At 68.1% G+C, this 56,918-nt stretch carries 57 protein-coding genes and 1 tRNA gene (2 of these 58 cut by a window edge); 48 read left to right on the top strand and 10 right to left on the bottom strand.

Translation table 11 applies throughout. The features are described 5' to 3' along the window. Nucleotides 1–370, top strand: partial view of a class F sortase gene (locus ABZ664_RS05075; protein ID WP_362503144.1) — the end only. 464 nt of this gene lie to the left of the window's left edge; 370 of the gene's 834 nt are visible here — the last part of the coding sequence; the start codon falls outside the window, past its left edge; its stop codon occupies nt 368–370. A 1,155-nt stretch (nt 371–1,525) separates the two neighbouring features. Beyond that, a complete protein-coding gene (locus ABZ664_RS05070; RefSeq protein ID WP_362503141.1) occupies nt 1,526–2,563 on the top strand; it encodes a glycerophosphodiester phosphodiesterase family protein in 1,038 nt (345 codons plus the stop codon). A gap of 156 nt (nt 2,564–2,719) precedes the next feature. Here the strand turns inward: ABZ664_RS05070 and ABZ664_RS05065 are convergent, their stop codons facing one another. From ABZ664_RS05065 to ABZ664_RS05040, 6 genes are all read right to left on the bottom strand, one after another. Beyond that, entirely contained in the window at nt 2,720–4,834 is a 2,115-nt protein-coding gene (locus ABZ664_RS05065) for a xanthine dehydrogenase family protein molybdopterin-binding subunit (RefSeq protein WP_362503138.1), read from the bottom strand. After that, nucleotides 4,831–5,862 (bottom strand): xanthine dehydrogenase family protein subunit M, encoded by a 1,032-nt coding sequence (locus tag ABZ664_RS05060; protein ID WP_362503135.1) that lies wholly within the window; start codon nt 5,860–5,862, stop codon nt 4,831–4,833. The genes ABZ664_RS05065 and ABZ664_RS05060 overlap by 4 nt, the downstream gene beginning before the upstream one ends. Continuing rightward, nucleotides 5,859–6,449, bottom strand: a complete 591-nt coding sequence (locus ABZ664_RS05055; RefSeq protein WP_362503132.1) for a 2Fe-2S iron-sulfur cluster-binding protein — start codon at nt 6,447–6,449, stop codon at nt 5,859–5,861. Before ABZ664_RS05055 ends, ABZ664_RS05060 begins: the two co-directional genes overlap by 4 nt. 164 nt (nt 6,450–6,613) lie before the next feature. After that, nucleotides 6,614–7,726, bottom strand: a complete 1,113-nt coding sequence (locus ABZ664_RS05050) for an ABC transporter permease (protein WP_362503129.1) — start codon at nt 7,724–7,726, stop codon at nt 6,614–6,616. Continuing rightward, complete coding sequence (locus ABZ664_RS05045; protein WP_362503126.1) at nt 7,723–9,270, bottom strand: sugar ABC transporter ATP-binding protein; 1,548 nt, start codon at nt 9,268–9,270, stop codon at nt 7,723–7,725. Before ABZ664_RS05045 ends, ABZ664_RS05050 begins: the two co-directional genes overlap by 4 nt. Then, nucleotides 9,267–9,941 (bottom strand): DUF2291 domain-containing protein, encoded by a 675-nt coding sequence (locus tag ABZ664_RS05040; protein WP_362503123.1) that lies wholly within the window; start codon nt 9,939–9,941, stop codon nt 9,267–9,269. The genes ABZ664_RS05045 and ABZ664_RS05040 overlap by 4 nt, the downstream gene beginning before the upstream one ends. 608 nt (nt 9,942–10,549) lie before the next feature. Here ABZ664_RS05040 and ABZ664_RS05035 point away from each other — a divergent pair. The 3 genes from ABZ664_RS05035 (at nt 10,550) to ABZ664_RS05025 (ending at nt 13,635) form a co-directional block, all read left to right on the top strand. Next, nucleotides 10,550–11,467 carry a hypothetical protein gene (locus ABZ664_RS05035; RefSeq protein ID WP_362503121.1) on the top strand — a complete coding sequence of 306 codons (918 nt, stop codon included), beginning with the start codon at nt 10,550–10,552 and terminating at the stop codon, nt 11,465–11,467. 13 nt (nt 11,468–11,480) lie between these two features. Then, nucleotides 11,481–12,338 carry a class F sortase gene (locus tag ABZ664_RS05030; RefSeq protein ID WP_362503118.1) on the top strand — a complete coding sequence of 286 codons (858 nt, stop codon included), beginning with the start codon at nt 11,481–11,483 and terminating at the stop codon, nt 12,336–12,338. A 151-nt stretch (nt 12,339–12,489) separates the two neighbouring features. After that, nucleotides 12,490–13,635, top strand: a complete 1,146-nt coding sequence (locus ABZ664_RS05025; protein WP_362503115.1) for an acetyl-CoA C-acetyltransferase — start codon at nt 12,490–12,492, stop codon at nt 13,633–13,635. A gap of 112 nt (nt 13,636–13,747) precedes the next feature. On the opposite strand, the gene ABZ664_RS05020 is transcribed toward ABZ664_RS05025, so the two are convergent. Both ABZ664_RS05020 and ABZ664_RS05015 read right to left on the bottom strand, forming a co-directional pair. Continuing rightward, complete coding sequence (locus ABZ664_RS05020; protein WP_362503112.1) at nt 13,748–13,939, bottom strand: hypothetical protein; 192 nt, start codon at nt 13,937–13,939, stop codon at nt 13,748–13,750. Nucleotides 13,940–14,206: 267 nt separating this feature from the next. Further along, nucleotides 14,207–14,917, bottom strand: coding sequence for a methyltransferase (locus tag ABZ664_RS05015; RefSeq protein ID WP_362503109.1), 711 nt, complete (start codon nt 14,915–14,917; stop codon nt 14,207–14,209). A gap of 409 nt (nt 14,918–15,326) precedes the next feature. Here ABZ664_RS05015 and ABZ664_RS05010 point away from each other — a divergent pair, with 409 nt between their 5' ends. From ABZ664_RS05010 to ABZ664_RS05000, 3 genes are all read left to right on the top strand, one after another. Continuing rightward, nucleotides 15,327–17,414 carry an NB-ARC domain-containing protein gene (locus ABZ664_RS05010; protein ID WP_362503106.1) on the top strand — a complete coding sequence of 696 codons (2,088 nt, stop codon included), beginning with the start codon at nt 15,327–15,329 and terminating at the stop codon, nt 17,412–17,414. A gap of 198 nt (nt 17,415–17,612) precedes the next feature. After that, entirely contained in the window at nt 17,613–18,191 is a 579-nt protein-coding gene (locus ABZ664_RS05005) for a sigma-70 family RNA polymerase sigma factor (protein WP_362503103.1), read from the top strand. Further along, a complete protein-coding gene (locus ABZ664_RS05000) occupies nt 18,178–19,086 on the top strand; it encodes a hypothetical protein (RefSeq protein ID WP_362503100.1) in 909 nt (302 codons plus the stop codon). Before ABZ664_RS05005 ends, ABZ664_RS05000 begins: the two co-directional genes overlap by 14 nt. Here ABZ664_RS05000 and ABZ664_RS04995 read toward each other — a convergent pair. Further along, nucleotides 19,075–20,094 (bottom strand): adenosine deaminase, encoded by a 1,020-nt coding sequence (locus ABZ664_RS04995; protein WP_362503097.1) that lies wholly within the window; start codon nt 20,092–20,094, stop codon nt 19,075–19,077. The two genes, ABZ664_RS05000 and ABZ664_RS04995, sit on opposite strands and share 12 nt — an antisense overlap. A gap of 528 nt (nt 20,095–20,622) precedes the next feature. On the opposite strand from ABZ664_RS04995, the gene ABZ664_RS04990 reads away from it, so the two are divergent. Together ABZ664_RS04990 and ABZ664_RS04985 are read left to right on the top strand one after the other, a co-directional pair. After that, complete coding sequence (locus ABZ664_RS04990) at nt 20,623–22,740, top strand: AAA family ATPase (RefSeq protein ID WP_362503094.1); 2,118 nt, start codon at nt 20,623–20,625, stop codon at nt 22,738–22,740. Further along, nucleotides 22,737–24,776 (top strand): NB-ARC domain-containing protein, encoded by a 2,040-nt coding sequence (locus tag ABZ664_RS04985; RefSeq protein ID WP_362503091.1) that lies wholly within the window; start codon nt 22,737–22,739, stop codon nt 24,774–24,776. The genes ABZ664_RS04990 and ABZ664_RS04985 overlap by 4 nt, the downstream gene beginning before the upstream one ends. Before the next feature lie 220 nt (nt 24,777–24,996). On the opposite strand, the gene ABZ664_RS04980 is transcribed toward ABZ664_RS04985, so the two are convergent. Continuing rightward, nucleotides 24,997–26,202 carry a pyridoxal phosphate-dependent aminotransferase gene (locus ABZ664_RS04980; protein ID WP_362503088.1) on the bottom strand — a complete coding sequence of 402 codons (1,206 nt, stop codon included), beginning with the start codon at nt 26,200–26,202 and terminating at the stop codon, nt 24,997–24,999. A 243-nt stretch (nt 26,203–26,445) separates the two neighbouring features. Between ABZ664_RS04980 and ABZ664_RS04975 the strand changes: the two genes are divergently transcribed. The 38 genes from ABZ664_RS04975 to secY all read left to right on the top strand — a co-directional run. Next, a tRNA-Trp gene (locus tag ABZ664_RS04975) sits at nt 26,446–26,518 on the top strand. Between the two features lie 75 nt (nt 26,519–26,593). Beyond that, entirely contained in the window at nt 26,594–26,842 is a 249-nt protein-coding gene (gene secE / locus ABZ664_RS04970) for a preprotein translocase subunit SecE (RefSeq protein ID WP_362503085.1), read from the top strand. Nucleotides 26,843–26,914: 72 nt separating this feature from the next. Beyond that, complete coding sequence (nusG, locus tag ABZ664_RS04965; RefSeq protein ID WP_362503082.1) at nt 26,915–27,703, top strand: transcription termination/antitermination protein NusG; 789 nt, start codon at nt 26,915–26,917, stop codon at nt 27,701–27,703. A gap of 148 nt (nt 27,704–27,851) precedes the next feature. Continuing rightward, the gene (gene rplK / locus ABZ664_RS04960; RefSeq protein ID WP_326819881.1) at nt 27,852–28,283 is read left to right on the top strand and encodes a 50S ribosomal protein L11; all 432 of its coding nucleotides are present in this window, start codon (nt 27,852–27,854) and stop codon (nt 28,281–28,283) included. A gap of 176 nt (nt 28,284–28,459) precedes the next feature. Continuing rightward, the gene (gene rplA / locus ABZ664_RS04955) at nt 28,460–29,173 is read left to right on the top strand and encodes a 50S ribosomal protein L1 (RefSeq protein WP_362503077.1); all 714 of its coding nucleotides are present in this window, start codon (nt 28,460–28,462) and stop codon (nt 29,171–29,173) included. 145 nt (nt 29,174–29,318) lie between these two features. Further along, nucleotides 29,319–30,149, top strand: coding sequence for an LppX_LprAFG lipoprotein (locus ABZ664_RS04950; RefSeq protein WP_350943255.1), 831 nt, complete (start codon nt 29,319–29,321; stop codon nt 30,147–30,149). A 309-nt stretch (nt 30,150–30,458) separates the two neighbouring features. Further along, nucleotides 30,459–30,983 carry a 50S ribosomal protein L10 gene (rplJ, locus tag ABZ664_RS04945; RefSeq protein WP_362503074.1) on the top strand — a complete coding sequence of 175 codons (525 nt, stop codon included), beginning with the start codon at nt 30,459–30,461 and terminating at the stop codon, nt 30,981–30,983. A gap of 84 nt (nt 30,984–31,067) precedes the next feature. Then, nucleotides 31,068–31,454 carry a 50S ribosomal protein L7/L12 gene (gene rplL, locus ABZ664_RS04940; RefSeq protein WP_350943257.1) on the top strand — a complete coding sequence of 129 codons (387 nt, stop codon included), beginning with the start codon at nt 31,068–31,070 and terminating at the stop codon, nt 31,452–31,454. 427 nt (nt 31,455–31,881) lie between these two features. Next, nucleotides 31,882–32,340 (top strand): hypothetical protein, encoded by a 459-nt coding sequence (locus ABZ664_RS04935; RefSeq protein WP_362503070.1) that lies wholly within the window; start codon nt 31,882–31,884, stop codon nt 32,338–32,340. Beyond that, the gene (locus ABZ664_RS04930; RefSeq protein WP_362503067.1) at nt 32,337–32,861 is read left to right on the top strand and encodes a hypothetical protein; all 525 of its coding nucleotides are present in this window, start codon (nt 32,337–32,339) and stop codon (nt 32,859–32,861) included. Before ABZ664_RS04935 ends, ABZ664_RS04930 begins: the two co-directional genes overlap by 4 nt. 443 nt (nt 32,862–33,304) lie before the next feature. Then, on the top strand, nt 33,305–36,772 hold the full coding sequence (rpoB, locus tag ABZ664_RS04925; RefSeq protein WP_362503064.1) for a DNA-directed RNA polymerase subunit beta: 3,468 nt from the start codon (nt 33,305–33,307) through the stop codon (nt 36,770–36,772). A 27-nt stretch (nt 36,773–36,799) separates the two neighbouring features. Next, nucleotides 36,800–40,687, top strand: coding sequence for a DNA-directed RNA polymerase subunit beta' (locus ABZ664_RS04920; protein ID WP_362503061.1), 3,888 nt, complete (start codon nt 36,800–36,802; stop codon nt 40,685–40,687). Between the two features lie 581 nt (nt 40,688–41,268). Beyond that, nucleotides 41,269–41,640, top strand: coding sequence for a 30S ribosomal protein S12 (rpsL, locus tag ABZ664_RS04915; protein WP_012887826.1), 372 nt, complete (start codon nt 41,269–41,271; stop codon nt 41,638–41,640). 2 nt (nt 41,641–41,642) lie between these two features. Beyond that, entirely contained in the window at nt 41,643–42,113 is a 471-nt protein-coding gene (gene rpsG / locus ABZ664_RS04910; protein ID WP_350943262.1) for a 30S ribosomal protein S7, read from the top strand. A gap of 36 nt (nt 42,114–42,149) precedes the next feature. Then, nucleotides 42,150–44,249: an elongation factor G gene (gene fusA / locus ABZ664_RS04905; RefSeq protein WP_362503057.1), complete on the top strand. Its 2,100-nt coding sequence runs from the start codon at nt 42,150–42,152 to the stop codon at nt 44,247–44,249. A 306-nt stretch (nt 44,250–44,555) separates the two neighbouring features. Continuing rightward, nucleotides 44,556–45,749 (top strand): elongation factor Tu, encoded by a 1,194-nt coding sequence (gene tuf, locus ABZ664_RS04900; protein WP_362503054.1) that lies wholly within the window; start codon nt 44,556–44,558, stop codon nt 45,747–45,749. A 331-nt stretch (nt 45,750–46,080) separates the two neighbouring features. Next, complete coding sequence (gene rpsJ, locus ABZ664_RS04895; RefSeq protein WP_030912931.1) at nt 46,081–46,389, top strand: 30S ribosomal protein S10; 309 nt, start codon at nt 46,081–46,083, stop codon at nt 46,387–46,389. 14 nt (nt 46,390–46,403) lie between these two features. Further along, nucleotides 46,404–47,057, top strand: coding sequence for a 50S ribosomal protein L3 (gene rplC, locus ABZ664_RS04890; protein ID WP_329089937.1), 654 nt, complete (start codon nt 46,404–46,406; stop codon nt 47,055–47,057). Continuing rightward, on the top strand, nt 47,054–47,701 hold the full coding sequence (gene rplD, locus ABZ664_RS04885; protein ID WP_362503051.1) for a 50S ribosomal protein L4: 648 nt from the start codon (nt 47,054–47,056) through the stop codon (nt 47,699–47,701). Before rplC ends, rplD begins: the two co-directional genes overlap by 4 nt. Beyond that, nucleotides 47,701–48,003 (top strand): 50S ribosomal protein L23, encoded by a 303-nt coding sequence (gene rplW, locus ABZ664_RS04880; protein WP_030912923.1) that lies wholly within the window; start codon nt 47,701–47,703, stop codon nt 48,001–48,003. Before rplD ends, rplW begins: the two co-directional genes overlap by 1 nt. A gap of 91 nt (nt 48,004–48,094) precedes the next feature. Beyond that, nucleotides 48,095–48,931 (top strand): 50S ribosomal protein L2, encoded by an 837-nt coding sequence (gene rplB / locus ABZ664_RS04875; RefSeq protein WP_350943268.1) that lies wholly within the window; start codon nt 48,095–48,097, stop codon nt 48,929–48,931. An 11-nt stretch (nt 48,932–48,942) separates the two neighbouring features. Further along, entirely contained in the window at nt 48,943–49,221 is a 279-nt protein-coding gene (gene rpsS / locus ABZ664_RS04870; RefSeq protein ID WP_012887835.1) for a 30S ribosomal protein S19, read from the top strand. A gap of 96 nt (nt 49,222–49,317) precedes the next feature. Beyond that, the gene (rplV, locus tag ABZ664_RS04865; RefSeq protein WP_030912916.1) at nt 49,318–49,671 is read left to right on the top strand and encodes a 50S ribosomal protein L22; all 354 of its coding nucleotides are present in this window, start codon (nt 49,318–49,320) and stop codon (nt 49,669–49,671) included. Beyond that, a complete protein-coding gene (rpsC, locus tag ABZ664_RS04860) occupies nt 49,671–50,546 on the top strand; it encodes a 30S ribosomal protein S3 (protein ID WP_350943269.1) in 876 nt (291 codons plus the stop codon). Before rplV ends, rpsC begins: the two co-directional genes overlap by 1 nt. A 2-nt stretch (nt 50,547–50,548) precedes the next feature. Then, nucleotides 50,549–50,968 (top strand): 50S ribosomal protein L16, encoded by a 420-nt coding sequence (rplP, locus tag ABZ664_RS04855; protein ID WP_350943270.1) that lies wholly within the window; start codon nt 50,549–50,551, stop codon nt 50,966–50,968. After that, entirely contained in the window at nt 50,968–51,207 is a 240-nt protein-coding gene (gene rpmC / locus ABZ664_RS04850) for a 50S ribosomal protein L29 (RefSeq protein WP_362503044.1), read from the top strand. Before rplP ends, rpmC begins: the two co-directional genes overlap by 1 nt. After that, nucleotides 51,200–51,481 (top strand): 30S ribosomal protein S17, encoded by a 282-nt coding sequence (gene rpsQ, locus ABZ664_RS04845; RefSeq protein WP_326635528.1) that lies wholly within the window; start codon nt 51,200–51,202, stop codon nt 51,479–51,481. The genes rpmC and rpsQ overlap by 8 nt, the downstream gene beginning before the upstream one ends. Nucleotides 51,482–51,665: 184 nt before the next feature. Continuing rightward, entirely contained in the window at nt 51,666–52,034 is a 369-nt protein-coding gene (rplN, locus tag ABZ664_RS04840) for a 50S ribosomal protein L14 (RefSeq protein ID WP_012887841.1), read from the top strand. Next, entirely contained in the window at nt 52,034–52,354 is a 321-nt protein-coding gene (gene rplX / locus ABZ664_RS04835; protein ID WP_362503039.1) for a 50S ribosomal protein L24, read from the top strand. Before rplN ends, rplX begins: the two co-directional genes overlap by 1 nt. Beyond that, on the top strand, nt 52,354–52,932 hold the full coding sequence (gene rplE / locus ABZ664_RS04830; protein ID WP_350943275.1) for a 50S ribosomal protein L5: 579 nt from the start codon (nt 52,354–52,356) through the stop codon (nt 52,930–52,932). The genes rplX and rplE overlap by 1 nt, the downstream gene beginning before the upstream one ends. 2 nt (nt 52,933–52,934) lie before the next feature. Next, nucleotides 52,935–53,120 (top strand): type Z 30S ribosomal protein S14, encoded by a 186-nt coding sequence (locus ABZ664_RS04825; protein ID WP_012887844.1) that lies wholly within the window; start codon nt 52,935–52,937, stop codon nt 53,118–53,120. A gap of 146 nt (nt 53,121–53,266) precedes the next feature. Next, nucleotides 53,267–53,665, top strand: a complete 399-nt coding sequence (rpsH, locus tag ABZ664_RS04820; RefSeq protein WP_329089949.1) for a 30S ribosomal protein S8 — start codon at nt 53,267–53,269, stop codon at nt 53,663–53,665. A 17-nt stretch (nt 53,666–53,682) separates the two neighbouring features. Next, nucleotides 53,683–54,225, top strand: coding sequence for a 50S ribosomal protein L6 (gene rplF / locus ABZ664_RS04815; protein ID WP_362503034.1), 543 nt, complete (start codon nt 53,683–53,685; stop codon nt 54,223–54,225). A 2-nt stretch (nt 54,226–54,227) separates the two neighbouring features. After that, entirely contained in the window at nt 54,228–54,611 is a 384-nt protein-coding gene (gene rplR / locus ABZ664_RS04810; protein ID WP_344913778.1) for a 50S ribosomal protein L18, read from the top strand. A gap of 73 nt (nt 54,612–54,684) precedes the next feature. Beyond that, nucleotides 54,685–55,317 (top strand): 30S ribosomal protein S5, encoded by a 633-nt coding sequence (rpsE, locus tag ABZ664_RS04805; RefSeq protein WP_329089955.1) that lies wholly within the window; start codon nt 54,685–54,687, stop codon nt 55,315–55,317. Between the two features lie 3 nt (nt 55,318–55,320). Continuing rightward, nucleotides 55,321–55,503: a 50S ribosomal protein L30 gene (rpmD, locus tag ABZ664_RS04800; protein WP_012887849.1), complete on the top strand. Its 183-nt coding sequence runs from the start codon at nt 55,321–55,323 to the stop codon at nt 55,501–55,503. Nucleotides 55,504–55,505: 2 nt separating this feature from the next. Further along, complete coding sequence (gene rplO / locus ABZ664_RS04795; RefSeq protein WP_362503029.1) at nt 55,506–55,961, top strand: 50S ribosomal protein L15; 456 nt, start codon at nt 55,506–55,508, stop codon at nt 55,959–55,961. Between the two features lie 179 nt (nt 55,962–56,140). Then, nucleotides 56,141–56,918: the 5' portion of a preprotein translocase subunit SecY gene (gene secY / locus ABZ664_RS04790; RefSeq protein ID WP_350943279.1), read on the top strand. The gene runs 542 nt beyond the window's last position; 778 of the gene's 1,320 nt are visible here — the first part of the coding sequence; it begins with the start codon at nt 56,141–56,143; its stop codon lies off the right edge, out of view.

The raw sequence follows: 56,918 nt of genomic DNA, 5'->3' as shown, positions 1-56,918 counted from the left end.
GCCTCCGCTGAGCAGGCCCAACCAGGCGGGCTGGTACAAGCACGGCCCGACCCCCGGGCAGCAGGGGCCCTCGGTGGTCCTCGGGCACGTGAACACCAAGAAGGGCGCCGCCGTCTTCAGCAGGTTGAAGGAGATCAGCCGAGGGGACAAGATCAAGGTCTCCCGGTCCGACGGAAGTCTCGCGGAGTTCACGGTCGACGGTGTGGAACAGGTCAGCAAGACGGCCTTCCCGTCCAAGCGGGTCTACGGCAACACCGGTGAGGCGACGCTGCGGCTGATCACCTGCGGCGGTGTCTACAACCGCGCGACCGGCCACTACACCGACAACATCATCGTCTACGCGACCCTGTCGAAGACCCGGCGCGCCTGAGTCCACCGTGTCCGGCCCGCGGTCCGGGCGCGGTGTTTTCCAGATCGGGCGCGATACACCGCGAATCCGTGGGTCACGACGTTTTCGCCGCTCGTTAGCCTCCCCGTCAATCCGGGTAGGAAGTTGTTCGATAAGAGGCATCCCCCCGAATGATCAGAAGGTGGGGGTGTGCCCAGGTGAGCATCGTGCGGGCCGGGGTCGTAGCCGTACTCATAGGGGTGGCCGCTCTTGGCGCGGTACAACACCCGAAGGGGCACGATCGCACGGGGTGGGGTGGCAAACGTTTCGCGCATTCGGCGCCGAAGCACGCCGGGGGCTGGACGACCAAGAACTGGGGCAACGGCGGGCGGACGGCCGAGCGTTCGAGGACGACCGTCGAACGCAGGGGAAACTGGGGATTCGGACGGCCGAGACACTCGGACGGCGGACGGCACAGGGCGTGGGAGACCGGTCGGCGGTATCCGGGGTGGAAACACCGAAGTAATCGCGGTTTCTGGCGTCGAGGCCCGGAGGGCGAACGCGGCGAGGGGCGAGGGTTCGGGAGCCGTGGAGACCGGGATTCCCCGCGGTCGGGCCCGGACGCCGAGGGCGGCGACGACTGGGACCGGGAGCGACCGGGGGCGCGGGAGTCTCGGCGTCGAGGTCCGCAGGCCGGATGGCGAGAGGGCCATGGGGGCGGACGGCAGGGACAGGGCCGGCGAGACGGGTCACGGGGCGAGTGGTGATCCGAGGTCGGGGCTCGGAAGGCCGAGCCGTCAACCGACCCGCGTTTCTCTTCGTCGAGGAGTGAGTGATCAATCGCTCACTCTTTTTTTGTGGACAGCAATATCGGGATATATGTGGTGAAATGTCCTAGGAAGTGCTTATGTGGTGTTATCTCGGCTAGAAATCGCTTCTGATCGTTAATTGCATCTCCAGTCCGGGTATAGCCGCTTATGCGGATGTGTCCCCCTGCTGAACCGGAGCGGGGGGTGTACGCGGGTGAACAAGGCGCGGGCCGGTGTGCTGGCCGTATTCATAGGGATGACCGTGATCGGCGCCCTTCACCACGTCGATTCGACGGGCACGCGGTCCGTGAGCCCCGCGGACGGGCGATCCGGTGACTCGGTGGCCGAGCGGCCCGTGAGTTCCGCGAGTTCCGCGGACGGGCGGTCCGTGAGCTCCCCGGCGAACCCGGAGGCGCGGCATTTCGGCCGCCACGAGATCGCGCCGATCATCATCGCGCATCGCGGAGCCAGTGCCTTCCGGCCCGAGCACACGCTTCTCGCCTACACGGTCGCCATCTCGATGGGTGCCGACTACATCGAGCCGGACCTCGTCTCGACCAAGGACCACGTGCTGGTCGCACGGCATGAGAACGAGCTCTCGGCGACCACCGACATCGCCGGACACCCCGAGTTCGCCGACCGCATGACCTCCAAGGTCATCAACGGCATCCGGCACACGGGCTGGTTCACCGAGGACTTCACCCTGGAGGAGTTGCGTACCCTCCGTGCCAGGGAGCGCTTCTCCAAGGAGCGGCGGGAGAACACCGCGTACGACGGGATGGAACGCATCCCGACACTCGACGAGGTGGTCCAGCTCGCGCAGAAACACGGGGTGGGCGTCTACGCGGAGACCAAGTTCCCCACCTACTTCGCCTCGATCGGGCTGCCCCTGGAGGAGCCTCTCCTGGAGACCTTCGCGCGCTACGGATGGGACGACGAGCGGGACCCGGCGTTCATCCAGTCCTTCGAGGCGGGGAATCTCAGGCGCCTGCGTTCCCTCACCCGGCTGCGGCTCATCCAGTTCGTCGGCGCGACCGGCGCCCCGTACGACCTCGCGAGCGCGGGTGACCCGCTCACCTACGACGACATGGTCACCCCGGCAGGACTGCGGGAGGTCGCCAAGTACGCCGACGGCATCGGTCTGGTCACCAAGCGGATCGGTCCCGCAGGTCTCAGCGGAAGATCGGTGTCACCCGTCACGCTCGTCAGGAACGCACAGAGGGAAGGGCTCCTCGTCCACGCCACGACGGTTCGCAGGCTCGCGCGGCTTCGGGCGGATCTCGGGAGCGGCGCCTCCGGTGGGCGCGCCGCCGAAGGGGTGAAGAGGTGGCTGCAGCGCCTGTACAGGCTCAACGTGGACGGAGTCATCGCCGACGACCCCGGGCTGGCACGCGCCATACGGGACCAGCTGCGCGGCGGAGGCTGACGCGCGGCAGGCCGGATGTCGGGCGGTGCCGCAGGGTACCGGGGCCGGCGCGTCGGTCGGATGGCGCGCGGTGCCGCCGGTACCCGGCGCGCGGCAGGTCGGGTGTCGCGCGCCGGGTGTCGGCGCGCGGGTGGGTTCGCTCGGTGCGGTCTTCCGTCAGCCGGCGCGCATGGCCGCCCGTACCCGATCAAGAGTGATCGGCAGGTCGCGCTGCCGGAAGCCGGTCGCGTGGAAGACGGCGTTCGCGATCGCCGCGGCGGTGCCGACGATCCCCACCTCGCCGATTCCCTTCACACCGACCGGGTTGAGCTCGTCGTCCTGCTCGTCGATCCAGTGGGCCTCGATCCCGCGGACGTCGGCGTTCGCCGCGATGTGGTATCCGGCCAGGTCGTGGTTGACGAAGTCACCGAACCGGGGGTCCATCCGCAGGGCCTCGTGCAGGGCCATGGATATCCCCATCGTCATGCCGCCCAGGAACTGCGAGCGCGCCGTCCTGGCGTTCACGATCCGGCCGGCCGCGAAGACTCCCAGCAGCCGCTCGACACGGACCTGTCCGCTGTCGACGTTCACGCTGACCTCGGCGAACTGTGCCCCGAACGAGTGGCGTGAGAGGCGCTTGGCGGCGGCGAGATCCTCGGTGGTGTCCGCCCGCACCTCCAGTCCCTCGGGAGGGACGACGCCGGACCGCTCGTCGAGCTCCTTCACCAGCGCACGGCACGCCTTGCTCACCGCCCAGCTCCACGAGGAGGTGCCCATGGACCCCCCGGCGAGAGGCGCGGGACCGAAGACGCTACGGCCCACCCTCACCGTGACCAGGTCCATCGGCACGCCGAGCTCGTCGGCGGCCACCTGGGTCAGCGCGGTGCGGGCGCCGGTGCCGATGTCGGCCGCGGCGATCTCGAGCACGAACCTGCCGGTGGGCTCGGCGTAGGCGGTCGCGGTGGAGGCCATGGTGAAGACGGGGTAGGTCGACGACGCGACGCCGGTCCCGAGGAGCCGGTCGCCTTCCTCGCGGACGCCGGGCGTGGGGTCGCGCCCGGCCCAGCCGAAGCGCGCCGCACCCTCACGCAGGCAGGCGATCAGGTTGCGGCTGCTGAACGGGAGTCCCGACTCGGGGTCGGCCGAAGGCTCGTTGACGATCCGCAACTGGACGGGGTCCATCCCGAGGACGTACGCCAGCTCGTCCATCGCCGACTCCAGGGCGAACATCCCCGGAGCCTCACCGGGGGCACGCATCCACGAGGGGGTCGGCACGTCCAGCTGCAGCAGCCGGTGAGCGGTGTGGCTGTTGGGCGCCGCGTACATCACGCGGCCGGCCGCGACCGTCTGCTCGGTGTACTCGACGAGCTTCGAACTCTGCTGGAGCGCCTCGTGCCACACCGCGGTCAGCCTGCCGTCCCGCTCGGCTCCCAGGCGTACGCGCTGCACGGTGGGCGTCCGGTAGCTGACGAGCGCGAACATCTGCTGCCGGGTCATCGCCACCTTGACCGGTCGTCTCACGGCGCGCGCGGCCAGCGCCGCCAGCACGGTCGGCGGGCGGGGCGCCGCCTTCGACCCGAAACCGCCGCCGGTGTGGTCGGCGACGACGCTCACCGCGCTCTCGGGAAGACCGAACAGCCGGGCGATCGTGGTCGCCGACTTCCACGGTGCCTGGTCGGCGTTGTAGAGCGTGAGGGTCTCGCCCTCCCAGAACGCGATCGTGGCGTGCGGCTCGATCGGACTGGCGTGCTCGGTCGGGGTCGTGTAGACGGCGTCCACGCGGACCGGTGCCGACGCGAGGGCGCCCTCGGCGTCACCCCGGTCGACCGTCCCCGCGAGGCCCGCGTTGACCGTCTCCGGAGAGAAGATCCGCGGGTCGCCGGGATCCAGTTCGACGTCGTACTCCTCGTCCTCCTCGTAGTCCACGCGCACCGCCGACGCCGCCTCGCGGGCGCCCTCCAGGGTGGTCGCGACCACGGCGGCGACGATCTGCCCCCGGTAGGCGACGTCGGCCGACTGCAGAACGGCCAGCTCGGCGTCCTGCGCGGGACGCAGCCGAAAGACGTTGCCACTGTCCAGTACGGCGATCACCCCGGGCAGGGCGAGCGCGGCGGCGCCGTCGACGGAGCGCACCCGCCCCCGGACGATCGTGGACTGCACCGGCCAGACGTAGACGGCGTTCGGCACGGGGTACTCGTACGCGTAACGGGCCGCGCCGGTGACCTTGTCGCGTCCCTCGATCCTGGCCGGTGCCCCGCCCACCACCTTGTCGAGCACCTTGTCGACGGTCATCCCCGCTCCTCCCGTGTGAAGCTCCCCGCGGACCCCGCCGGTCTCGTGAGATCGCGCACGCTCGCCGCGATCAGGTCGCCGGCGAGGTCGATCTTGAACTCGTTCCCGGGGAGGGGGCGCGCCGCCGCGAACTCCGCCTCCGCCGCAGCGAGCAGCAGTGCCCTGGTCGGCCTGTGGCCGGTCAGCATCCCCTCGGCTTCCCTGGCCCGCCACGGCACGGGGGCCACCCCGCCCAGCGCGAGCCGGATCTCCCGCAGCGACCCGCCGGCCTCCGTCGCGACCACCGCCGCGATCGAGACCACCGCGAACGCGTAGGACCAGCGGTCGCGGACCTTGCGGTACAGCATGACCGCGCCGGCCACGGGCGGTGGCAACTCGACCCCGGTGATCAGGTCACCGGGGTCGAGCACGGTCTCCCGGTCAGGGGTGTCGCCGGGCAGCAGGTAGAAACGGGAGAGCGGCACCGCCCGCTCCTCGCCTTCCGCGAGTCTGATGTGCACCACGGCGTCGAGGGCGGCCATCGCCACCGCCATGTCGGAGGGGTGGGTGGCCACACACGCGACGGAGGTGCCGATCACCCCCAGGTCGCGGTGGTCGGCACCGCCGATCGCCGAACAGCCGGTATCCGGTTCGCGCTTGTTGCACGGCTTGGTGATGTCCTGGAAGTACGGGCAGCGTGTGCGTTGCAGCAGGTTACCGCCGGTGGTGGCCATCGACCGCAGCTGCCCCGAGGCCCCGGCCAGCACCGCCTGGGAGACCGCGGGGAAACGCTCCCTGATGCCCCGATCGCCGGACAGATCGCTGTTGCGCACCATCGCGCCGATGAGCACGCTCCCGTCGGCCCGGTGCTCGATGCGGTCGTACGGCAGTCGCGTGACGTCCACCAGCGTCGCGGGCCTCGCCACGCCGAGCCTCATCAGGTCCACGAGGTTGGTACCGCCGGCGAGGAACATCGCGTCGGTGCCGTCCAGGAGGGCGGTGACGGCGGCATCGGGGTCGGTGGCGCGCTCGTAGGTGAAGGGTCTCATCGCGCGTCCCCTGAGCTCCGCCCGGTGAGAACCGGCTCCCGGTTCTCACCGCCGGCCGCGTCGAGGACGGCTTCGACGATTCCGGCGTAGGCCCCGCAGCGGCAGAGGTTGCCGCTCATCCGCTCGCGGACCTCCTCGGCGTCCAGGGCGCGGCTGGAGGCGACACCGGCGGCGACGTCCTCGGTGACATGGCTCGGCCAGCCCTGTTCCGCCTCGCCGAGCGCGCCGATGGCGGAGCAGATCTGGCCCGGCGTGCAGTAGCCGCACTGGAAACCGTCGTGGTCGAGGAACGCCTGCTGTACGGGGTGCAGATCACTCCCGGGGGCGAGGGCGGCCACCCCCTCGATGGTGACGATCTCCTGCCCGGCGACCGCGACGGCGAGCGTGAGGCAACTGTTCACCCGGCGGCCGTCCAGCAGAACCGTGCATGCCCCGCACTGCCCGTGGTCGCACCCCTTCTTCGTCCCGGTCAGTCCGAGACGCTCCCGTAGCGCGTCCAGGAGGGTCACCCGGTTGTCCAGAGAGACGGGGTGGTCGGCACCGTTGATACGCAGCGTGATATCGCTGCCGAACGCTTCGACTGCCATGCGTTTATCCTGTCAATTCCCCGATGAGGGGCGGATTTCCTGCCAATCTGAAATTCCCAAAGAAGCGGCAATCCTGTCGCTTCGAGAATCACCGGGGAGCCAAGGAGGGGCCAAGATCGGCGCCGATCCCGCTCGGGGCCCCGAGATCGGGTGAGCTCGGCGGATCAGCCCGCTCGTCTGTCGGCGGCCATCGCCGACACGGTGGCCCCGCGCCGTTGGATCCGCTGTTGCCCCCGGTCCAGAATCACGGCGAGAACGAGCACGACCCCCTTCACGATGATCTGCCAGAACGTCGACACGCCCACGAGCACCATGCCGTCGGAGAGGAGGCCGATGGTGAAGGCTCCGATGAGGGTGCCTCGCACCGTGCCGCGCCCGCCGCTCAGCGCGGCGCCGCCGAGGATCACCGCGGTGATCGCGTTGAGCTCGTACATCTCACCGGCGAGCGGTGCCGCCGAGGTGAGCTCCGAGGCGATGATCAGGCCCGCGAGCGCGGCGCAGGCGCCGGAGATCACGTACACGGCCGTCTTGACGCACCTGATCGGGACCCCGGAGAGCTCCGCGGCACGCTCGTTGCCGCCCACGGCGTACAGCCATCGCCCGAACGGCGTCCTGCCGAGCACGAGCGTGACGGCGACGGCGAGGAAGATCATGATCCACAGGCTCGTCGGGAGGCCGAGCGCGCGCCCGTTGCCGAGAACGTGGAAGCCGGTGTTGCCGAGCCGCGGGTCGCCGTCCAGATCGGGGTAGGTCGAGCCATTGGAGATCAGCAGCGCGATTCCCCGCGCCACGTACAGCATGCCGAACGTCGCGATGAACGGCGCCACGTCGAAGCGGGTGATGACGATGCCGTTCACCAGGCCGACGAGCATGCCGACCGTGACGCAGAGCACGATCACACCCCACACGGGCGGGTAGGCGACCACGTCGGCGAACCCGAGGCCGAGCCCTCCGAGCAACTCGCCGGCGACGACGCCGGAGAGCCCGGCGATCGAGCCCACCGACAGGTCGATGCCGCCCTTGACGATGACGAGCAGCATGCCGAGCGCGATGATCGCGGTGATCGCGACATGCTTGGTCATCATGACGAGGTTCGGCACCGTGAGGAAGGAGTCGGACAGCAGGCCGAAGACCGCCACCACGACCGCGAGCGCGATGAGCGCCCGTAACTCGAACAGGTTGTTCACCAGCGACAAGCGACGTGCCTCGGCCGTGACCGCCTCGGGCGGGGAGTGGTCCGGGGACTCCGACGTGGAAGACGTTTCCCGAGACGTCACTCCGCCGTCTCCTCGCCCGTGTCGACGGCGGCGCCGTCCGACACCCTCATCAGCTCCTCCCTGGCCGTCTCGCCGCGCCGGAACTCACCGGCGAGGACGCCGCGGGCGAGCACCAGCAACCGGTCGGGGACGCGCAGGGCCTCCTCGGCGTCCGACGTGGTGAAGACGACGGCCAGGCCGCGCTCCGCGTGTGCCGCCAGGAGCTCGAAGATCTCAGCCCTGACATCGGTGCCGACGCCGCGCGAGGGCTCGTCCAGCAGGAGTACCCGGGGGGCGGTCAGCAGAGCCCTGCCGATGATCACCTTCTGCTGGTCGCCGCCGCTCAGGGACGCGACGGCCGCCCGCGCGTCCTCCCTCCCGACGTCGATGTCGGTGATCATCCGGTTGACGACCTCCCGTTCGCGGGCACGGGAGACGAACAACCGGTGGACGAAGGTGCCCAGCCGGGCCAGGGAGAGGTTCTCCCCGACCGACATCGTCGGGACGAGGCCGTCGCGCCACCGGTTCTCGGGGACCAGGACCACGCCCTGGGCGATGCGGTCGCGGATCCCCGCGTGTTCCAGCGGGACGCCACCGAGCAGGATCTCGCCCGACTGCGAGGGGATCAGGCCGGCGAGCGCCTCCAGCAACTCGGTGCGGCCGGAGCCCGTCAGGCCGTAGATCCCCACGATCTCGCCCTCCCTGACGGTGAGGGAGAGGTCGTCGATCGCGAGACGGCCGGGATTGGCCGGGTCGGCCACCACGAGGCCGCGCAGGCTCAGCACCTCCTGCCCGCTGACCGGCGCGTGGTACGGGAAAAGGTCGTCCCGGTCGCGGTCGGTCATGTGCTCCAGGAGCCACCGGACGGAGACGCTCTCGGCGTTCGCCGTGGCGACGAGTCGCCCGTCACGCAGGACGACGACGTCGTCGGCGATCTTCAACGCCTCCTCCAGGTGCGAGGAGACGTAGACGACCGCCACCCCGTTCGCGGTCAGCTCCTTGATGACCCGGAACAGGACCTCGATCTCAGGGGTGGTGAGGGCCGAGGTGGGCTCGTCCATGATCAGAACTCGGGCCTCCTGGAGGAGCGCCCGCGCGATCTCGACGATCTGCTGCTCGCCCGGCATCAGGTCGCCGACAGGCAGGTCGGGATCCGGATACTCCTTCAGGCTGTGGAGAATCGCCGTGGTGGTGGCCCGCTGGGACGAGCGGTCGATCACCCACGCCCCTCCGCAGATCTCCCTGGCCAGGAAGAGATTGTCCTGGATGCTCAGGTTGGGGCAGAGACTGAGCCCCTGGTGGACGATCGAGACGCCCTGGTCGGCCGCCTCGCGGGGCGACGCGAACCTGACGGGCTCGCCGTCGAGCTCGACATGGCCGGAGGTGGGGTGCTCGCTCCCGGACAGGATCCTCATCAGGGTCGACTTGCCGGCCCCGTTCTCGCCGAACAGCGCGGTCACCCGGCCGGCGGCGACGTCGAAGTCGACTCCCCTGAGCGCGGGCGTGTCCCCGTAGAGCTTGGTGACGTCGCGGGCGCTCAGGACGGTGGCGACGGAGGTCTTCACGAGACCTCCTTGATCGAGACCGGGGTGATGGTCACGACGGAGGGGGTGAGGAAGCTGAAGGCCCCGACGAAGGAGATCTTCCTGCCCTTCAGCCGCGGTGCGTCCAGGTGCCTGAGCAGCCTCTCCCGCACCTGGTTGTTCAGCGCGGTGGCGGCGTCGGCGTACTCCACCTGGTTGAGGAACTGTCCGAAGGTGATGAATCCGACCGCGTCCCGCAGCGCCGTGCCATCGATGACCGGACCGACCTGCAGCGACACCCGGGTGCCCGGGGGCAGCCCCGGTACGGTCACGGGCATCAGCCCGGACCTCACCGCCCCGGCCGTGCCGGTGCCCTTGACCGTGAAGGTGTAGGGGCCGTTGCCCTGCCGGACGCCGTACAGCTTCCCGGCCCCCTCCGCGTCGGTGGTCATCGCCTTCACCAGTACGGGCAGTTCGACGGCCTTCCTCCTGATCACGGGCACGACCATGGCCTCGTAGGTCCGTGCTCCGTACGCGGCCGCGTCGAACGGGCCGGGACCCGAGGCCGCGACCGACTCCACCGAGCGGTACCGCGTGCTGAGCCCGACGGCGACCAGGACGGCCACCGCGAGGGCGAGGGCGACCCATCTCGTCGGGATCCGCCGACGGGACACCTGCCCGCGACGCGCCCGCGGTGCGACCGGGGTGCTCATCTCAATCCTTCCGGTGGGGAGAAGAACTCGGGGAGATCACTGATCCGTCCGCTCCTCTCCGAACGGGAGCCGGTCGATTCGCCGGATGCTGTTCCAGCCCGCCCCGCGCGGGGCGCGGGGCGGTAGGGGTCGATGATCGCCGTGTCCGAATTGATGGAATATTTCCGCACCCCAAGAGGTGATTCCGGGCGTCCGAATTGGATCTCCCGCAGGTTCCAGCCTGCCCGATGACGCTCCACGGATGGTGATCTTCAGGCCTGATATCACCAGTCTTGACCTGGTCTTTTCTGTATATCCAGCCGCTGATTGCCGATGCCGGACCGCCGTCCCATCGGATGGCCGGGTGCGAGGCAGGTGTCTCGGTCGGACCCCGGGAGGCTTCTTCGCCCCCGTCCGGCACCTGGTAGGCGCCCGTCCGATCCCCCGTCGGGCGCTTTACCCATGTACGGTGTCGTTTGCTGTGGGATAGATGGGAATTTGTGTCCGTTTAGCCGACTTGCTCGCGCGTCCCGGTCTCTGTTCGTAGGATCTATGCCGAACCTTGACCACAATCTGTAAGCCTTGGACGGCCGGTGCGCCGACCGATCGATCTGGAACGGGGAGAAACCGTGCTGAAGTCCAGGACGCGGCTGCGTGTCGCGGCCAAGACAGCCGTGATCGCTACGGTGGGCGCGGGCGTCTTCGGTGCGTTCCCCGCGCTCGCCTCCATGTACGCCGCTCCCAAACCGGTCGCCTACACCTGCACGCTCGCCGGTGCGGTGACACCGTCGGCGACGCACACGTTCCAGATGGAGTTGACCGGCCCGACGTCGGCGGTGACGAACGCCCCCCTCGTGGCGACCTGGAAGATCGGCCAGCCGGCCACCATCCCCACCCTCACCCCGTCCGCGCCCGCACCGGCGGGCGCGAGCCTCATCGCCGACGCGGAGGTGCGGATCAGTGCGAGTCCCACCGGAGTTCTGGCGCTCCCCACCGAGCTCCGCCAGGTCCTGGTCACCGCCGCGCCCCCCGTCGCCGGGCAGGCGATCACCGCGCCTCCCGTCCTCGTCACGGTGACCCCCCTCGCGACGGGTGTCGTCGCCTTCGAGCCCGGCGCGTTCACCCTGCTCCTCAAGACCGGCGCCGGGACGGGCACCGCGGACGAGGTCGAACTGCTCGACTGCAACCTTCCCGACGCCGCTCAGGCGTCCGCCGCCGCGCTGCGGGTGACCGTGGGAACGGGCTCTCCCAGCCCTTCGGCCAGCCCTTCGGCGAGTCCTTCTGCGACCCCTACGCCGACGGCGACACCTTCGGCCACCCCGACGACCCCCAGGCCGACGCTCACCGTCACCCGGACCCAGACCGCCGAGCCGTCCTCCGATCCCAACGAGCAGATCGACGAGACTCCCAAGGGCGCCGCCTCCACCGGCGGCGGCGGCGACGCCGGCCCCGACGCTCGGATGATCATGTTCAGCGGTGTGCTGATGGTGGCGCTCGCCGGGATCGGCGGGCTCGTGCTGCGACGTCGCACCGTCGGTCGCGGCTGATCGGGGTGGCCGGATGACCACCCCACCTCCGGGCGGCTGGCCGCCCTCCGGGCATTCTCAGGGGCCGGTTCCCCACTATCGGCCGGTTCCTCCCGTCCAGCCGCCGTACCCGCAGCCCGGCCCCCCTCCGTACGGCTCGCCGTACGAGGGATGGCCGCCCGGACAGGAGCCTCTCGCCGGCGGACGGATGATGCGGTCGGTGCTCATCCTGGCCGGGATCGCCGGGGTGGTCACGGTGCTGGTGGGCCTGCTCTACATGCTGGCCGCGCCCGAGGAGTACGGCCTGGCCGACCAGCGCACCACGCTGCCGCCCCGCGACCTGGCCGCGGCGCCGGCGAACCCCTACTTCCAGGCGCCACCGACCGTGCCGCCGCCCCTGCCCAGCCTGCCCGCGGCACCGGCCATGCAGCCCTCGTCCCCGGTGCGCCTCGTCATCCCGCGGCTCGGGGTCAACGCGCCGGTGAAGTCCGTCGGGCTCGACAAGGAGGGCGCCATCGAGGTGCCGCCGGTCGGCGACCCGAACCTGGTCGGCTGGTACCGCTCGGGCCCCACTCCCGGTGAGGCGGGCCCCGCTGTGATGCTCGGGCACAAGGACACGCGCGCCGGAAGCGCGGTGTTCAGCCGTCTCGACGAGATCCGCAACGGCGACGTCATCGAGGTGCACCGCAAGGACGGGATCATCGCCGTCTACACCGTGGGCGGGCTGGAGCAGGCGGAGAAGGCGGTGTTCCCGACGGAGCGGGTGTACGGCCGGTCGTCGACCCCTCAGCTGCACCTGATCACGTGCGGCGGCACCTACAACCGCGCGACCGGTCACTACACCGACAACGTCATCGCCTACGCGACCATGACGAGCAGCAGGAGAGCCTGAGCGGGCCCCTTCCCCTGTGCCGAAAGGTGCGGCCTCGCTGTCGCGCGGGCGGTTCCCGTTCAGGGCACGGACGAAGGTTCTGTTGTAACCTCCTATCAACCGAATGTTGCTCGGTTTCGTAGGCGGCTCGGGTTCGCGAGCAGGAGGCACTGTGGCAGAGGCGTACATCGTCGGGGCGGTCCGCACCCCCGTCGGCAAGAAGAAGGGCGGTCTGTCCACCGTCCATCCCACCGATCTGGCCGCGCACACCCTCGGCGCGCTCATCGAGCGTACGGGCGTCGACCCGTCCGCGGTCGAAGACGTGATCATGGGCTGTGTCATGCAGTTCGGCCCGCAGAGCATGGACATCGCGCGCAACGCGTGGCTGTCGGCGGGCCTCCCGGAGAACGTCGCCGGTGTGACCATCGACCGGCAGTGCGGCTCCTCCCAGCAGTCGATCCACTTCGCGGCACAGGGCGTGCTCTCCGGCACCCAGGACCTCGTCGTGGCGGCCGGGGTGGAATCCATGAGCATCGTCCCCATGGGGTCGAGCATCACCGCCGCCCTGGAGAAGGGCATGCCCTTCCCCTTCGGGGACAAGTGGGTGGAGCGCTACGGCAAGCAGGAGATCTCCCAGTTCCGCGGCGCGGAGCTCATGTGCCAGAAGTGGGGCCTCAAGCGCGAGGAACTGGAGCGGTTCGCGTACGAGAGCCACCAGCGGGCCTCGAAGGCCATCGCGAACGGCTGTTTCAAGGACCAGATCGCTCCGATCAACGGTGTCGAGGACGACGAGGGCCCGCGCCCGGACACCACGCTGGAGAAGATGGCGTCGCTGAAGACGCTGAAGGAGGACGGCGTGATCACGGCCGCCACCTCCTCGCAGATCTCCGACGGCTCGGGAGCGCTCCTGATCGCCTCCGAGCAGGCCGTCCGCGACCACGACCTCACCCCCAGGGCGCGCATCGTCACCCTCGCGCTCACCGGCGACGACCCGGTCTACATGCTGACCGCGCCGATCCCCGCGACGCGGAAGGCGCTGAAGAAGGCCGGCCTGTCCATCGAGGACATCGACGTCACCGAGATCAACGAGGCGTTCGCCCCCGTCCCGCTGGCGTGGATCAACGACCTGGGCGCCGACCCGGCCAAGGTGAACCCGAACGGCGGCGCCATCGCCCTGGGCCACCCGCTGGGCGGCACCGGCGCGATCCTGATGACCAAGCTCCTGCACGAGCTGGAGCGGACCGGCGGCCGGTACGGGTTGCAGACGATGTGCGAGGGCGGCGGCCAGGCCAACGTCACGATCATCGAGCGTCTGTGACGACCTGGTTCACCGAAGGGGCGTCCGTGGGGCGCCCATGAGGTCCGGGGAAAGCCCCGGTCCCGGGAGGGAACCTCCCGGGACCGGGGCTTTTCTCGAAAGGGCCCGCGGGTCAGCGGCCACCCTTGCCCGGGATCCGGCGCGGCTGCCGGGTCGGCCTCGTCGGCATCGGAGGCAGCGGCATGTGCCGCGGAGCCGCGGGCACGACGTGCTCGGGGAGCGGGGTGCGAGGCTTGGGAGTTTTGGCGGTCTTGGACTTCCCGCCACGCTTCTGGGCGACCTTCTGGGCAGGATGAATTCGCATATGAGGACTCCTCGAAGAATGTGACGACGCGGCGCGATCCCGGGTCGGACAACTCAGCTGCCACGTCGGACGAACGGGGCCAGAGGGCTGAGTGCGGGCGGATCAGCGAAGGCTGATCGACGCCGGCTCTTAGGAGTTGATCCACATGCGGACGAACATACGGTGCTGTCGCCGAGGCGTGCAACCCATTAAAAACCGCGTGCGGTGCCGCCCCGGAAGTCCGGGAGCGGCACCGCACGGGATGACGCGGGCTGTTCGAGCAGGGGGTTACTTGGGAACGCGGGCGACGCAGAAGACGGTCTGTCCGAACGGCGGGCGGACGAAGCGCTCGATGAAACGGGTGAGGGGCACCACCGTACGGTCGTAGATCTTGACCAGGCGGGGGTCGGGGTAGCCGACGCCTCCGCGGCGGACGGCGGCCCACCAGGCGATGCCGCCCAGGAAGTTGATCGGCTTGAGCACGTCGATGTCCAGGCCCGCCTTGGAGACCGTGTTGCGCAGGGTGGCGGGGGTGTAGCGGGTGACGTGGCCGACCTTGCGGTCGAAGTCTCCGTACAGCTGCATGTAGCCGGGCACCCAGATCACGATCCGGCCGCCGGGGAGGGTGACTTTGGCGAGCGAGCGCAGGGCCTCGACGTCGTCCTCGATGTGCTCCAGGACGTTCATCATCACGACGGTGTCGACCTTCTCGCCGATCGGGATCTCGGTCGGCAGGCCGAACTGGAGCACGTCGATGTCGTCGCGGCCTTCGAAACGCTTCCGCAGCTGTTCCACGCAGTATGGGTCGAAATCGCTGACCACCAGCCGGTCGAGGCGGGGCAGGAAGGACTCGGCGAAGTGGCCAAGCCCGGAGCCGATCTCCAGCATGGACCGGCCCACGTGCGGGGCGACCATGTCGAGCTCGTACTGCCGGTAGTTCTTGGCCTCGTCCCCACCCAGGTGGTTCTCCAGGGCCTCGTCACCGGCCGCGGGTTGCACTACGCGGTCATACCCAGACATGCGGTTCCGTCCAGCTCGCTTACGGAAAGGCCGGGGCGAGGCCACGGCCAGGGACAGCCAGAGTCTAGTGGCGCTTCCCCCGCGGCGACCCCCTAAACGCTTCACGGCCGGTGCCACGGCCCCGTGACGAGCGATCTTTCGCGGCGAGAATCGGCGCCGTCGGCGGAGGACGGCAGGCCCGGCCTCACCTCGATTACCGGCTCCGCCGAATCGGCCATAAAGCACCAGCATTTCCGCGCTTCACGTCGAACGGGGGAAGTTCGACCTCGACCCGGCGGTGAGATTTGCACCGAAGAACAAAGAAACCCTCCTGGGAAATGGGCGGCCGACCCGTTCGTGATTTGGAAACGGTGCGATTCCCGGTGAGTGGAGAAAGGAGCGCGAATCAATGGAACAGACCCAGTGGTGGCGCGGGAACCTGCCCGCGGAGACGAATGACTTCATCGGCAGGGAAGGCGAGGTACGGCGGCTGCTGAAACTCCTGGCCGACACTCCGCTGGTCACGGTCACCGGCGTCGGCGGCATCGGCAAATCACGAATCGCGGTCAGGGCCGCGCGGGAGCGGCAGGAACACCACCCGGACGGCACCTGGCTGGTGGAGCTCTCCGGCGAGCGCGACGGCGATCTGCTCGCCCACACGGTCGCGGCGGTCCTGGGCCTTCCCGAGCGGTCCGCGCGGCCACAGGCCGAGACGCTCGTCGAGTTCCTCGCCGGCAGGAGACTCCTGCTGATCCTCGACGCCTGCGAGCATCTCCTGCCCGCCTGCCGCGCCCTCGTCAGGGAGATCCTGGCGGGGGCGCCCGGCGTACGGGTCGTCACCACCTCCCGTCGGCCACTCGGGTTGCCGCAGGAGGCGCTGCTCCCCGTCGGGCCCTTCGAGGCACCCGTCCCCGGGGCGTCCGTCCGATGGGCGGAAGGCGCCGTCTCGGAAGGCGCGGGGGCGGACGACGCGTTGCGGCTCTTTCTCGACCGGGCCAGAAGCGTGGTTCCCGGCCTGGAGACGACCGAGGCCGGTGTGGCGGCCGCGGCCAGGATCTGCCGGCGGCTGGACGGCGTGCCGCTCGCCGTCGAGCTGGCCGCCGGATGGCTGGGATCCCTGCCGGTGGAGTGGCTCGCCGATCACCTGGAGGACCACTTCGAAGTCCCCCACGGCAGGACACCGGCCCCCCGCCACCGAATCGTGCGCGCCGCGATCAGCTGGAGCCACGAGCTTTGCGACCCGCGGGAACGCCTGCTCTGGGCGAGGCTCTCGGTCTTCGCGGGAGGCTTCGACACGGCCGCCGCCGAGTGGGTGTGCGGCGACGACCTGCTGGGCGGCGTACCGGACCTGCTGGAGAGCCTGGAGCGGAGGTTCCTCCTGGTCCCCGTGCCCGGAGGCTACCGGCAGCCCTCCACGGTGAGGGAGTACGGCAGGGAACGGCTCGCCCTGCTCGGCGAGGAGGCCCGGCTGACGCGGCGGCACCGCTACCACTACCTCGACCTGGCGCGCAGGGCCGAGGCCGACTGGTACGGCCCCGGGCAGGAGGAGTGGGCGGCGAGGCTCGCCTTCTCCATGACCGAGCTCCGCCTCGCCCTCGACCCCGCCTCCCCGACCTCCGTCGAACTCGCGGGAACGCTCTGGATCCTCTGGTTCTGCCTGGGACGGCTGAACGAGGGCCGCCACCACATGGCGAGGGCGATCGAGGCGGCCCCCGTCACCGATCCCGGGCTGCCCAGGCTCCTGTGGGCCGACGGCTGCGTGGCCATCGCCCAGGGCGAGCCGGAGGTGGGCCGCCGCCGCGCGGAGGCGGCGCTGTCGGCGGCCCTCGACTGGGGCGACTACGCGGCGGCCGGGCACGCCCAGCTCAGGCTGGCCAGCAGCTCCCTGTGCGCCGGCGCCCTGGAGGACGTCGAGCCCCGCGTCGAGCTCGTACGCGAGTACTTCCGCCGCGCGGAGGCCGCCACCGTGAGCGAGCCCTTCGCCCTGGTGACCGCGGCGACGGCGGTCACCTGGCGTGGAGAGTTCGCCAGGGCCGTCTCCGTGCTCAAGGAGGCGCAGCGGCTCTGCGACGCGCGCGGCGAGCGCTGGGCCCGCGCCTGTGGCGACTACGTCCTGTCCATCGCGCAGCTGGGTCTTGGACGGGTGGACGAGGCCGCGGAGGCCGCCCGGCAGTCGCTCGACGTCAAGTGGCGCCTGCGTGACGCCACGGGCGTGGCGCTCGCGGTCGACCAGCTCGCGGTGATCGCCGCGGTCGAGGGCGACGGCCGGCGTACGGCGAGGCTCCAGGGAGCGGGGGTACGGCTGGGGGCCACCTTCGGGCTCCAGGGGTTCGGTTCCGAGGGCATGTCCGAGCCGAGGACCGTCGCCGAGCGGACGGCCAGGCAGCTGCTCGGAGACGAGACCTACGACGCGGTCTTCGCCGAGGGCTACGAGGCCGACCCGGACGAGGCCGTCGCCTATGCCCTCCACAGAAAGGTCCTCCGAGAAGTCCTGTGAAAGGTCCTGCGAGAGATCCTCGCGCCGGCGTCTTCCGCCTCTCTCGGACACCGCGCCCTCCGGATGTCCTCCGAACCCGAAAAGGTCACCCTCGGCGCATCCTCCGAATCCAAAGGGAGCCCTCCGGCGGACGGGATCACGGTCTCGCCCCGAGCGAGGGGTTTCACGAAGGGACGGGGGCTTTCGCGAAGGGCTGGTATGCGGTGGAATCTCTCCCAAACATTCGCGAAGGAGCCCCCGACGGACGACGATGAGGCGATCACCCGATCGCTCGCCGGTGACCTGGACGCCTACGAGGTGCTGGTCGCCCGTTACAGCGTGCTCGCGCACCGCACCGCGGCCATGCTCGGGGCCGCCGACGAGGCCGAGGACGTGGTCCAGGAGGCGTTCGTCAAGGCGTACCGTCACCTCGTCTCCTTTCGCAGGGACGCGCACTTCCGCCCCTGGCTGCTGCGGATCGTGGCCAACGAGACGCACAACCTGACCCGCTCCCGTGGACGCCGCGACAGGCTGACCGTGCGGCTCACCGAGGTCGTTTCCCTGCCGGGCGAGGGACCCGAGGAGGCGGCGGTCGCGACCGACCTGAGGGCGCGACTCCTCGACGCGGTGCGTACGCTGCCCGAACGGGAACGCGAGACCGTGGTCTGCCGGTACTTCCTACAGCTGTCGGAGGCCGAGACCGCCCAGGTGCTCGATCTTCCCATCGGTACCGTCAAGTCGCGGACCTCCCGCGGCCTGGCCCGTCTGCGTGAGGAGGTGGCCCGTGACCTCACCTGACGACCTCGAAGCCCGGCTCCTCGCCCTCGGGGAGTCCATCGACGTCCCCTCCCCGCCCCCGGACGACGTCGCGCGGGCCGTACGAGCCCGTCTCCGATCACAGCTCGCCCCCGCCACGCCGGCACCGGACTCTGGGACGCCCACTCCCGAGGCGCCCACCGCTCCTGCAAGCCCTGCTCCCGAGGCGCCCGCCGTTCCCGGAGGCCCTGTTCCCAGAGACCCCGTTCCCGAGACGCGAACCCCCGAGGCGCCCGCCGTTCCCGGAGGTCCCCGCGTGCTCCGGCGCGCGTGGGAGGCGCTGCGAGACGGCGGGCGGGTACGGCGGCGGGCGGTGGTCGCCGCCGTCGCGATCCTCACGGCCCTCCTCCTGGGGGCGACACCCGCGGGAAGGGCCGCGGTCGCGGAGATCCTGCGCTTCGCGGGGGTCGAACTCAGGGTCGGCGGTCCCGGGCCGCTGCCGTCCGGGGTGCCCCAGCCGCTGCCCGGCGAGCGCCGGGTCACCATGGAACAGGCGAGGGAACAGGTGGCGTTCCCCATCTCCGTCCCGGCCGCGCTCGGCGATCCCGCCGAGGTGAGGGTGAGCGACGGAGGCCGGGTGGTGTCGCTGTTCTGGCCCGGCCTCAGGCTGGACGAGTACGACGGTAGCCTCCACCTCGTCTTCAGAAAGGAACTGGGCCCGCCCTGGCCGGAGGAGACCGGTGTGGGTGGGGTGAAGGCGGAGTGGATCCCGGCCCACCACGGCCTGACCTACCTGCCCAGGAGCGGAGGAGAGGCCGAGATCCGTCCCCGTTCGGCGGGACCCACTCTCATCTGGCAGCGAGGGCGGGTCGGCCTGCGCCTGGAGGGCGTCGGGGAGCTCGGCCGCGCACAGGAGATCGCCCGTTCAGTCCGATGACGCCAGCCAGTCGTCGATCCCCTGGAGGAGCTTCTTGCGCACGTCGTCCGGAGCCGCCGAAGCCCTCACCGACTGGCGGGCCAGCTCGGCCAGCTCCGGGTCGGAGAAGCCGTACATCTGCCTGGCGAGCTCGTACTGGGGCAGCAGCCTGGCACCGAACAGCAGTGGGTCGTCGGCGCCCAGCGCGATCGGCACCCCCGCCTCGAACAGGCGCCGTAGCGGTACGTCCTCGGCGCGCTCGGCCACCCCGAGGCCGACGTTGGACGTCGGGCAGACCTCGCACGTGATCCCTCGGGCCGCGAGGCGCTCCATGAGCCTCGGCGACTCGGCCGCCCGCACCCCGTGCCCGACCCGGTCGGCGTCCAGCACGTCGACGCACTCGGCAACGCTGGCCGCGCCCAGCAGCTCCCCGCCGTGCGGCACGGCGAGCAGCCCGGCGCGCTTGGCCAGCCGGAAGGCTCCGTCGAAGTCGCGGGCCCGGCCGCGTCGCTCGTCGTTGGAGAGCCCGAACCCGACCACGCCCTCGTCCATGTGGTGCGTGGCGAGGCGCGCGAGGGTCTTGGCGTCGAGCGGGTGGCGGGTACGGTTGGCGGCCACCACGACGGCGATCCCTATCCCCGCGTGGTCCGCCGCCCTGCGTGTCGCGTCGAGCATCAGTTCCATCGCCGAGGTGAGACCGCCGAACTTCGACGCGTACCCCGACGGGTCGATCTGGATCTCCAGCCAGCCCGATCCGTCGGCGGCCTCGTCCTCGGCGGCCTCGCGCAGCAACCGGTAGACGTCGCTCTCCCGCTGCAGCACCGAGCGCGCGATGTCGTACAGCCGCTGGAAGCGGAACCAGCCTCGCTCGTCGGTCGCGCGCAGCCGGGGCGGCCAGTCCTCCTCAAGCGCGTTGGGAAGGTGTAACCCGTGCTCGCGGGCGAGCTCGACGAGGGTCGAGTGACGCATGGAGCCGGTGAAGTGCAGGTGCAGGTGCGCCTTGGGCAGTTCGCTGAGGGGACGTGGCATTTCAATATGGTGCCGTACCTTCGGGGGCGCCGATCGACGGCTCCGATGTTTTTGGCGCAATCTAACGGTCCGTTCACGTCCCGGGAGGGCGGAGGACGCGGAGGCCGGACCGGTGAACGGGGAGAGCCGCCTCGTCCGTTCACGTCTCGGGGAGGGCGGAGGACGGCCTCGCGGAAGCCCGGGGGAGGGCGGTGAGCTCGACGTGGGCGGCGGGCCGGGTACGCTCACGCTCGTGTGGACGGAGCGCGGGGGCCTCGCCGTCGAGATCGTCATGGGCACCGCGCATGCGGGTAGGCCCGCTGAACAGGGCCGGAACCCCGCTCGCCTTTCCCGACATTTCCCGCGAGTTTCCCCGATTGGTTATTTATAGGGTTTTAGGTGTTATTTCGGGCAGGCGTTGTGGGGGCACGGCACACCCGCCCATATCCCATCCCCCGTTATATCGAGGAAATTTAGGAAACGGGCTTTCAGTGGACCATGTCGCCGTGCGACCGTGGAGGCACACATTGTCAGGACGCTGGGGCTGCCATGGAAGCGGATGTTTTCGTCGGCAGGGAGACAGAACTCGCAGACGTATCCGCACTGCTCGAAAGGGTCCGGCACGTCACGTTGACCGGTCCCGCGGGGGTCGGGAAGACCTGTCTCGCCCTGCGGCTCGCCCGCACCCTCGAACCCGCGTTCCCCGGCGGTGTCCACATCGTGGAGCTGTCGGAGGCGCCCGCCGACCTCGACTCCCTGACCGAGACGCTCGCGGACGCGATCGGCGCCCGCCGCGGGCCGGACACCCCCGCGCTGCGGACCCTGGTGGACGAGTTCCTCACGCGCCGGACCCTGCTCGTCCTCGACACCTGTGACCGCGTCGTCGGCACGACGGGCATCCTGGTCGGCCTGCTGTTGCGCTCGGTCGAGGGACTGCGCGTCCTGACCACCAGCAGACAGCGGCTCGGCCTGCCCGGCGAGCACCTCTACCCGGTCGGTGGCCTGCCGGACGCCGACGCCGTCCAGCTGATCACCGCCCTCGCCGGTGACAGGTTCGGCGGCACGGATCCGGCCGAGCTCTGCAAACGCCTCGACAACCTGCCGCTCGCGATCCGGCTCGCCGTGGCCGAGGGCACCCCCGGTGGTCTCGGCACCCTCGACGGGCTCGCCGCCACCCTCGACGGCCGCCCGATCTCCACCGCGGGGATCACCGCCTTCGACGGCCACGTCACCTCCCCGGACGAGCTCGCCGCGTCCCTCGAAGGCCGTACGGTCCCCACGGCCGAACGCGAGATCCACGCCGTCGGATTCGGCGCCGCCCCGCCCGCGCGGGCCGCCGTTCCCCGGCGGCACAGCTCCATGCGCGTCGCCCTCGGCTGGAGCCACGAACTCTGCACCCCGCAGGAGCGCCTGCTGTGGGCGCGGGCCTCGGTTTTCGCGGGCACCTTCGACATCGAGGCCGCCGAGGAGGTCTGCGCCGGCGGCGCCCTCGCGGCCAAGGACGTCCTCGACGGCCTGCTCGGCCTGCTCGACAAATCGGTCCTCGTCCGCGAGGAGGGCGAGGGCGGGGTCCGCTACCGCCTGCTCAACACCGTCCGCGAGTTCGGGGTGGTCTGGCTCGACCGGCTCGGCGAGACCGACGAGGTCCAGCGCCGCCACCGCGACCACTTCCTCGCCCTGTCCGCCCGCGCCGAGATGAGCTGGCAGGGCCGCCAGCTTGAGTGGTACCGCAGGCTGGTCCTCGAATGCGGCAACATGCGTGGCGCCATCGAATACTGCTACTCCCGGCCACCGGAATACCGTAAGGGCCTCGACCTCGTCGGCAACCTGTGGTTCCTGTGGGCGTGCTGCGGCATGCAGGCACCCGGTGACGACCTCCTCCAGCGCGGCCTCGACCTCGATCACACCCCCAGCCCCGAGCGGGTCAAGGCACTCTGGGTGCACGCCTGGGTCTCGATCCAGCGAGGCGACCTCGAACGCGCAGAACGCATCCTCACCGAATGCGCCGCCGAGGACGCCGACGGCTACGCCACGGCCTACGTCAGCCAGTTCCAGGCCCACCTGGCCGTGGTCAAGGGCGATGTGGTCGAGGCCTTGAGGCTCATCAAGCACGCCAGGGTGCGCCACCGCTCCACCGGCAACGTCTTCCCCGGCTTCCTGCCCACCTACACCGTGGTCGCCACCGCGATGATGCTCGCCGACCACCATGAGCAGGCCGTCTCCGTCCTGCGCGAGGGACGCGACCTCTGCGAGTCCTGCGGCGACTACTGGACCCTCATCCGCCTGGACCTCCTCCTTGCCCAGGCCGAGCACTCCCTGGGCAACACCGTCTCAGCGATCGATTCCGCCTGCGGCTCCCTGCGCGGGGCCCGCCTGTTCGGCGACAGCATCTCCTTGATGGAGGCACTGGAGGTGTTCGTCGTGATCGCCGAGGCGTGCGCCGACGACACCTTCGCCGCCACCATGTTCGGAGCCTCCCGCGCCGCGTGGAGGAGCGCCGACGTGCCGCCCAGCCGTTCACCCATGATCGCGACGCAGCTGCGCGCGACCGAGCTGAGGCTGCGGGGGCGCATGGGCAGGACGGAGTTCGAGCGACTGGAGGCGCGGGGAAGTTCGATCAGCCTGCGTGACGCCGTGGAACACGCACTCCAGAGGGAGCTTTCTTGACGCGCTGCGGCAACCTGCCGGCCGAGATGAACAGTTTCGTCGGCCGCACCACCGAGCTCGACGAGATCGCGAAACTCCTCACCCGGACGCGCCTGCTCACCCTGCGCGGCCCCGGGGGCGTCGGCAAGACGCGTCTGGCCCTGCGGGCCGCGAGAAACGTCCGTGACGACTACCCCGACGGCGTCTGGGTGGCCGAGCTCTCCGCCGAGACCGACGGCGACCTGCTCATCCACGGCGTCGCCGGACTCTTCGGCCTGCACACCCCGGCCGAACGTCCCGCCCTGGACTCCCTCGTCGAGCATCTCACCGACCGGCGGCTCCTCATCGTCCTCGACACCTGCGAGCACCTGGTCGACTCCTGTGCCGCCCTGGTCGTGGCCCTCCTGACCGGCGCGCCCGACGTTCAGATCATCGTGACCAGCCGCCAGGAGCTCGGCCTGCCGCTGGAGGTCGTCATGCTCGTCGAACCCTTCCCCGTCCCCCCGCCCGAGACCGCCGACCTCGCGGACCACGACGCGCCGAGCCTCTTCCTCGACCGCGCCAGGGCCGTGGCCCCCGGATTCCGTACGGACGAGCGGGCCATGATGGCCGTCGCCAGGCTCTGCCGCAGGCTCGACGGCATGCCCCTCGCCATCGAGCTGGCCGCGAGCCAGATGCGCGGCCTCTCGGCGACCCAGCTCGCCGACCAGCTCGACGTCCACTTCAAGCCGCTGACCGACGGCGAAGGGCTCCCCATCCGCCACCACACGCTCCGCACCGCCGCCGGCTGGAGCCACGAGCTGTGCACCCCCGCCGAACGTCTGCTCTGGGCCCGCCTGTCGGTCTTCCCCGCGGCGTTCGACTCCGAGGCGGCGCGCGGCGTGTGCGAGGACGAGCGCCTGCCCGACGTCCCCGGCGCGCTCACCGCGCTCGCGGCCAAATCCGTCGTCGCCCGCGTGGGTGACCGCTACCGCCTGCTTGACACCATCAGGGACTACGGGCGGGACTGGCTCGACGAGCTGGGCGAAGGCGCCCTGATGATCCGCAGGCATCGCGATCACTACCTGTCCACCGCCCGGCGCATGGGCGCCGAATGGTACGGCCCGCGCCAGCTCGAATGGACCTGCTGGGCGCACAGGGAACTGCCCAACATCCGCGCGGCCCTCGACCGCTGTCTCGGCGCGGGCGACCACCGCGGCGCTCTGGAGCTGGCGGGAGCCCTGTGGGTGCTCTGGTGCCGTCTGGGGTTCGTCAGGGAGGGCCGCCGCTATCTCGACCGCGCCCTGGCCGCCGTCCCCGCCCCCGACAGGGCGAGGTCCAGGCCGCTCTGGGTCGTCGCTCATCTCGCGCTCATCCAGGGCAACATGTCCCTGGCGCGCGACCGGGCGGAGGAGGCCGTCGAGAGCGCCCGGCGCTACGGTGACGGCGACGCCGAGGCACACGCCCTTCTCGCCCTCGCGCAAACCCGCCTGTTCACCGGCGACCTGGATCGAGAGGACGCGCGGGCGTACGCGCTGCGTGTGGCCGACGGGCTGGACCCCACCTCGCCGGGAACGTTCTTCCTGCCCTCCTTCCTCGCCCTGGCCGCCACGTTCCGCGGCGACTTCGACGAGGCGGTGAGGACCCTGCGCGAGGCGCGGCCGGGCCACGAGGCGCGAGGGGAGCTGTCACAGCGCGCCATGGACGACTACGTCCTCTCCCTCGCCCTTTTCGGCCGGGGTGACCTCGCGGAGGCCTCAGCGGCGGCCAGGGCCTCCCTGGAGGTCAAACGACGGCTGCGGGACACGGTCGGCAGTGCTCTCGCCATCGACCAGCTCGCCAGGATCGCCGCCACCGAGGGCGACGGCGGACGCGCGGCCTGGCTCCTGGGGGCCGCGCAACGTATCTGGACCACCTTCGGCCCCCCCGGCACCGAGGCCCACACCATGGCCGCGCTCCGCGAGGCCGTAGGGGCCCGGGCCACGTGCCTGATCGGCGAGACCGCCTACGCGCGGGTCTTCGACGAGGGCTCGGCCGCCCACTTCGAGGCCGCCGTGGCCTACGCCCTGCGGGACTGAGCCCCGCCCGGCGCGTACGGAGGCCGTGTTCGACCAGCGGGGGAGCCGTCCTGATCGGCGGCCCCTGCGGGAAACCTCGCGCTCGGCGGGGAAGCGGTCGCGCCCGGCGGGCCTGCCGGGGAACCTCGCGCCCGGCGAGCCCGGCAGGGAGGCCGTTCTTATCGGCGGGCCCTGCCGGGGACCTTACGTGCTCAGCGGCCAGGCGGTCAGGCCGCCGCGTTCAGCCGGCCTGGCCGAGGAACTTGGCGAGGCGGCTCACACCCTCGACGAGGTCGTCGTCACCGAGCGCGTAGGACAGGCGGAAGTATCCCGGGGTGCCGAAGGCCTCACCGGGGACGACCGCCACCTCGGCCTCCTCCAGGATGATCTCGGCCAGCTCGGCGGAGGTCGCCGGGCGCCTGCCGCCGAACTCCTTGCCCAGGAGCGCCTTGACCGAGGGATAGGCGTAGAACGCGCCCAGCGGCTCGGGGCAGACCACGCCCGGGATCTCGTTGAGCATCCTGACCATGGTCCGGCGGCGCCGGTCGAAGGCGGCGCGCATCTCCGCCACCGCCGACAGGTCGCCGGTGACGGCGGCCAGCGCGGCGGCCTGGGCGACGTTGGAGACGTTGGAGGTGGCGTGCGACTGCAGGTTGGCGGCGGCCTTGACGACGTCCTTGGGACCGATCAGCCAGCCCACGCGCCAGCCGGTCATCGCGTAGGTCTTGGCGACGCCGTTCAGGACCACCACCTTGTCGCCCAGTTCCGGGACCACGGTGGCGATGCTCGCGAACGTCGCGTCGCCGTACGTGAGGTGCTCGTAGATCTCGTCCGTGACGACCCACAGATCGTGCTCGACGGCCCAGCGGCCGATCTCCGCGACCTGCTCGGGGGTGTACACCGCGCCGGTCGGGTTGGACGGGGAGACGAAGAGCAGGACCTTGGTGCGGTCGGTGCGCGCCGCCTCCAGCTGCTCCACGCTCGCCAGGTATCCGGTGGTCTCGTCGGTCACCACGTCGACCTGGACGCCGCCGGCGAGCTTGATCGCCTCGGGGTAGGTCGTCCAGTACGGGGCCACGACCACGACCTCGTCACCGGGGTCGAGCAGGGTGGCGAACGCCTCGTAGACGGCCTGCTTGCCGCCGTTGGTGATCAGGACCTGGGCCGCGTCCACCCGGTAGCCGGAGTCGCGGAGCGTCTTGTCGGCGACGGCCTGCTTCAGCTCGGGAAGGCCACCGGCCGGGGTGTACTTGTGGAACCTGGGGTTCCTGCACGCCTCGACGGCCGCCTCGACGATGTAGCCGGGGGTCGCGAAGTCCGGCTCACCGGCGCCGAAGCCGATGACCGGGCGGCCCGCCGCCTTCATTGCCTTGGCCTTGGCGTCCACGGCGAGCGTGGCGGACTCGGAGATCGCGGAGATGCGCGCTGAGATGCGAGGACGGGTCATACCTCCATGGTTACAGACCTGTGCCGATGTTTCCGCCGCGTATCCACCATGCGGACGTCACCCCGAGAGCCGCCTGAGCACCGGCGGCAGCCTCTGAGCTGGACGATCGTCCGCCGGTTCGACGTGGTGGCCATTCACCCGTAGACTCCGGCATGGTCTTTCCGCCGTATGCGTGAACCGGCGGTCAAGACCGTGAGCCACGGACAAACTTCGGTCCAACCGATGTATGGTGGTTCATGTCTTAGGGCACTAGCGCAATTGGTAGCGCACCGGTCTCCAAAACCGGCGGTTGGGGGTTCGAGTCCCTCGTGCCCTGCTAGGAGCGGTCCGCGCATCAGGCGTCCAGCGCGCCGCTTATGTGCGTTGGACTCGATGGATTCAGGTGAGGACTGTGGCGATCGACACGCGCGGCGAAACCGCAGACAAGCCGAGCGGTGAGAAGAAGACCAAGCGCACTTCTCCCGCCCTTTTCTACCGGCAGGTAGTCGCCGAGCTGCGTAAGGTCATCTGGCCTACGCGCAAAGACCTTATTTCGTACACCATCATCGTCCTGATCTTCGTTCTGATCATGGTCGGGATCGTGTCGGCTTTGGACGCGCTGTTCACCGAGGGCGTGCTGAGAATCTTCGGCGGAGCCTGAGTCGCGGTCTCCGGCGGGCGGACAGCCTCGCCGACGACTCCACAAGCCATCGACGAAAAGAGAAAGAGCACCGTGTCCGAGTCTGCACAGTCGGCCGGCGAGTCCCGCGAAGAGCGCGAGGACGAGCTGGAGAAGGCCGTCGACGTCACCGAGGATTCGCTTGACGAGTCCGACGGGCAGGATGTCGACGCCGAGACCGACACCGACGCCGAGGGCGAGGCCGAGCAGGCCCCGGCCGGCGTCGTCGACGAGGACGGTGACGTCCTTCCCGACGTCGACCCGGTCGAGGAGTTCAAGCGGCACCTGCGGAGCCTGTTCGGCGAGTGGTACGTCATCCACTCCTACGCCGGTTACGAGAACCGCGTGAAGTCGAACATCGAGACCCGCACGCAGTCCCTCAACATGGAGGACTACATCTTCCAGGTCGAGGTGCCCACCCACCACGTGACCGAGATCAAGAGCGGCAAGCGCCAGCTGGTCAAGGAGCGGGTGCTGCCCGGATACGTCCTGGTCCGGATGGAGCTCACCGACGAGTCCTGGTCCGCGGTGCGTAACACCCCCGGTGTGACCGGTTTCGTGGGCCTCTCCAACAAGCCGAGCCCGCTGAGCCTCGAAGAGGTCGCCAAGCTGCTCGCGCCGGAGCCCTCGGAAGAGGTGAAGAAGTCCACCGCGAAGGCCTCCGCCGCGACGGTCGACTTCGAGATCGGCGAGTCCGTCACCGTCATGGACGGCCCGTTCGCCACGCTGCCCGCCACGGTGAGCGAGATCAGCGCCGAGTCGCAGAAGCTCAAGGTGCTCGTGTCGATCTTCGGCCGTGAGACTCCGGTCGAGCTCTCGTTCAACCAGGTCTCGAAAATCTAAACCGGTCGCGTAGACTTCACCAGTCTGCCCCGCGGTCGCGGGGATGGTTCCTTCTTCACTCCGGTCGAAATCCAGCCGCCGGAGTGGGTCCCGCCTGCGCGGGGCCAGCAGGGACATCGTTCAGAGAAGCAAGGACCCGGAGAGAAGCATGCCTCCTAAGAAGAAACTCGCCGCCCTGGTCAAGGTCCAGCTCCCCGCTGGCCAGGCCACGCCCGCGCCGCCGGTCGGTACCGCCCTCGGTCCGCACGGCGTCAACATCATGGACTTCGTGAAGCAGTACAACGCTGCCACCGAGGCCCAGCGCGGCAACATCATCCCCGTTGAGATCACCATCTACGAGGACCGCACCTTCACCTTCATCACGAAGACGCCCCCGGCGCCTGAGCTGATCAAGAAGGCCGCCGGTGTCGCCAAGGGTTCGGCCGTCCCGCAGAAGGACAAGGTGGGCAAGCTCACCAAGGAGCAGCTGCGCCAGATCGCCGAGACCAAGATGCAGGACCTCAACGCCAACGACATCGCGGCGGCCGAGAAGATCATCGCCGGCACCGCCCGGTCGATGGGCATCACGATCGCCGACTAGCCGAAACGGCTGACCGGGCCCTGCGGGCACGAGCGCGGGAGCATGATCCGCGCGACCGTCGAGGGGCCGGACAACGGGCGGAGCACGAGCGACGTCCGGCAGGAAAATTTCGTAGTAAGTGGAGGGGTCAGGCGCTGGCCCGCACCACGAACACTCGGATCCACAGGAGTGATCACATGAAGCGCAGCAAGGGATTCCGCGCCGCGGCGGCGCAGGTCGACCGCGAGACCCTGTACACCCCGGCGCAGGCGGCCAAGCTGGCCAAGGACACCAACGTCGCCAAGTTCGACGCCACCGTCGAGGTGGCCCTGCGGCTGGGCGTCGACCCTCGCAAGGCCGACCAGATGGTCCGCGGCACCGTCAACCTCCCGCACGGCACCGGCAAGACCGCCCGGGTCCTGGTCTTCGCGACCGGTGACCGTGCCGAGGAGGCCCGCGCCGCGGGCGCCGACATCGTCGGTGCCGACGAGCTGATCGACGAGGTCGCCAAGGGCCGCCTCGACTTCGACGCCGTCGTCGCCACCCCGGACCTCATGGGCAAGGTCGGTCGTCTGGGCCGCGTGCTCGGCCCCCGTGGCCTGATGCCGAACCCCAAGACCGGCACCGTGACCCCGGCCGTCGGCAAGGCCGTCACCGACATCAAGGGCGGCAAGATCGAGTTCCGTGTCGACCGGCACGCGAACCTGCACTTCATCATCGGCAAGGTGTCCTTCGGCGAGCGCCAGCTTATCGAGAACTACGCCGCCGCCCTCGAAGAGGTGCTGCGTCTCAAGCCGTCCGCGGCGAAGGGACGCTACGTCAAGAAGGTCGTCTTCTCCACGTCGATGGGCCCTGGCATCCAGGTCGACCCCAGCCAGACGCGGGCGCTGACCGCCGAGCTCGACGCCTGATAGCAGACGTCTTCTGAGGAAGGCCTCAACCGAATGGCCATTCGGTTGAGGCCTTTCTTCGTTCTCCCGGACGACGCGCCCGGCTTTGCCGACGCGTAGTGTCGTTGTCATGGATCACCGGGGGAACGAAAGGGTGGAGACGAAAATGCGCCGATTGGCTCCCACAGTCGCACTGGGAGCGGCCGCGCTCATCGCGGTCGCGGGATGCGGTGCGCAGGGCACCGGCTCCCTCGGAAACGTCAAACTCGCCGCGGCGGACGCGGTGCAGCAGAGTGCTCAGAAGGCCGAGGAGGTCACCTCCTACTCCGCGGACGTGGTTCTCGACGCCACCGGTGGCGAGAAGGGGGCGGGCAAGGTCCAGGGCAGCATGCTCTACCAGAGCAAGCCCCAGCTGGCGACGGACATCAGGCTCGACACGATCACCTTTGGCGGACAGAACGTGCCGGGCGGGGCGCGGGCCATCCTGTCGGGTGACACGGTCTACGTGAAGTCCGAGCTCATCAACAGGGTCGCCGGCACCAGCAAGCCGTGGACCAAGGTGTCGCTCAGCGAGCTCGACGCCAAGGGGCAGTCCGAGATCAGGAAGTTCATGGACCAGGCGCAGCAGTTCGACCTGGCGGGCACCGTGAAGCTGCTGACCGCGTCCAAGGACGTCAAGGCGGTCGGCACCGAGACGGTCGGTGGGGTCGACACGACCCACTACAGCGGCACATTCCCGGTCGCCGAGGCCGCCCAGCTGATCGACCCGGCCAAGCGTGAGAAGCTTCAGGAGCAGCTCTCGCAGGCCAAGGACGTGAAGTTCGACCTCTGGGCCGACGCCCAGAGCCTGCCCCGTAAGGTCACGCTCAGCGGCTCCGAGAAGGACGCGTCGTTCAACCTGACGGCGCTCTTCAAGGGGTTCAACGAGCCCGTGGAGATCACGGCCCCGCCCGCCGACCAGGTGGGTGACCTGCCCGAGCACCGCGGCGGAAACTGACGTTTCCCGGAAATCCGCGCCCCCGGCCGATCGGCCGGGGGCGCGAGTTTTTTCCGGCTTACCGCGCTGAGGTGGCGCCGAGTTGGCATTCGTGGCGTCAGCGCGTAAGCTGTCAACGCCGAAGACCGCCGGTCGTCGTCAGGTCGCATGACCTGATGGCTTAAGGATCCACGTCAGTGGACGGCCCGCGTAGGTTGTGATGTGAGTTTTCATCTGGACTAACCTCCTTATGTGAGCCCCGTGCGCCTGCGCCGGGGCTTGTTCGCTTTTCTGGGCCCTTGCCCCGGCGGCACATCTGGAAGGAGGCCCATGGCGAAGGCAGAAAAGGCAACGGCTGTCGCTGAGCTGAAGAGCAGCTTCGACGGCTCCAATGCTGCCGTTCTGACCGAATACCGCGGTCTCACCGTCGCCCAGCTCAAGCAGCTGCGCGTTTCTCTCGGTGAGAATGCGAAGTTCGCCGTGGTGAAGAACACGCTGACCAAGATCGCGGCCACTGAGGCCGGGTTCAACCAGCTCAACGACCTGCTCGCGGGTCCGTCGGCGATCGCGTTCGTCAACGGCGACGTGGTCGAGGCTGCCAAGAGTCTGCGTGACTTCGCCAAGGCCAATCCCCTCCTGGTCATCAAGGGCGGTGTCGTCGACGGCAGGTCGATGACGCCGGACGAGATCAGCAAGCTTGCCGACCTTGAGTCGCGTGAGGTTCTCCTCGCGAAGCTGGCCGGTGCCCTGAAGGCGAAGCAGGGCCACGCGGCCGCCGTCTTCAATGCGCTGCCCACCAACATGGCTCAGCTGGCCGAGGCCCTGCGCGCCAAGCGCGAAGGCCCCGGCGAGTAGGTCCGCGCAGGCGGTCACAGGGGATTAACGCAAACCGCGGTCCCGACTTTCTTTAGTAGTTCAGATCCGTATGGAGGAACCATCATGGCGAAGCTCAGCACCGACGAGCTGCTCGACGCTTTCAAGGAGATGACTCTTCTTGAGCTGTCCGACTTCGTGAAGCTCTTCGAGGAGACCTTCGACGTCAAGGCCGCTGCCCCCGTCGCCGTCGCCGCCGCCGCCCCCGGTGCGGCCGCTGTCGAAGAGGTCGAGGAGCAGGACGAGTTCGAGGTCGTCCTCGAGGCCGCCGGCGACAAGAAGATCCAGGTCATCAAGGAGATCCGCGCCCTGACGAGCCTGGGCCTCAAGGAGGCCAAGGACCTCGTTGACGGCGCTCCCAAGTCCGTCTTCGACGGCAAGGTCAACAAGGAGCAGGCCGAGAAGGCCAAGGCCGCCCTTGAGGGCGCCGGCGCTTCGGTGACCGTCAAGTAGTTCGTTTCATCGAAAAGAGCGGGTCCACCTGGTGCCGGTGGCCCGCTCTTTTCGTGTTTCCGCCCTCCTGCGACCCGTACGCGGGTGAGTTCGCATCCGGGTGAGAGGGGCGGGAAGCGGTCGGCCGAGATGCGCGTCGGCGGCGGGGGAGGACCACCCGCACCGGGCCGGACGCCTCGTCGTTCCGGGGACGGGGTGCAGGGGCGGGCGAAATGGCCCGGGGCATGTGGGCGAAGGCCGTTATGCGGATCTGCGCGGCGGGTTATGATCCGGCGATCGGGGAGCGTACCGTCCGGCGCGGTGAAGCGGTCGCGCTCGCCGGCCCGCGTTCCGCAGACCGTGCGATGGGAGAGAACGCATGGCAGTGCACGCCACTCGTTCCCGTCGCTCACGCCGCTACCGTCGCCCTCTCAGGATCGTGGGGCCGATGCTGGGGGTTTTGATCGTGGCGTTGCTCGCCGCCGCGTTCTGGATCGGTGCCGCCCTGCGCGACGCCCAGACGGCCGCTGACGACCGGCAGGCCGCGCTGAGGGCGGCGGGGGCCCACGCCGTGCATCTGCTCTCCGTCGGCTACAGGAGCGTCGACGAGGACATCGGGCGCATCCTCGACACCTCCACGGGCGTGGCCAGGGCCGAGTACGCCAGGACCGCCGCGGAGCTCAAGAGGAGCACGGTGAAGGACAAGATCCTCCAGACGGGTGCGCTGCGGGCCTCGGGGCTGGTCTCGTTGAAGGGGAGCACGGCCCAGGTGATGGTGGTGGGCGACGCGGTGATCCGGCGGGACGGGAGCAAGGACGCCCCGCAGGAGCGGTTCTACCGGTGGAACATGGAAGTGACCAAGGTCGGGGGATCGTGGCTCGTGTCCAAGGCGGAGCTGGTGCTGTGAGACGTGCCTCCCGGCTGGCGATCGGGCTCATGGTCGCCGTCGCGCTCGCGCTCGCGGCGGCCGTCTGGATCATGTTCACCGACCTGAGCCGGCTGCGCGCGGACGAGACGGCGGGCCGGGAGGCGCTCGCCGCGGCCCGTTCTGTCGCCCCCGACATGCTGTCGTATGACTATCGTACGATCGAACAGGATTTCGCAAGAGCGAGCGAATACACCGTCGGGGCGCTCAGCCTGCACTACCGGCAGCTGGCCAGGAGCATCGCTCCACAGGCCAGGAGACAGAAGACGGTGCAGCAGGCCACGGTGACCGGGGCCGGGGTCGAGTCGGTGGAGTCGGGAGGTTCCGGCCGGGTCGAGGTGCTGCTCTTCATGAGCATGAGCACGGTCAAGACTCCCGAGGGGGAGAAGGAGCCCCGCCGCGTCGTCAGCCAGAACCGGGCCAGATTCATCATGATCAAAAAGGATTCCCGGTGGCTGGTCTCGGAGCTCTCCACCCTGCTCGGAGACCCTCCGCCCCCTTGATCGGCGCGTCGCTTTATTTAATTGTTAGCAAAGCCTCGGTTTGGGTTGGGTTGGCTGTTGGGTACACCGGCCATGGCAGCGTCGATCGTCGGTCGATCCCTCGGCCGGTGTTCGATCCGCCGCGTGACTCAGCGTCAGCCACACCAGGTCGGGCATTGTCTCCGCTGTGGTGGTGTACGCAGGTCACCCGGTGGGAAAACTCCCAGGGTCTCGGCTGTTTCCCGGCCGAAATGTCGGCTCCCGGGCTTGACGTTTCGGCTCTGACGGGCGATGCTGCGACCAACGTGGAGCTTGCAGTGAGACTGAAGTGGACAGGTGTATGCCGTTCGGCTACACTGCCCCTTTGCGCTGCCCTTTGACGACCCGCTTCTTTTGGTGCTCTGATGCATGGTCGTCTGGCGTGCGTGTAGTCAGTCCGCCGCGAGCCCTCGGAAGGACATCTGTTGGCAGCCTCGCGCAACGCCTCCGCCGTACCCGCCGGTCCCCGTCGTGTGTCTTTCGCACGAATTCAGGAGCCGCTAGAAGTTCCTGACCTTCTCGCTCTTCAGACCGAGTCCTTCGACTGGTTGCTCGGCAACGAGAAGTGGAAGGGGCGGGTCGAGGCGGCTCGCCAGGCCGGGCGCAAGGACGTTCCGGCCCAGTCGGGCCTCGAAGAGATCTTTGAGGAGATCAGTCCTATCGAGGACTTCTCCGGGACCATGTCCCTGTCGTTCCGCGATCACCGGTTCGAGCCGCCCAAGTACTCAGTCGATGAGTGCAAAGACAAGGACATGACCTACTCCGCCCCGATGTTCGTCACGGCGGAGTTCATCAATAACACCACTGGTGAGATCAAGAGCCAGACCGTGTTCATGGGCGACTTCCCGCTCATGACCGGTAAGGGTACATTCATCATCAACGGCACCGAGCGTGTCGTCGTCTCCCAGCTGGTCCGGTCCCCGGGCGTCTACTTCGACCGCAGTGTCGACAAGACCTCGGACAAGGACCTCTATGGATGCAAGGTGATCCCGTCGCGGGGCGCCTGGCTTGAGTTCGAGATCGACAAGCGCGACAGCGTCGGTGTCCGCATCGACCGCAAGCGCAAGCAGGCCGTCACCGTGCTGCTCAAGGCGCTCGGCTGGACCAGCGACCAGATCCTTGAGCGTTTCGGTCAGTACGAGTCGATGCGCGCGACCCTGGAGAAGGACCACACGGCCGGCCAGGACGACGCTCTGCTCGACATCTACCGCAAGCTGCGCCCGGGCGAGCCCCCGACCAAGGAGTCGGCGCAGACGCTGCTGGAGAACCTGTACTTCAACTCCAAGCGCTACGACCTCGCCAAGGTCGGCCGATACAAGATCAACAAGAAGCTCGGGGTCGACAGCGAGATCACCCAGGGCACGCTCGCCGAAGACGACATCGTCGCCACCATCGAATACATCGTCCGGCTCCACGCCGGCGAGACGGAGATGCCCGGCGCGAACGGTTCGATCGTCGTCGAGACCGACGACATCGACCACTTCGGCAACCGCCGTCTCCGTACGGTGGGCGAGCTCATCCAGAACCAGGTCCGCCTGGGCCTGGCCCGCATGGAGCGCGTCGTCCGCGAGCGGATGACGACCCAGGACGTCGAGGCGATCACGCCGCAGACCCTGATCAACATTCGCCCGGTCGTGGCGTCGATCAAGGAGTTCTTCGGCACCTCCCAGCTGTCCCAGTTCATGGACCAGACCAACCCCCTCGCCGGACTGACGCACAAGCGTCGTCTGTCCGCGCTGGGCCCCGGTGGTCTGTCCCGTGAGCGGGCCGGTTTCGAGGTCCGTGACGTTCACCCGTCGCACTACGGTCGCATGTGCCCGATCGAGACGCCGGAAGGACCGAACATCGGTCTGATCGGCTCGCTGGCCTCCTTCGGCCGGGTCAACTCCTTCGGGTTCGTCGAGACCCCCTACCGCAAGGTCGTCGACGGCCGGGTCACCGACCAGGTCGACTACCTGACCGCGGACGAGGAGGACCGGCACGTCATCGCCCAGGCGAACACGCCCATCGGTTCCGACGGAACGTTCCTCGAGTCGCGCGTGCTCGTCCGCAGGAAGGGCGGGGAGTTCGAATCCCTGCGCGCCACCGAGGTCGACTACATGGACGTCTCGGCACGCCAGATGGTGTCCGTGGCGACCGCGATGATCCCGTTCCTGGAGCACGACGACGCCAACCGTGCGCTCATGGGCTCCAACATGCAGCGCCAGTCGGTGCCGCTGCTCAAGAGCGAGGCGCCGCTGGTCGGCACCGGCATGGAATACCGTGCCGCGACCGACGCCGGCGACGTCATCACCGCCGACAAGGCGGGCGTGGTCGAGGAGGTCTCCGCCGACTACGTCACGGTGATGAACGACGACGGCACCCGTACGACCTACCGGGTCGCCAAGTTCAAGCGCTCCAACCAGGGCACCTGCTTCAACCAGAAGCCGATCGTCGCCGAAGGCGACCGGATCGAGGTGAACCAGGTCGTCGCCGACGGTCCCTGCACCGACGAGGGCGAGATGGCCCTGGGCAAGAACCTCCTCGTGGCGTTCATGCCGTGGGAGGGCCACAACTACGAGGACGCGATCATCCTCTCCCAGCGTCTGGTGCAGGACGACGTCCTGTCCTCGATCCACATCGAGGAGCACGAGGTCGACGCCCGTGACACCAAGCTGGGCCCCGAGGAGATCACCCGGGACATCCCGAACGTCTCCGAGGAGGTCCTGGCCGACCTCGACGAGCGCGGCATCATCCGCATCGGCGCCGAGGTCGTCCCCGGCGACATCCTCGTCGGAAAGGTCACGCCCAAGGGCGAGACCGAGCTGACCCCCGAGGAGCGCCTGCTGCGCGCGATCTTCGGTGAGAAGGCCCGCGAGGTCCGTGACACCTCACTGAAGGTGCCGCACGGCGAGCAGGGCAAGGTCATCGGGGTGCGCGTGTTCAGCCGCGAGGAGGGCGACGAGCTCCCCCCCGGCGTCAACGAGCTGGTCCGCGTCTACGTGGCCCAGAAGCGTAAGATCACCGACGGTGACAAGCTGGCCGGCCGTCACGGCAACAAGGGCGTCATCTCCAAGATCCTCCCGGTCGAGGACATGCCGTTCCTTGAGGACGGCACGGCCGTCGACATCATCCTCAACCCCCTGGGCGTGCCCGGCCGAATGAACGTCGGCCAGGTCCTGGAGACCCACCTCGGGTGGATCGCGGCCAGAGGGTGGGACATCAGCGGCATCCAGGAGGCCTGGGCCGAGCGGCTGCGCGACAAGGGCTTCGCCGAGGTCGAGCCGCACACCAACATGGCCACGCCGGTGTTCGACGGTGCCAACGAGGAAGAGATCATCGGTCTGCTCGACAACACCCTGGTCAACAGGGACGGCGGGCGCATGGTCGGCGCGAACGGAAAGGCCCAGCTGTTCGACGGCCGTTCCGGGGAGCCGTTCCCGCACCCGATCTCGGTCGGTTACATCTACATCCTGAAGCTGCTCCACCTGGTCGACGACAAGATCCACGCTCGTTCGACCGGCCCGTACTCCATGATCACCCAGCAGCCGCTCGGCGGTAAGGCCCAGTTCGGTGGCCAGCGCTTCGGTGAGATGGAGGTCTGGGCGCTGGAGGCGTACGGCGCCGCCTACGCCCTGCAGGAGCTGCTCACCATCAAGTCCGACGACGTCCTCGGCCGCGTGAAGGTCTACGAGGCGATCGTCAAGGGCGAGAACATTCCCGAGCCGGGCATCCCGGAGTCGTTCAAGGTGCTCATCAAGGAAATGCAGTCGCTGTGCCTGAACGTCGAGGTGCTCTCCAGCGACGGCATGTCCATCGAGATGCGCGACACCGACGAGGACGTCTTCCGCGCCGCGGAAGAGCTCGGCATCGACCTGTCCCGGCGTGAGCCGAGCAGTGTCGAAGAGGTCTGATCTAGAAGCTGAGGAGGGGATTACATAGTGCTCGACGTCAACTTCTTCGACGAGCTTCGGATCGGCCTCGCGACCGCCGACGACATCCGCCAGTGGTCGCACGGTGAGGTGAAGAAGCCGGAGACCATCAACTACCGGACGCTCAAGCCCGAGAAGGACGGACTCTTCTGCGAGAAGATCTTCGGTCCGACTCGCGACTGGGAGTGCTACTGCGGTAAGTACAAGCGCGTCCGCTTCAAGGGCATCATCTGTGAGCGCTGTGGCGTCGAGGTGACCCGCGCCAAGGTGCGTCGTGAGCGGATGGGCCACATCGAGCTGGCCGCGCCCGTCACGCACATCTGGTACTTCAAGGGTGTCCCCTCCCGTCTGGGATACCTGCTCGACCTGGCCCCGAAGGACCTTGAGAAGGTCATCTACTTCGCGGCCTACATGATCACGCACGTCGACAAGGAAATGCGCGAGCGTGACCTGCCGTCGCTGGAGGCGAAGATCTCCGTCGAGCGGCAGCACATCGAGCAGCGTCGTGACGCCGACATCGAGGCTCGCCAGCGCAAGCTGGAGAGCGACCTGGCCGAGCTTGAGGCCGCGGGCGCCAAGGGCGACCAGCGCCGCAAGGTCCGGGAGGGCGCCGAGCGTGAGATGCGGCAGCTGCGCGACCGGGCCCAGCGCGAGCTGGACCGGCTGGACGAGGTCTGGAGCCGCTTCAAGAACCTCAAGGTCCAGGACCTTGAGGGCGACGAGCTGCTCTACCGCGAGATGCGCGACCGTTTCGGCCGCTACTTCCGCGGCGGCATGGGCGCCCAGGCGATCCAGGAGCGCCTGACCAACTTCGACCTCGCTCTTGAGGCCGAGAACCTGCGCGAGACGATCCGCAGCGGCAAGGGCCAGAAGAAGGCCCGCGCGCTCAAGCGTCTCAAGGTCGTGTCGGCGTTCCTGAACACCCGCAACTCGCCCAACGGGATGGTCCTCGACTGCATCCCGGTCATCCCGCCGGACCTGCGCCCGATGGTGCAGCTCGACGGTGGCCGGTTCGCGACCTCGGACCTGAACGACCTGTACCGCCGGGTGATCAACCGGAACAACCGCCTCAAGCGACTTCTCGACCTCGGCGCCCCCGAGATCATCGTGAACAACGAGAAGCGGATGCTCCAGGAGGCCGTCGACGCGCTGTTCGACAACGGCCGCCGTGGCCGCCCGGTCACCGGTCCCGGCAACCGCCCCCTGAAGTCCCTCAGCGACATGCTGAAGGGCAAGCAGGGCCGGTTCCGCCAGAACCTGCTGGGCAAGCGAGTCGACTACTCCGGCCGTTCGGTCATCGTCGTCGGCCCGCAGCTGAAGCTGCACCAGTGCGGTCTGCCCAAGCAGATGGCCCTGGAGCTCTTCAAGCCGTTCGTGATGAAGCGTCTGGTCGACCTGAACCACGCGCAGAACATCAAGTCGGCCAAGCGGATGGTCGAGCGTGCCCGGCCGGTCGTGTGGGACGTCCTCGAAGAGGTCATCACCGAGCACCCCGTGCTGCTCAACCGTGCGCCGACCCTGCACCGCCTGGGCATCCAGGCCTTCGAGCCGCAGCTGGTCGAGGGCAAGGCCATCCAGATCCACCCGCTCGTCTGCACCGCGTTCAACGCGGACTTCGACGGTGACCAGATGGCCGTGCACCTGCCGCTGTCGGCCGAGGCGCAGGCCGAGGCCCGCATCCTGATGCTGTCGACGAACAACATCCTCAAGCCGGCCGACGGCAAGCCCGTGACCATGCCCACCCAGGACATGATCATCGGTCTTTACTCGCTGACCACGCTCAAGGACGAGGACGAGAACGGTGTCGGCAGGGGCCGGGTCTTCGGCTCGGTGTCGGAGGCGCTCATGGCCTTCGACCGCCGCGAGCTGGACATCCAGTCGCTGATCCAGATCCGGATGAAGGGAGACGTCCCGCCGCCCCGCGGCTGGTCCGCTCCCGAGGGCTGGGAGGCGGGTGACAGCTACCGCCTGGAGACCACCCTGGGCCGTTGCCTGTTCAACCAGACCCTGCCGGCGAACTACCCGTACGTGAACTCGCAGGTCGGCAAGAAGCAGCTCTCGGTCATCGTGAACGAGCTCGCCGAGAAGTACCCCAAGGTCGAGGTCGCCGCGGCGCTCGACGCCCTCAAGGACGCCGGTTTCTACTGGGCGACCAGGGCCGGTGTGACGATCTCCATCGAGGACGTCATCGCGCCGCCGAACAAGGCCGAGATCATGGAGACGTACGAGCGCAGGGCCGACAAGGTCCAGCGTGAGTACGAGCGCGGTCTGATCACGGACGAGGAGCGTCGTCAGGAGCTCATCGAGATCTGGACGCACGCGACCAGTGACGTGACCGACGACATGCAGAAGGCGTTCCCGAAGACCAACCCGGTCTGGATGATGGTCCAGTCGGGCGCCCGAGGAAACCTGATGCAGGTCCGGCAGATCTCCGGCATCCGTGGCCTGGTGTCCAACACCAAGGGCGAGACGATCCCGCGTCCGATCAAGGCCTCGTTCCGCGAGGGTCTGTCGGTGCTGGAGTACTTCATCTCCACCCACGGTCAGCGGAAGGGTCTGGCGGACACCGCGCTGCGGACCGCCGACTCGGGTTACCTGACCCGTCGTCTGGTGGACGTCGCGCAGGACGTCATCGTCCGCGAGATCGACTGCGGCACCGACCGTGGCGTCCCGCTGCACGTGGCCGACCGCGACGCCCAGGGCAACCTGGTCAAGGCGGAGAACGCCGAGAGCAACGTGCACGGCCGCATCCTCGCCGAGGACGTGGAGGTGGACGGCAAGATCATCGCGCCGATGGGTGTCGACATCAACGACATCCACGTCACCGCGCTGGTCGAGGCCGGGGTGGAGACCGTCAGGACCCGCAGCGCCCTCGTCTGCGAGGCCAAGATCGGTGTCTGCGCCACCTGCTACGGCCGTTCGCTCGCGACCGGCAAGCTCGTGGACGTCGGCGAGGCGGTCGGCATCATCGCCGCCCAGTCGATCGGCGAGCCCGGCACCCAGCTGACGATGCGGACCTTCCACACCGGTGGTGTGGCGGGCGCCGACATCACCCACGGTCTGCCCCGTGTGCAGGAGCTCTTCGAGGCGCGCGTCCCCAAGGGTGTCGCCCCGATCAGCGAGGCCGAGGGCCGGGTCCGCATCGACGAGACCGACAAGACCCGGAAGATCGTGATCGTCCCGGACGATGGTTCCGAGGAGGTCGCGTACCCCGTGTCGATGCGGTCGCGCATGCTCGTCTCCGACGGGCAGCGCGTCACGGTCGGCCAGCAGCTGATCGCGGGTGCGGTCAACCCCAACGAGGTGCTGCGCATCCTCGGCCCCCGGGCCGTGCAGTTGCACCTTGTGGCGGAGGTCCAGCAGGTCTACCGCTCGCAGGGTGTGTCGATCCACGACAAGCACATCGAGATCATCGTGCGGCAGATGCTCAAGCGCGTGAACGTGCTGGAGTCCGGCGACGCCGACATGCTGCCCGGTGAGCTCGTCGAGCGGCCGCGCTTCGAGCGGATCAACCGCGAGTGCGTGGCGGAGGGCGGCACGCCGGCCTCCGGACGTCCGGTGCTGATGGGCATCACCAAGGCCTCGCTCGCCACCGAGTCCTGGCTGTCCGCGGCGTCCTTCCAGGAGACGACCCGAGTGCTCACCGACGCGGCGATCCACGCCAAGTCGGACTCGCTGCTCGGTCTCAAGGAGAACGTCATCATCGGAAAGCTCATCCCGGCCGGTACGGGCATGCCCCAGTACCGCAACATCCGGGTCGAGCCCACCGAGGAGGCGAAGGCCGCCATGTACACCGTCGGAGGCTACGACGGCTCCGCGGCCGACTACACCTTCGGTTCGGGCTCCGGCGAGGCCGTGCCGCTGGAGGAGTACGACTTCGGTCAGTACAACCGCTGAACGGCACGACCGCTGAGCGGTCGCTGACGGCAGAGTGGTCGCAGACGGCGCCCGGTCCCCGAAAGGGGGCCGGGCGCCGTCGCTTTCCCTCCGGTACCGTCGCCTTTCCTGCCCGCCGACCCGATAGTTGGGGATGTGGACCTTTCTTGACCGGAATGTTGCGGTGAAAGCCACACGTTAATGCGGAGAACGGCCGGAGAAGTGCTCCGCGCCGGGTAAACTCGACACGGACCCGGAAGCGGTCGGTCGGAAACCGATCGCGGGAGTCATGACACGAACGCCGACGCCTGGTGAGTGCAGCCGTTTTGACGTGTTGCGTTGGGCTGGGTAGTCTTTCCCTTCGTGCCCATGTCTTCATGGGTCTTCATGCGTGCGCGTCGCCAGGTTCCCGATGAGGGGGCGGCAGAGGCGCCGTGTGGCCTCCTCCACCGGACCGGCCTTAACCGGGATGTGGCGCGAAACTTACGCGACACGCCCGACCGCGTGGGTCGGAGGGGATGAAAGAACCGCAGGTCATGACACCGGCAGCACCTGCAAAATGCACCACATTCGAATTACCGGCTAGCACGAACGGAGACGCGGTGCCCACGATTCAGCAGCTGGTCCGCAAGGGCCGCCAGGACAAGGTCACAAAGACCAAGACTCCGGCGCTCAAGGCCAGCCCTCAGCGACGCGGCACCTGCATGCGCGTTTACACCACGACCCCGAAGAAGCCGAACTCCGCCCTCCGCAAGGTCGCGCGTGTCCGGCTCACCAACGGCATCGAGGTCACGGCCTACATCCCCGGTGTCGGCCACAACCTCCAGGAGCACTCCATCGTGCTCGTCCGTGGTGGTCGTGTGAAGGACCTGCCGGGTGTTCGCTACAAGATCATCCGCGGCTCGCTCGACACCCAGGGTGTCCGTAACCGCAAGCAGGCCCGTAGCCGTTACGGCGCGAAGAAGGAGAAGTAAGAATGCCTCGCAAGGGTTCTCCTGGCCGTCGTCAGCTCATGGCTGACCCGGTTCACAACTCGCCCCTGGTCACCGCGCTCATCAACAAGGTGCTCCTGGACGGCAAGCGATCCATCGCCCAGTCCATCGTGTACGGCGCCCTCGAAGGCGCCAAGGAGAAGACCGGCAACGACCCGGTCGTCACCCTGAAGCGCGCGCTGGACAACGTCAAGCCCACCCTTGAGGTCCGCAGCCGCCGTGTCGGTGGCGCGACCTACCAGGTCCCGGTCGAGGTGCGCGCGACGCGCAGCACCACCCTGGCCCTGCGCTGGCTGGTGCAGTACTCCCGCGCCCGCCGCGAGAAGACCATGACCGAGCGCCTCATGAACGAACTGCTCGACGCAAGCAACGGCCTCGGCGCAAGCGTCAAGAAGCGCGAGGACACCCACAAGATGGCCGAGTCCAACAAGGCCTTCGCCCACTACCGCTGGTAACAGCGGGTTCGACGAGACGACGAGGACGCGAGAGAAGTGGCCACCACGACCGCTCTTGACCTGGCCAAGGTCCGTAACATCGGGATCATGGCCCACATCGACGCGGGCAAGACCACGACGACCGAACGCATCCTGTTCTACACCGGTATCAACTACAAGATCGGTGAGGTCCACGAGGGCGCAGCCACGATGGACTGGATGGAGCAGGAGCAGGAGCGTGGTATCACCATCACCTCCGCTGCCACGACCTGCGAATGGCTCGGCCACACGATCAACATCATCGACACGCCGGGCCACGTGGACTTCACGATCGAGGTGGAGCGCTCGCTCCGCGTCCTCGACGGTGCCGTCGCCGTGTTCGACGGCGTCGCCGGTGTCGAGCCGCAGTCCGAGACGGTCTGGCGTCAGGCCGACCGCTACGAAGTGCCCCGGATCTGCTTCGTCAACAAGCTGGACCGGGTCGGCGCGGAGTTCCACCGCTGCGTCGACATGATGATCAGCCGCTTGAACGCGACCCCCGCGGTGCTTCAGCTTCCCTGGGGCGTCGAGGCCGACTTCAAGGGCGTCATCGACCTGGTCAGGATGAAGGGCCTGTACTGGGGCACCGAGACGGCCAAGGGCGAGATGTACGAGACCGTGGACATCCCGGAGGAGTACTCCGAGGCTGCCCGCGAGTGGCGTGACAAGCTGGTCGAGACGGTCGCCGAGAACGACGACGAGCTCATGGAGCTCTTCTTGGAGGGCGTCGAGCCCACCGAGGAGCAGCTGGTCGCGGCCATTCGCCGCGCGACGCTGGCCAGCGCCATCAACCCGGTCCTGACCGGCACCGCGTTCAAGAACAAGGGCATTCAGCCCCTGCTCGACGCGATCGTCGCCTACCTTCCCGCCCCGATCGACATCCCGGCCTTCAAGGGCCACGCGGTCGGCAAGGAAGACGAGGTCATCGAGCGTCACGCCGACGTGAGCGAGCCGTTCTCCGCGCTCGCCTTCAAGATCATGAGCGACCAGCACCTGGGCCGTCTCACCTACATCCGCATCTACTCGGGCACGCTCGAGACCGGCACCGCCGTGATCAACTCGGTGAAGGGCCGCAAGGAGCGGATCGGCAAGATCTACCAGATGCACGCCAACAAGCGCGAAGAGCGCGCGTCGGCCGTGGCCGGTCAGATCGTCGCCGTGATGGGTCTGAAGGACACCACCACCGGTGACACCCTGTCGGACCCGGCTCACCCCGTGGTCCTGGAGTCGATGAACTTCCCGGCGCCGGTCATCAGCGTCGCCATCGAGCCCAAGACCAAGGGTGACCAGGAGAAGCTGGGCACCGCGATCCAGCGTCTGGCCGAGGAGGACCCGTCCTTCCAGGTCCGTCGTGACGACGAGACCGGGCAGACGGTCATCTGGGGCATGGGCGAACTCCACCTGGAGATCCTCGTCGACCGGATGCGCCGCGAGTTCAAGGTCGAGGCCAACATCGGCCGGCCTCAGGTGGCCTACCGGGAGACCATCCGCCGCAAGGTGGAGAAGGTCGACTACGTCCACAAGAAGCAGACCGGTGGTTCCGGCCAGTTCGCCAAGGTCATCATCGACATTGAGCCGCTGGGCGAGGGCAACGACGGTTACGAGTTCTCGAACAAGGTCTCCGGTGGCCGCATCCCGAGGGAGTACATCCCCTCGGTCGACGCGGGCGCCCAGGAGGCGGCCGAGTTCGGTGTTCTCGCCGGATACCCCATGGTCGGGGTCAAGGTCACCCTGCAGGACGGTGCCTACCACGAGGTGGACTCGTCCGAAATGGCCTTCAAGATCGCTGGCTCGATGGCCTTCAAGGAGGCCGCGCGCAAGGCGGACGCCGTAATCCTGGAGCCGATGATGGCCGTTGAGGTCACCACGCCCGAGGACTACATGGGTGATGTCATCGGTGACCTCAACGGTCGCCGCGGGCAGATCCAGGCGATGGACGAGCGCTCCGGCGCCCGGATCATCAAGGCGCTCGTGCCGCTCTCTGAGATGTTCGGCTACGTGGGAGACCTCCGTAGCAAGACGCAGGGACGCGCGAGCTACAGCATGCAATTCGACTCCTACGCCGAAGTGCCCGCGCACATCGCCAAGGAGATCGTCGCGAAGGTGCGGGGCGAGTAAGTCCAGCACCATTCCGGGTGCGGGTAACGAGGAGATCGTCATCCCGCCACCGGAGGGGTGCGGGGCGAGTAAGTCCAGCACCATTCCGGGTGCGGGTAACGAGGAGATCGTCACCCCGCCACCGGAGGGGTGCGGGGCGAGCAGGCCCCAGCGCTGTTCCGGGTGCGGGTGGCGAGGAGATCGTCGCCCCGCCACCGGAGGGGTGCGGGGCGAGAGCTTTCTCGCCGGCCGGTTCCGAGAGGGACCGGCCTCCCCAATCCCGAATATGAAGACGCAAGTCACGTCAGAATCTCTAAGGAGAGAGCAGTGGCCAAGGCCAAGTTCGAGCGGACCAAGCCGCACGTAAACATCGGCACCATTGGGCACATCGACCACGGCAAGACCACTCTGACCGCGGCGATCACCAAGGTGCTCCACGAGCGTTTCCCGAACCTCAACGAGGCGACCCCGTTCGACAAGATCGACAAGGCGCCCGAGGAGAAGGCTCGTGGTATCACGATCTCCATCGCGCACGTCGAGTACCAGACCGAGAAGCGCCACTATGCCCACGTGGACTGCCCCGGTCACGCCGACTACGTGAAGAACATGATCACCGGTGCGGCTCAGATGGACGGCGCGATCCTCGTGGTCGCCGCCACCGACGGTCCGATGCCGCAGACGAAGGAGCACGTCCTCCTGGCCCGCCAGGTCGGCGTCCCCTACATCGTCGTCGCCCTCAACAAGTCCGACATGGTGGACGACGAGGAGATCCTGGAGCTCGTCGAGCTCGAGGTCCGCGAGCTTCTCTCGGCTCAGGAGTTCCCCGGCGACGACCTGCCGGTCGTCCGCGTCTCGGCGCTGAAGGCGCTTGAGGGCGACACCAAGTGGGGCGACTCGATCATCGAGCTCATGACCGCCGTGGACGAGAACGTCCCCGAGCCGACTCGTGAGACCGAGAAGCCGTTCCTCATGCCGATCGAGGACGTCTTCTCGATCACCGGTCGCGGTACGGTCGTCACCGGCCGTATCGAGCGCGGTATCGTCAAGGTCAACGAGACCGTCGACATCATCGGCATCAAGGAGACCAAGACCACCACCACGGTCACCGGTGTCGAGATGTTCCGCAAGCTCCTCGACGAGGGCCAGGCGGGCGACAACGTCGGTCTGCTCCTGCGCGGCATCAAGCGCGAGGACGTCGAGCGCGGCCAGTGCATCATCAAGCCGGGCACGACCACCCCGCACACCGAGTTCGAGGCCCAGGTCTACATCCTGAGCAAGGACGAGGGCGGCCGCCACACCCCGTTCTTCAACAACTACCGCCCGCAGTTCTACTTCCGTACGACCGACGTGACCGGCGTGGTGAACCTCCCCGAGGGCACCGAGATGGTCATGCCCGGCGACAACACGGAGATGAGCGTCGCGCTGATCCAGCCCATCGCGATGGAGGACGGTCTCAAGTTCGCCATCCGTGAGGGTGGCCGCACCGTCGGTGCGGGTCGAGTGACCAAGATCATCAAGTAGTACGATCGCGGAGTGGCGGTCGGCCCTCGAGACAGGGCCGACCGCCTCACCACGAGGGGACCGCGTCGCAGGGCGCGAACCCCGGCAGGACCCCACGAACCGTGATCTCGCAGTTGGTTCGGCCGAAGGATGACCGAACTCACTGCCAGATCACGGAAGAAAGCGCGGACTCACAGCGTCTGCTACGTGGGGCATGTGCGGAGACGCCGCCCCAGGGCGAGACGTGCTCCGGCACGACGTGGCGGGACCGTCCAGACGGGCCGGCCATGACACAGCGGCAACAGGCCGCACGTAACTTTTTCAGACGACAGTGAAGGACACCGAGGCCATTATGGCGGGACAGAAGATCCGCATTCGGCTCAAGGCCTATGACCACGAGGTCATCGACGTCTCGGCCAAGAAGATCGTCGAGACGGTGACAAGGACTGGCGCCAAGGTCGCGGGCCCGGTGCCGCTGCCGACCGAGAAGAACGTGTACTGCGTCATCCGCTCGCCGCACAAGTACAAGGACAGCCGCGAGCACTTTGAGATGCGCACGCACAAGCGGCTGATTGACATCATCGACCCGACGCCGAAGACGGTCGACTCGCTCATGCGACTCGACCTTCCCGCCGGCGTTGACATCTCGATCAAGCTCTGAGGGAACGCACTGACATGGCTAACAAGATCAAGGGCGTCCTGGGCAAGAAGCTCGGCATGACCCAGGTCTTCGACGCGGACAACCGGATGGTCCCGGTGACCGTCGTCGAGGCTGGCCCGTGCGTCGTGACCCGCGTCCGCACCGCCGAGAAGGACGGCTACACCGCCGTTCAGCTGGGCTTCGGCCAGGTCGACCCGCGGAAGGTCAACAAGCCGCTCGGCGACTACCTGCGCAAGCACGACATCACCCCGCGCCGTTACTTCGCGGAGATCCGCACCGACGACGCGAGCGACTACACCCTGGGCCAGGAGCTCCTCGCCGACACCTTCGAGGCCGGCCAGTTCGTCGACGTGACGGGCAAGAGCAAGGGCAAGGGTTTCGCGGGTGTCATGAAGCGCCACGGCTTCAAGGGTCTGGGCGCCTCGCACGGTACGCAGCGCAAGCACCGCTCGCCCGGTTCCATCGGTGGCTGCGCCACCCCCGGCCGCGTCTTCAAGGGCGTGCGCATGGCGGGCCGGATGGGCAACGTCCGCACGACCGTCCAGAGCCTCAAGGTTCACGCCGTGGACGCCGAGAAGGGCCTCATCCTGATCAAGGGTGCGATCCCCGGCGCCAACGGCAGCCTGGTCCTGGTCCGCACCGCCGCCAAGAAGGGGGCTGCCAAGTGAGCACCATTGACGTCCTCGACGTACGCGGTGAGAAGGCCGGCACCGTCGACCTGCCGGAGGACATCTTCGGTACGAAGGTCAACATCCCGCTGATCCACCAGGTCGTCGTGGCCCAGCTCGCCGCTCGCCGGCAGGGCACCCACAAGGCGAAGACCCGCGGTGAGGTCCGAGGCGGCGGCAAGAAGCCGTACCGCCAGAAGGGCACCGGCCGCGCCCGCCAGGGTTCGACCCGCGCCCCGCAGTTCACCGGTGGTGGCACCGTCCACGGCCCGGTTCCGCGGGACTACTCGCAGAAGACTCCCAAGAAGATGAAGGCCGCCGCCCTGCGCGGGGCCCTGTCCGACCGGGCGACCGGCGGCCGCGTTCACGTGGTCAGCGGTCTGGTCGAGGGGGAGACCCCGAAGACCAAGGCGGCTCTTGAGTCGCTTCGCAGGCTCACCAAGGCCCGCAGCGTCCTGGTCGTCGTCGACGAGGGTGACGAGCTCAGCTGGCTGAGCCTGCGCAACGCTCCCGAGGTCCACCTTCTGGACGCCGGGCAGCTCAACACCTACGACGTGCTCTGCTACGACGACGTCGTCTTCACTCAGGACGCGTACGACCAGACCGTGGCGCGTCTGAGCAAGAGCGGGAAGGAAGACGCCTGATGGAGAAGATCGCCGACCCGCGCGACATCATCATCAAGCCGGTTGTCTCCGAGAAGAGCTACGGCCTGATCGACGAGCACAACAAGTACACGTTCCTGGTGCGGAAGACGGCCAACAAGACGCAGGTCAAGATCGCCGTTGAGAAGATCTTCGGTGTCAAGGTCGCCAGCGTCAACACCATCAACCGCCAGGGCAAGCGCAAGCGGACCAGGTTCGGCTACGGCCAGCGCCCGGCCACCAAGCGAGCCATCGTCAGCCTGGTCGAGGGCGACCGGATTGACATCTTCGGCCAGATCGGCTGACGCGCTCGCTCAGTAAGTACAGGGAGAAAGCCCCTCGCCGTCTGGTGAGGGGCATTCGACCGGATTAACCGACGAAGGATGAACGAAAAAGATGGGCATCCGTAAACTCAAGCCGACGACCCCGGGTCGCCGCGGCGCCAGCGTCTCGGACTTTGCCGAGATCACGCGCAGCACGCCCGAGAAGTCGCTGCTTGCACCCCTGCACAGCAAGGGTGGCCGTAACGTCCACGGCCGAGTCACCACCCGTCACCAGGGTGGTGGCCACAAGCGCGCCTACCGGATCATCGATTTCCGGCGTCACGACAAGGACGGGATCCCGGCCAAGGTCGCTCACATCGAGTACGACCCGAACCGCACGTCCCGCATCGCGCTGCTGCACTACGCCGACGGGGAGAAGCGCTACATCCTCTGCCCGACCGGCCTCAAGCAGGGCGACCACATCGAGAACGGCCCTACGGCCGACATCAAGCCGGGCAACTGCCTCCCGCTGCGCAACATCCCGACCGGTACCTTCATCCACGCGGTGGAGCTCCGTCCGGGCGGTGGCGCCAAGCTGGGCCGGTCCGCCGGCGCGCAGATCCAGCTCCTCGCCAAGGAGGGCCAGTACGCCACGCTGCGTATGCCCTCCGGTGAGATGCGCCAGGTCGATGTTCGCTGCCGGGCCTCGATCGGCCAGGTCGGCAACGCCGAGCAGGCCAACATCAACTGGGGTAAGGCCGGACGCATGCGGTGGAAGGGCAAGCGCCCCACCGTCCGCGGTGTCGCGATGAACCCGGTCGACCACCCGCACGGTGGTGGTGAGGGTAAGACCTCCGGCGGTCGTCACCCCGTCAACCCCAAGGGCAAGCCCGAGGGACGTACCCGTGCGGCGAACAAGGCCAGCGACCGGCTGATCATCCGCCGTCGTACCAAGCGGAAGAAGCGGTAGGAGCAGCCAAAATGCCACGTAGCCTTAAGAAGGGTCCCTTCGTGGACGATCACCTTCAGAAGAAGGTGGATGTCCAGAACGAGAAGGGCACCAAAAACGTCATCAAGACGTGGTCGCGGCGCTCCATGATCGTGCCCGACATGCTCGGTCACACGATCGCCGTTCACGACGGCCGCAAGCACGTCCCGGTGTTCGTCACCGAGTCGATGATCGGCCACAAGCTGGGTGAGTTCGCTCCGACGCGAACCTTCCGCAGCCACGTCAAGGAAGACCGCCGCAGCCGGCGATAAGCGCCTCAGGAAGAGGACGTCGGTCCGAGAACGATCGGAAGCGATCGTCACGGGTGAGACGGACTCGACCAAAACGAAGGGTAAGAGGAGTAAGCGATGGAAGCCAGGGCTCAGGCGCGGTTCGCGCGCCACACGCCCATGAAGGCCCGCCGTGTGGTGGACCTCATTCGCGGGCTGCCCGCTTCGGAGGCGCAGGCCGTGCTGCAGTTCGCTCCCCAGTCGGCGAGCGAGACCGTGTACAAGGTGCTTTCGAGCGCCATTGCCAACGCGGAGCACAATTTCAAGCTCGACCGTGACACGCTCTTCGTGAGCCGTGCCTGGGTCGACGAGGGCCCGACGCTGAAGCGGTTTCGTCCCCGTGCTCAGGGTCGTGCCTATCGGATCAACAAGCGGACCAGCCACATCACCGTGATCGTGGAGTCCCGCGAGCCGAAGGGGAGGACCCGCTAGTGGGCCAGAAGGTTAACCCGCACGGGTTCCGCCTCGGCATCACGACCGACTTCAAGAGCCGGTGGTATGCCGACAAGCTCTACAAGTCGTACGTTGCCGAGGATGTGGCGATCCGCCGCATGCTCAAGAAGGGCATGGAGCGGGCCGGCATCTCCAAGGTGGAGATCGAGCGGACCACCGACCGGGTACAGGTCGACATTCACACCGCCCGTCCGGGCATCGTCATCGGCCGCCGCGGCGCCGAGGCGGACCGGATTCGCGGTGACCTCGAGAAGCTGACCAAGAAGCAGGTCCAGCTGAACATCCTCGAGGTCAAGAACCCTGAGATCGACGCTCAGCTCGTCGCCCAGGGTGTGGCCGAGCAGCTGTCCAGCCGTGTCTCGTTCCGTCGTGCCATGCGCAAGGCGATGCAGTCGGCGATGAAGAGCGGCGCCAAGGGCATCCGGGTGCAGTGCTCCGGCCGTCTCGGCGGCGCCGAGATGTCCCGTTCGGAGTTCTACCGCGAGGGCCGCGTGCCCCTGCACACCCTCCGCGCGGACATCGACTACGGCCTGTACGAGGCTCGCACCACCTTCGGTCGTATCGGCGTGAAGGTGTGGATCTACAAGGGTGAGGCTCCGACCAGCCGCGCCGAGCGCGAGGCGGCCGCCGCCGGTGCTCGCGCGGGCCAGCGCCGTGACCGCGACGACCGTCGTGGCCCCGGTGCCGGTGGCGGCGACCGTCCCCGTCGTGGCGCCGGTGGCGCCCGTCGTGGCGCCGGTGCCGGCCGTGGCGACCGCGCTTCGGGTGGCTCCGCCGCCCCCAGGACCGAGGCGGCCTCGCAGGCTGCCCCCGAGACCGGCCCGGCTGCGCAGCCGGGTGCTGAAGGGAGCTGACCATGCTGATCCCGCGCAGGGTCAAGCACCGCAAGCAGCACCGGCCCGACCGTCACGGCGCCGCCAAGGGTGGCACCAGGGTCGTGTTCGGCGAGTTCGGCATTCAGGCGATTGAGCACTCCTACGTGACCAACCGTCAGATCGAGTCGGCTCGTATCGCGATGACCCGTCACATCAAGCGTGGCGGAAAGGTCTGGATCAACATCTATCCGGACCGCCCCCTCACCAAGAAGCCCGCCGAGACCCGCATGGGTTCCGGTAAGGGTTCGCCGGAGTGGTGGGTCGCCAACGTCAAGCCCGGTCGCATCATGTTCGAGCTTTCGGGTGTCGCCGAGCCGGTGGCTCGCGAAGCCCTGCGTCGTGCGATGCACAAGCTGCCGATGAAGTGCCGGTTCGTCAAGCGTGAAGTGGGTGAGGCGTGATGGCTAAGGGCCTGACCGCCGGTGAGCTGCGGGTGGAAGACCAGGACACCCTGGTCACGAAGCTGAAGGAAGCCAAGGAGGAGCTGTTCAACCTCCGCTTCCAGGCAGCGACCGGCCAGTTGGAGAGCCACGGGCGGTTGCGTGCCGTCCGCCGCGAGATCGCCCGTATCTACACCGTGATGCGCGAGCGGGAGCTCGGAATCGTCACCACGGTAGAGAAGGAGTCGATCGATGGCTGAGGCCACGGAAACCACGACCGAGACGCGGAACTACCGCAAGACCCGTGAGGGTCTGGTCGTCAGCGACAAGATGGACAAGACTGTCGTGGTCGCTGTCGAGGACCGCGTCAAGCACCCCCTGTACGGCAAGGTCATCCGCAGGACGACCAAGTACAAGGCGCACGACGAGGCCAACACCTGCGGTGTCGGTGACCGCGTCCTCCTGATGGAGACCCGGCCGCTGTCCGCCAGCAAGCGCTGGCGGGTCATCGAGATCCTCGAGAAGGCCAAGTAGGTAACGCGCCTCGTGGGGGGTGACACCGTCACCCCCCATGATGGCGTCCAAGGGGGCGAAGCGATCTTCGCCCCGCCTGCGGTGGCGGTCCGTGAGGGCTGTCGCCGTGGGAAAAAGACCAGCAGGTTCCGCAAGGCTCATCCGAAACCACGGGTGAGAACCGGCGAGACAAACAGGAGTTCAAGTGATCCAGCAGGAGTCGCGGCTCAAGGTCGCCGACAACACCGGTGCGAAGGAAGTCCTTTGCATCCGTGTTCTCGGTGGCTCGGGCCGACGTTACGCGGGAATCGGTGACATCATCGTCGCCACGGTCAAGGACGCCATCCCGGGCGGCACCGTGAAGAAGGGCGATGTGGTCAAGGCCGTCATCGTCCGCACTGTCAAGGAGCGCCGCCGGCCCGACGGCTCCTACATCCGCTTCGACGAGAACGCCGCCGTCATCATCAAGGACAGTGGCGACCCCAGAGGCACCCGCATCTTCGGTCCCGTCGGACGTGAGCTGCGTGACAAGAAGTTCATGCGGATCATCTCGCTCGCGCCGGAGGTGTTGTAATGCCGAAGCTTCATGTGAAGAAGGGTGACCTCGTCCTGGTCATCGCCGGCAAGGACAAGGGTGCCAAGGGCCGTGTGATCGCCGCCCACCCGCGTGACGAGCGTGTGGTGGTCGAGGGCGTCAACATGGTCAAGAAGCACAGCAAGGAGACCAACCAGGGTCCGCGCGGTGCCAAGGCCGGTGGCGTGCAGACCATGGAGGCTCCCATCCACGTGAGCAACGTCAAGAAGCTCAAGGATGAGAAGCCTGCCAAGGACGACAAGCCCGCCAAGAAGGAGTCGGCCAAGGCCGCTTCCGAGGAGACGGGTGAGGACAACTGATGACCGCGAACACCACTGAGACCGAACAGCGGGCCCTTCCGCGCCTCAAGCAGCGCTACCGCGAAGAGATCATCGCGAAGCTGAACGAGCAGTTCGAGTTCGAGAACATCATGCTGGTGCCCACCATCACCAAGATCAAGGTGAACATGGGTGTCGGCGAGGCCGCGCGCGACTCGAAGCTCATCGAAGGCGCCGTCCGCGACCTCACCGTGATCACCGGCCAGAAGCCGGCGGTCGTCCGCGCCCGCAAGTCCATCGCCCAGTTCAAGCTGCGCGAGGGCATGCCGATCGGCGCGCACGTCACGCTGCGCGGTGACCGCATGTGGGAGTTTCTCGACCGGCTGCTCTCGCTGGCGCTGCCCCGTATCCGTGACTTCCGCGGTCTGTCGCCCAAGCAGTTCGACGGCAACGGCAACTACACCTTCGGTCTCACCGAGCAGGTCATGTTCCACGAGATCGACCAGGACAAGGTCGACCGCCAGCGTGGTATGGACATCACCGTCGTGACCACCGCTAAGACCGACGACCAGGGCCGGGCACTGCTGAAGCAGCTCGGCTTCCCCTTCAAGGAGGCCTGATCATGGCGAAGACGTCGCTCAAGGTCAAGGCTGCTCGCAAGGCCAAGTTCGAGGTCCGGGCGTACACTCGGTGCTCGCGCTGTGGTCGTCCCCGCGCCGTCTACAGGAAGTTCGGCCTGTGCCGCATCTGCTTCCGCGAGATGGCGCACCGGGGCGAGCTGCCCGGCATCACCAAGTCGAGCTGGTAGCCCTCCGCGCGGCCCCGTGAGCGATCACGGGCCCGCGCGAGGCACCTGCCGCACAGAGAAGTCGTATTCACCGGGCGCCGCCTACAGGCGCCCATGACCGCACCGAAGGTCCCCTGTGGAAACCGCGGTGAGGAAGGCCACCGGCCATGACGATGACCGACCCGATCGCAGACATGCTGACGCGTCTGCGAAACGCGAACTCGGCGTACCACGACAGCGTGGCGATGCCGTACTCGAAGATCAAGGCGCACATCGCCGAGATCCTCCAGCAGGAGGGTTACATCCAGTCCTGGAGCGTCGAAGACGCCAAGGTCGGAAAGAACCTCGTGGTGGAGCTGAAGTTCGGGCCGACCCGTGAGCGCTCCCTCGCGGGTCTGCGCCGGGTCTCCAAGCCCGGCCTGCGGGTCTATGCAAAGAAGGACAACCTGCCCCGAGTCCTGGGTGGACTGGGCGTCGCGATCATCTCGACGTCCGGCGGCCTCATGACGGACAAGCAGGCCGGCAAGCGTGGAGTGGGCGGGGAAGTCCTCGCCTTCGTTTGGTAGAGGGGAGAACGAACAGCATGTCAAGAATCGGACGGCTGCCCATCCCCGTACCGAACGGAGTGGACGTCGCCATCGACGGCCGGGACGTCACGGTCAAGGGCCCCAAGGGCACGCTTTCACACACGGTCGCGGAACCCATCGCGATCGCCAAGGGTGACGACGGCAACCTGTCCGTCACCCGTCCCAACGACGAGAACAGGGTTCGTGCGCTGCACGGCCTGTCTCGCACCCTGGTCGCCAACATGGTGACCGGTGTCACCCAGGGTTACTCGAAGACCCTGGAGATCGTGGGCGTCGGTTACCGCGTGCAGGCCAAGAGCCCGACTCAGCTTGAGTTCGCTCTCGGCTTCAGCCACCCGGTGATCGTCGACGCCCCCGAGGGTGTCACCTTCCGCGTCGAGAAGCCGACGCTGTTCCACGTGGACGGCATCGACAAGCAGAAGGTCGGCGAGATCGCCGCGAACATCCGCAAGTTGCGCAAGCCTGACCCGTACAAGGGCAAGGGCGTGCGCTACCAGGGTGAAGTTATCCGCCGCAAGGTCGGAAAGGCTGGTAAGTAGGCATGGCTGGCAAGACTGCGTTCGGCAAGCACACGGCCGCCCGCGCCGTCTCGCGGGCCCGCCGCCACGGCCGAGTCCGCAAGAAGGTGGCCGGTACGGCCACGCGTCCGCGCCTGGTCGTCAACCGGTCCACGAAGCACCTCTTCGTGCAGATCGTCGACGACACCCAGGGCCACACGCTGGTGAGCGCGTCCACCATGGACGCCTCCCTGCGCTCGGCGGAAGGCGCCAAGACCGACAAGGCCAAGCAGGTCGGCGAGCTTCTCGCTCAGCGGGCCAAGGCAGCCGGGATCACCGCGGTTGTGTTCGACCGGGGTGGCAACCGCTACGCGGGCCGCATCGCGGCGCTGGCAGACAGCGCTCGCGAAGGCGGACTGGAGTTCTGATGACTCCGTCCCAGGATCGCAATCCAGGATCGCACCCGATGGCCCGTCTTACGAATGAGAAGAGGAACCACTAATGGCCGGAGCTCCGCGTCGCGGTGGCGCCGCCGGTGGCGAGCGGCGTGACGGTCGTCGTGACGATCGCCGCGGTGGAAACGCTGACAAGGGCGTCTCGTACATCGAGCGCGTTGTGAAGATCAACCGAGTGGCCAAGGTCGTGAAGGGTGGTCGTCGCTTCAGCTTCACCGCCCTCGTCATCGTCGGTGACGGTAACGGCATGGTCGGTGTCGGCTACGGCAAGGCCAAGGAGGTGCCCGCGGCGATCGCCAAGGGTGTCGAAGAGGCCAAGAAGCACTTCTTCAAGGTGCCCCGTATCCAGGGCACCATCCCGCACATCGTGCAGGGTGAGGAGGCCGCGGGCGTCGTCTTCCTGCGTCCGGCCTCGCCCGGTACCGGCGTCATCGCCGGTGGCCCGGTGCGCGCCGTGCTGGAGTGCGCCGGCATTCACGACGTGCTGTCCAAGTCGCTCGGCTCGGACAACCCGATCAACATCGTGCATGCCACCGTGGCGGCCCTGAAGGGCCTCAGCCGCCCCGAGGAGATCGCGGCCCGCCGTGGCCTCCCGATCGAGGACGTCGCCCCCAAGAGGATGCTCAAGGCTCGCGCCGAGGGCCTCGCGGAGGCCGCGGCCGCGAAGGCGGTGAGCTAGTCCATGGCACGCCTGAAGATTACCCAGGTCCGTTCCAAGATCGGTGGCAAGCAGAACCAGCGTGACTCGCTGCGCTCGCTCGGTCTGAAGCGAATCGGCGATGTCGTCGTCAAGGAGGACCGCCCGGAGATCCGCGGCATGGTCACCGTGGTGACGCACCTCGTCACCGTGGAAGAGGTCGACTAGACATGGCAGAGAACACTCCGCTCCGCATCCACCACCTGCGTCCGGCTCCCGGCGCCAACAAGTCGAAGGTCCGCAAGGGCCGCGGCGAGGCGTCCAAGGGCAAGACCGCGGGTCGTGGCACCAAGGGCACGAGGGCCAGGAACAAGGTCCCCCTCGGTTTCGAGGGTGGCCAGGTTCCGCTGCAGCGGCGCCTGCCCAAGTTCAAGGGTTTCTCCAACGCCCTGTTCAAGACGACCTACCAGGTCGTCAACCTTGACAAGCTCGGCGAGCTGTTCCCCGAGGGGGGCGACGTCACCGTCGACACGCTCGTCGCGAAGGGCGCGGTTCGCAAGAACCAACTCGTCAAGGTTCTGGGAACCGGTGACATCTCCGTGGCGTTGAACGTGGAGGCGCATGCCTTCTCGGCCAGCGCCAAGGACAAGATCGCCGCGGCCGGGGGCTCCGTCTCCGAGCTGTAGGCGTTATCATCACGCGGCGCGGGGGCTCGTAATGGGCTCCCGCGCCCGTAGTGCGTTAGAGTTCGCTGGACAGTGGGCCTCGACTCATTTCCTTGGGCTCATTGACTGGATATGGCAAAGATGGAACACCCCCGCACCATCGCTGACCGACCTCGCCTTTCAGGCGCGCAGGAGGGACCGTGCTGACCGCATTTACCCGAGCGTTCCGTACGCCGGACCTGCGTAAGAAGCTGCTCTTCACTTTGGGCATCATTGCGCTGTTCCGACTTGGGTCGGTCCTGCCGACTCCGGGTGTGCATACCGAGAACATCAGCCGTTGTCTCACCCAGGCGCAAGCGGGGGACGCGGGCAACATCTACGGAATGGTGCAGCTGTTCAGCGGCGGCGCCCTTCTGAAACTTTCAGTCTTCGCCCTCGGCATCATGCCGTACATCACCGCGAGCATCATTCTTCAGCTGCTCGTCGTGGTCATTCCGCGACTGGAAGCCCTCAAGAAGGAGGGACAGTCCGGGCAGACCAAGATCACGCAGTACACCCGCTACCTCACGGTCGGCCTGGCGGTCCTGCAGTCGACCGCCTTCGTGGCACTCGCCCGCAGCGGCCAGCTGTTCCCGCAGTGCCGTGAGGAGATCCTCCTCGACAAGGACAACGTCTTCGCCATCGTCACGATGGTGCTGACCATGACCGCCGGCACCGCCGTCGTCATGTGGCTGGGCGAGCTCATCACCGATCGCGGTATCGGCAACGGCATGTCCATCCTGATCTTCACGCAGGTCATCGCGGTCTTCCCGTCCGAGCTGCTGAACATCGCCCGCCAGAAGGGTGGCTTCGTCTTCGGCGTGGTCATCGTGGTCGGTATCGCGATGATCGCCTTGGTCGTGATGGTGGAGCAGGCACAGCGCCGGATCCCGGTGCAGTACGCCAAGCGCATGGTCGGCCGCAGAATGTACGGCGGGA

Origin of the sequence: Streptosporangium sp. NPDC006930, from assembly GCF_040635605.1 — a bacterium.
In the GTDB taxonomy this organism is placed as follows: Bacteria; Actinomycetota; Actinomycetes; order Streptosporangiales; family Streptosporangiaceae; genus Streptosporangium.
Note: the sequence above shows the minus strand (reverse complement) of the source record. Positions and strands in the feature narration are given on the sequence as shown.

Bases quoted from the DNA above. Each gene is read 5' to 3' on its own strand.
- rpsG (WP_350943262.1), top strand. From the start codon at position 41,643: ATGCCTCGCAAGGGTTCTCCTGGCCGTCGTCAGCTCATGGCTGACCCG.
- ABZ664_RS04990 (WP_362503094.1), top strand. From the start codon at position 20,623: ATGGAAGCGGATGTTTTCGTCGGCAGGGAGACAGAACTCGCAGACGTA.
- rpmC (WP_362503044.1), top strand. From the start codon at position 50,968: ATGGCTAAGGGCCTGACCGCCGGTGAGCTGCGGGTGGAAGACCAGGAC.
- rpsS (WP_012887835.1), top strand. From the start codon at position 48,943: ATGCCACGTAGCCTTAAGAAGGGTCCCTTCGTGGACGATCACCTTCAG.
- rplP (WP_350943270.1), top strand. From the start codon at position 50,549: ATGCTGATCCCGCGCAGGGTCAAGCACCGCAAGCAGCACCGGCCCGAC.
- rplA (WP_362503077.1), top strand. From the start codon at position 28,460: ATGAAGCGCAGCAAGGGATTCCGCGCCGCGGCGGCGCAGGTCGACCGC.
- rpmD (WP_012887849.1), top strand. From the start codon at position 55,321: ATGGCACGCCTGAAGATTACCCAGGTCCGTTCCAAGATCGGTGGCAAG.
- ABZ664_RS04935 (WP_362503070.1), top strand. From the start codon at position 31,882: ATGCTGGGGGTTTTGATCGTGGCGTTGCTCGCCGCCGCGTTCTGGATC.
- rplO (WP_362503029.1), top strand. From the start codon at position 55,506: ATGGCAGAGAACACTCCGCTCCGCATCCACCACCTGCGTCCGGCTCCC.
- ABZ664_RS04825 (WP_012887844.1), top strand. From the start codon at position 52,935: ATGGCGAAGACGTCGCTCAAGGTCAAGGCTGCTCGCAAGGCCAAGTTC.
- rplL (WP_350943257.1), top strand. From the start codon at position 31,068: ATGGCGAAGCTCAGCACCGACGAGCTGCTCGACGCTTTCAAGGAGATG.
- ABZ664_RS05005 (WP_362503103.1), top strand. From the start codon at position 17,613: ATGCGGTGGAATCTCTCCCAAACATTCGCGAAGGAGCCCCCGACGGAC.
- rplE (WP_350943275.1), top strand. From the start codon at position 52,354: ATGACCGCGAACACCACTGAGACCGAACAGCGGGCCCTTCCGCGCCTC.
- rplX (WP_362503039.1), top strand. From the start codon at position 52,034: ATGCCGAAGCTTCATGTGAAGAAGGGTGACCTCGTCCTGGTCATCGCC.
- ABZ664_RS05030 (WP_362503118.1), top strand. From the start codon at position 11,481: ATGACCACCCCACCTCCGGGCGGCTGGCCGCCCTCCGGGCATTCTCAG.
- rplB (WP_350943268.1), top strand. From the start codon at position 48,095: ATGGGCATCCGTAAACTCAAGCCGACGACCCCGGGTCGCCGCGGCGCC.
- ABZ664_RS04980 (WP_362503088.1), bottom strand. From the start codon at position 26,202: ATGACCCGTCCTCGCATCTCAGCGCGCATCTCCGCGATCTCCGAGTCC.
- rplR (WP_344913778.1), top strand. From the start codon at position 54,228: ATGGCTGGCAAGACTGCGTTCGGCAAGCACACGGCCGCCCGCGCCGTC.
- ABZ664_RS05010 (WP_362503106.1), top strand. From the start codon at position 15,327: ATGGAACAGACCCAGTGGTGGCGCGGGAACCTGCCCGCGGAGACGAAT.
- rpsJ (WP_030912931.1), top strand. From the start codon at position 46,081: ATGGCGGGACAGAAGATCCGCATTCGGCTCAAGGCCTATGACCACGAG.
- ABZ664_RS04950 (WP_350943255.1), top strand. From the start codon at position 29,319: ATGCGCCGATTGGCTCCCACAGTCGCACTGGGAGCGGCCGCGCTCATC.
- rplJ (WP_362503074.1), top strand. From the start codon at position 30,459: ATGGCGAAGGCAGAAAAGGCAACGGCTGTCGCTGAGCTGAAGAGCAGC.
- ABZ664_RS05060 (WP_362503135.1), bottom strand. From the start codon at position 5,862: ATGAGACCCTTCACCTACGAGCGCGCCACCGACCCCGATGCCGCCGTC.
- ABZ664_RS05040 (WP_362503123.1), bottom strand. From the start codon at position 9,941: ATGAGCACCCCGGTCGCACCGCGGGCGCGTCGCGGGCAGGTGTCCCGT.
- ABZ664_RS05055 (WP_362503132.1), bottom strand. From the start codon at position 6,449: ATGGCAGTCGAAGCGTTCGGCAGCGATATCACGCTGCGTATCAACGGT.
- rplW (WP_030912923.1), top strand. From the start codon at position 47,701: ATGGAGAAGATCGCCGACCCGCGCGACATCATCATCAAGCCGGTTGTC.
- ABZ664_RS05020 (WP_362503112.1), bottom strand. From the start codon at position 13,939: ATGCGAATTCATCCTGCCCAGAAGGTCGCCCAGAAGCGTGGCGGGAAG.
- rpsH (WP_329089949.1), top strand. From the start codon at position 53,267: ATGACGATGACCGACCCGATCGCAGACATGCTGACGCGTCTGCGAAAC.
- rplF (WP_362503034.1), top strand. From the start codon at position 53,683: ATGTCAAGAATCGGACGGCTGCCCATCCCCGTACCGAACGGAGTGGAC.
- ABZ664_RS05065 (WP_362503138.1), bottom strand. From the start codon at position 4,834: ATGACCGTCGACAAGGTGCTCGACAAGGTGGTGGGCGGGGCACCGGCC.
- rplC (WP_329089937.1), top strand. From the start codon at position 46,404: ATGGCTAACAAGATCAAGGGCGTCCTGGGCAAGAAGCTCGGCATGACC.
- rplV (WP_030912916.1), top strand. From the start codon at position 49,318: ATGGAAGCCAGGGCTCAGGCGCGGTTCGCGCGCCACACGCCCATGAAG.
- rpsQ (WP_326635528.1), top strand. From the start codon at position 51,200: ATGGCTGAGGCCACGGAAACCACGACCGAGACGCGGAACTACCGCAAG.
- rplK (WP_326819881.1), top strand. From the start codon at position 27,852: ATGCCTCCTAAGAAGAAACTCGCCGCCCTGGTCAAGGTCCAGCTCCCC.
- rpsE (WP_329089955.1), top strand. From the start codon at position 54,685: ATGGCCGGAGCTCCGCGTCGCGGTGGCGCCGCCGGTGGCGAGCGGCGT.
- ABZ664_RS04995 (WP_362503097.1), bottom strand. From the start codon at position 20,094: ATGCCACGTCCCCTCAGCGAACTGCCCAAGGCGCACCTGCACCTGCAC.